Origin of the sequence: Campylobacter concisus, from assembly GCF_902460665.1 — a bacterium.
In the GTDB taxonomy this organism is placed as follows: Bacteria; Campylobacterota; Campylobacteria; order Campylobacterales; family Campylobacteraceae; genus Campylobacter_A; species Campylobacter_A concisus_AL.
On sequence record NZ_CABPUR010000001.1, the window covers coordinates 370365 to 428035 of the forward strand.

Annotated in this window: 62 protein-coding genes and 2 tRNA genes (1 of these 64 only partly in view); 50 read left to right on the forward strand and 14 right to left on the reverse strand. The window is 37.4% G+C overall.

Translation table 11 applies throughout. From position 1 onward, the window contains the following. The first annotated feature begins 51 nt into the window (after positions 1-51). Positions 52-127: transfer RNA gene (locus F3G66_RS01880), tRNA-Phe, on the forward strand. Between the two features lie 348 nt (positions 128-475). Next, a complete protein-coding gene (locus F3G66_RS01885; RefSeq protein ID WP_072593834.1) occupies positions 476-2143 on the forward strand; it encodes an anaerobic C4-dicarboxylate transporter in 1668 nt (555 codons plus the stop codon). Positions 2144-2194: 51 nt separating this feature from the next. Here the strand turns inward: F3G66_RS01885 and flhB are convergent, their stop codons facing one another. After that, the gene (flhB, locus tag F3G66_RS01890) at positions 2195-3268 is read right to left on the reverse strand and encodes a flagellar biosynthesis protein FlhB (protein ID WP_149706963.1); all 1074 of its coding nucleotides are present in this window, start codon (positions 3266-3268) and stop codon (positions 2195-2197) included. A 263-nt stretch (positions 3269-3531) separates the two neighbouring features. Between flhB and F3G66_RS01895 the strand changes: the two genes are divergently transcribed. From F3G66_RS01895 to F3G66_RS02025, 27 genes are all read left to right on the forward strand, one after another. Continuing rightward, positions 3532-4566: a cytochrome-c peroxidase gene (locus F3G66_RS01895; protein WP_149706964.1), complete on the forward strand. Its 1035-nt coding sequence runs from the start codon at positions 3532-3534 to the stop codon at positions 4564-4566. A 151-nt stretch (positions 4567-4717) separates the two neighbouring features. Continuing rightward, positions 4718-5032: a 50S ribosomal protein L21 gene (rplU, locus tag F3G66_RS01900; RefSeq protein ID WP_021090648.1), complete on the forward strand. Its 315-nt coding sequence runs from the start codon at positions 4718-4720 to the stop codon at positions 5030-5032. Positions 5033-5043: 11 nt separating this feature from the next. Further along, positions 5044-5301 (forward strand): 50S ribosomal protein L27, encoded by a 258-nt coding sequence (gene rpmA / locus F3G66_RS01905; RefSeq protein ID WP_002942569.1) that lies wholly within the window; start codon positions 5044-5046, stop codon positions 5299-5301. Positions 5302-5525: 224 nt separating this feature from the next. Further along, on the forward strand, positions 5526-6584 hold the full coding sequence (gene obgE / locus F3G66_RS01910; RefSeq protein WP_149706965.1) for a GTPase ObgE: 1059 nt from the start codon (positions 5526-5528) through the stop codon (positions 6582-6584). A gap of 46 nt (positions 6585-6630) precedes the next feature. Next, positions 6631-6966 (forward strand): EF-hand domain-containing protein, encoded by a 336-nt coding sequence (locus F3G66_RS01915; protein WP_149706966.1) that lies wholly within the window; start codon positions 6631-6633, stop codon positions 6964-6966. Between the two features lie 16 nt (positions 6967-6982). After that, on the forward strand, positions 6983-7888 hold the full coding sequence (fmt, locus tag F3G66_RS01920; protein ID WP_149706967.1) for a methionyl-tRNA formyltransferase: 906 nt from the start codon (positions 6983-6985) through the stop codon (positions 7886-7888). A gap of 16 nt (positions 7889-7904) precedes the next feature. Further along, a complete protein-coding gene (gene thiD / locus F3G66_RS01925) occupies positions 7905-8693 on the forward strand; it encodes a bifunctional hydroxymethylpyrimidine kinase/phosphomethylpyrimidine kinase (RefSeq protein WP_103641760.1) in 789 nt (262 codons plus the stop codon). Between the two features lies 1 nt (position 8694). After that, on the forward strand, positions 8695-9330 hold the full coding sequence (locus tag F3G66_RS01930; protein ID WP_149706968.1) for a biotin--[acetyl-CoA-carboxylase] ligase: 636 nt from the start codon (positions 8695-8697) through the stop codon (positions 9328-9330). Next, a complete protein-coding gene (locus F3G66_RS01935; protein WP_021090449.1) occupies positions 9327-10109 on the forward strand; it encodes a ParA family protein in 783 nt (260 codons plus the stop codon). Before F3G66_RS01930 ends, F3G66_RS01935 begins: the two co-directional genes overlap by 4 nt. Before the next feature lie 15 nt (positions 10110-10124). Further along, positions 10125-10985 carry a ParB/RepB/Spo0J family partition protein gene (locus tag F3G66_RS01940; protein ID WP_149706969.1) on the forward strand — a complete coding sequence of 287 codons (861 nt, stop codon included), beginning with the start codon at positions 10125-10127 and terminating at the stop codon, positions 10983-10985. Positions 10986-11080: 95 nt separating this feature from the next. Continuing rightward, positions 11081-11503 carry a FoF1 ATP synthase subunit B' gene (locus F3G66_RS01945; protein WP_072593826.1) on the forward strand — a complete coding sequence of 141 codons (423 nt, stop codon included), beginning with the start codon at positions 11081-11083 and terminating at the stop codon, positions 11501-11503. A 9-nt stretch (positions 11504-11512) separates the two neighbouring features. Further along, positions 11513-12025, forward strand: coding sequence for a F0F1 ATP synthase subunit B (locus F3G66_RS01950; RefSeq protein WP_149706970.1), 513 nt, complete (start codon positions 11513-11515; stop codon positions 12023-12025). After that, positions 12025-12555: a F0F1 ATP synthase subunit delta gene (locus tag F3G66_RS01955; RefSeq protein ID WP_149706971.1), complete on the forward strand. Its 531-nt coding sequence runs from the start codon at positions 12025-12027 to the stop codon at positions 12553-12555. The genes F3G66_RS01950 and F3G66_RS01955 overlap by 1 nt, the downstream gene beginning before the upstream one ends. A gap of 14 nt (positions 12556-12569) precedes the next feature. Continuing rightward, on the forward strand, positions 12570-14087 hold the full coding sequence (atpA, locus tag F3G66_RS01960; protein ID WP_009294343.1) for a F0F1 ATP synthase subunit alpha: 1518 nt from the start codon (positions 12570-12572) through the stop codon (positions 14085-14087). 9 nt (positions 14088-14096) lie between these two features. Next, positions 14097-14984: an ATP synthase F1 subunit gamma gene (gene atpG, locus F3G66_RS01965; RefSeq protein ID WP_149706972.1), complete on the forward strand. Its 888-nt coding sequence runs from the start codon at positions 14097-14099 to the stop codon at positions 14982-14984. An 11-nt stretch (positions 14985-14995) separates the two neighbouring features. After that, positions 14996-16393: a F0F1 ATP synthase subunit beta gene (atpD, locus tag F3G66_RS01970; protein ID WP_103580399.1), complete on the forward strand. Its 1398-nt coding sequence runs from the start codon at positions 14996-14998 to the stop codon at positions 16391-16393. Between the two features lie 18 nt (positions 16394-16411). After that, positions 16412-16801 (forward strand): ATP synthase F1 subunit epsilon, encoded by a 390-nt coding sequence (gene atpC, locus F3G66_RS01975; RefSeq protein WP_021090667.1) that lies wholly within the window; start codon positions 16412-16414, stop codon positions 16799-16801. Next, on the forward strand, positions 16802-17386 hold the full coding sequence (locus tag F3G66_RS01980) for a MotA/TolQ/ExbB proton channel family protein (RefSeq protein ID WP_051288435.1): 585 nt from the start codon (positions 16802-16804) through the stop codon (positions 17384-17386). It begins immediately after the preceding gene. Next, a complete protein-coding gene (locus F3G66_RS01985) occupies positions 17387-17785 on the forward strand; it encodes a biopolymer transporter ExbD (protein WP_085657715.1) in 399 nt (132 codons plus the stop codon). A 1-nt stretch (position 17786) separates the two neighbouring features. Continuing rightward, positions 17787-18734: a TonB C-terminal domain-containing protein gene (locus F3G66_RS01990; RefSeq protein ID WP_149706973.1), complete on the forward strand. Its 948-nt coding sequence runs from the start codon at positions 17787-17789 to the stop codon at positions 18732-18734. A gap of 24 nt (positions 18735-18758) precedes the next feature. Then, complete coding sequence (tolB, locus tag F3G66_RS01995) at positions 18759-20015, forward strand: Tol-Pal system protein TolB (protein ID WP_149706974.1); 1257 nt, start codon at positions 18759-18761, stop codon at positions 20013-20015. Between the two features lie 64 nt (positions 20016-20079). Beyond that, complete coding sequence (locus tag F3G66_RS02000; RefSeq protein WP_021090913.1) at positions 20080-20586, forward strand: OmpA family protein; 507 nt, start codon at positions 20080-20082, stop codon at positions 20584-20586. A 17-nt stretch (positions 20587-20603) separates the two neighbouring features. After that, positions 20604-21446 (forward strand): tetratricopeptide repeat protein, encoded by an 843-nt coding sequence (locus F3G66_RS02005; protein ID WP_149706975.1) that lies wholly within the window; start codon positions 20604-20606, stop codon positions 21444-21446. Between the two features lie 56 nt (positions 21447-21502). Beyond that, the gene (locus tag F3G66_RS02010; protein ID WP_223154201.1) at positions 21503-22105 is read left to right on the forward strand and encodes an FKBP-type peptidyl-prolyl cis-trans isomerase; all 603 of its coding nucleotides are present in this window, start codon (positions 21503-21505) and stop codon (positions 22103-22105) included. 9 nt (positions 22106-22114) lie between these two features. Continuing rightward, a complete protein-coding gene (fabD, locus tag F3G66_RS02015; protein WP_149706976.1) occupies positions 22115-23044 on the forward strand; it encodes an ACP S-malonyltransferase in 930 nt (309 codons plus the stop codon). Next, positions 23041-23724 (forward strand): 5'-methylthioadenosine/adenosylhomocysteine nucleosidase, encoded by a 684-nt coding sequence (locus F3G66_RS02020; protein ID WP_149706977.1) that lies wholly within the window; start codon positions 23041-23043, stop codon positions 23722-23724. The genes fabD and F3G66_RS02020 overlap by 4 nt, the downstream gene beginning before the upstream one ends. After that, positions 23721-24479, forward strand: a complete 759-nt coding sequence (locus tag F3G66_RS02025; protein ID WP_149706978.1) for a tRNA 2-thiocytidine biosynthesis TtcA family protein — start codon at positions 23721-23723, stop codon at positions 24477-24479. Before F3G66_RS02020 ends, F3G66_RS02025 begins: the two co-directional genes overlap by 4 nt. 271 nt (positions 24480-24750) lie before the next feature. Here F3G66_RS02025 and recO read toward each other — a convergent pair whose 3' ends face one another. From recO to bamA, 7 genes are all read right to left on the reverse strand, one after another. Continuing rightward, a complete protein-coding gene (gene recO, locus F3G66_RS02030) occupies positions 24751-25365 on the reverse strand; it encodes a recombination protein RecO (protein WP_021087592.1) in 615 nt (204 codons plus the stop codon). Then, positions 25366-26289, reverse strand: a complete 924-nt coding sequence (locus F3G66_RS02035) for a tRNA dihydrouridine synthase (RefSeq protein ID WP_149706979.1) — start codon at positions 26287-26289, stop codon at positions 25366-25368. Continuing rightward, a complete protein-coding gene (locus F3G66_RS02040) occupies positions 26286-27284 on the reverse strand; it encodes a uroporphyrinogen III synthase HEM4 (protein WP_149706980.1) in 999 nt (332 codons plus the stop codon). The genes F3G66_RS02035 and F3G66_RS02040 overlap by 4 nt, the downstream gene beginning before the upstream one ends. 9 nt (positions 27285-27293) lie before the next feature. Beyond that, complete coding sequence (gene dksA / locus F3G66_RS02045) at positions 27294-27650, reverse strand: RNA polymerase-binding protein DksA (RefSeq protein ID WP_035167251.1); 357 nt, start codon at positions 27648-27650, stop codon at positions 27294-27296. Positions 27651-27660: 10 nt separating this feature from the next. Continuing rightward, positions 27661-28116, reverse strand: a complete 456-nt coding sequence (locus F3G66_RS02050; RefSeq protein WP_084041273.1) for a 23S rRNA (pseudouridine(1915)-N(3))-methyltransferase RlmH — start codon at positions 28114-28116, stop codon at positions 27661-27663. Between the two features lie 2 nt (positions 28117-28118). Beyond that, positions 28119-29033 carry an acetyl-CoA carboxylase, carboxyltransferase subunit beta gene (gene accD, locus F3G66_RS02055; protein ID WP_149706981.1) on the reverse strand — a complete coding sequence of 305 codons (915 nt, stop codon included), beginning with the start codon at positions 29031-29033 and terminating at the stop codon, positions 28119-28121. 131 nt (positions 29034-29164) lie between these two features. Then, on the reverse strand, positions 29165-31420 hold the full coding sequence (gene bamA / locus F3G66_RS02060) for an outer membrane protein assembly factor BamA (protein WP_149706982.1): 2256 nt from the start codon (positions 31418-31420) through the stop codon (positions 29165-29167). A gap of 89 nt (positions 31421-31509) precedes the next feature. Between bamA and F3G66_RS02065 the strand changes: the two genes are divergently transcribed. The 11 genes from F3G66_RS02065 to ribD all read left to right on the forward strand — a co-directional run bounded on the left by F3G66_RS02065 (position 31510) and on the right by ribD (position 42499). Next, positions 31510-32340, forward strand: a complete 831-nt coding sequence (locus tag F3G66_RS02065) for a prephenate dehydrogenase (RefSeq protein WP_084108777.1) — start codon at positions 31510-31512, stop codon at positions 32338-32340. 61 nt (positions 32341-32401) lie between these two features. Next, a complete protein-coding gene (gene pgp6, locus F3G66_RS02070; RefSeq protein WP_149706983.1) occupies positions 32402-33772 on the forward strand; it encodes a peptidoglycan metallopeptidase Pgp6 in 1371 nt (456 codons plus the stop codon). 61 nt (positions 33773-33833) lie between these two features. Then, on the forward strand, positions 33834-34718 hold the full coding sequence (gene lpxC, locus F3G66_RS02075; protein ID WP_107695471.1) for a UDP-3-O-acyl-N-acetylglucosamine deacetylase: 885 nt from the start codon (positions 33834-33836) through the stop codon (positions 34716-34718). A gap of 41 nt (positions 34719-34759) precedes the next feature. After that, positions 34760-35161 (forward strand): glycoprotease, encoded by a 402-nt coding sequence (locus F3G66_RS02080; protein WP_087576685.1) that lies wholly within the window; start codon positions 34760-34762, stop codon positions 35159-35161. 8 nt (positions 35162-35169) lie between these two features. Beyond that, positions 35170-36054 (forward strand): homoserine kinase, encoded by an 885-nt coding sequence (gene thrB / locus F3G66_RS02085; RefSeq protein WP_149706984.1) that lies wholly within the window; start codon positions 35170-35172, stop codon positions 36052-36054. Between the two features lie 21 nt (positions 36055-36075). Further along, complete coding sequence (locus tag F3G66_RS02090) at positions 36076-36330, forward strand: YlxR family protein (RefSeq protein ID WP_072594698.1); 255 nt, start codon at positions 36076-36078, stop codon at positions 36328-36330. Beyond that, on the forward strand, positions 36317-38965 hold the full coding sequence (gene infB / locus F3G66_RS02095) for a translation initiation factor IF-2 (RefSeq protein ID WP_149706985.1): 2649 nt from the start codon (positions 36317-36319) through the stop codon (positions 38963-38965). Before F3G66_RS02090 ends, infB begins: the two co-directional genes overlap by 14 nt. Next, the gene (gene rbfA, locus F3G66_RS02100; RefSeq protein ID WP_084108756.1) at positions 38962-39327 is read left to right on the forward strand and encodes a 30S ribosome-binding factor RbfA; all 366 of its coding nucleotides are present in this window, start codon (positions 38962-38964) and stop codon (positions 39325-39327) included. Before infB ends, rbfA begins: the two co-directional genes overlap by 4 nt. Further along, positions 39320-39736: a ribosome maturation factor RimP gene (gene rimP / locus F3G66_RS02105; RefSeq protein WP_149706986.1), complete on the forward strand. Its 417-nt coding sequence runs from the start codon at positions 39320-39322 to the stop codon at positions 39734-39736. Before rbfA ends, rimP begins: the two co-directional genes overlap by 8 nt. Next, positions 39737-41386, forward strand: coding sequence for a formate--tetrahydrofolate ligase (locus F3G66_RS02110; protein WP_149706987.1), 1650 nt, complete (start codon positions 39737-39739; stop codon positions 41384-41386). A gap of 51 nt (positions 41387-41437) precedes the next feature. Then, entirely contained in the window at positions 41438-42499 is a 1062-nt protein-coding gene (gene ribD, locus F3G66_RS02115) for a bifunctional diaminohydroxyphosphoribosylaminopyrimidine deaminase/5-amino-6-(5-phosphoribosylamino)uracil reductase RibD (RefSeq protein ID WP_149706988.1), read from the forward strand. Here the strand turns inward: ribD and F3G66_RS02120 are convergent. The 3 genes from F3G66_RS02120 to F3G66_RS02130 form a co-directional block, all read right to left on the reverse strand. Further along, on the reverse strand, positions 42496-43359 hold the full coding sequence (locus F3G66_RS02120; RefSeq protein WP_149706989.1) for a VIT1/CCC1 transporter family protein: 864 nt from the start codon (positions 43357-43359) through the stop codon (positions 42496-42498). The genes ribD and F3G66_RS02120 overlap by 4 nt on opposite strands. Before the next feature lie 54 nt (positions 43360-43413). Next, positions 43414-43498, reverse strand: a tRNA-Leu gene (locus F3G66_RS02125). Between the two features lie 46 nt (positions 43499-43544). After that, positions 43545-43847, reverse strand: coding sequence for a F0F1 ATP synthase subunit C (locus tag F3G66_RS02130; RefSeq protein ID WP_004317263.1), 303 nt, complete (start codon positions 43845-43847; stop codon positions 43545-43547). A 205-nt stretch (positions 43848-44052) separates the two neighbouring features. On the opposite strand from F3G66_RS02130, the gene F3G66_RS02135 reads away from it, so the two are divergent. The 7 genes from F3G66_RS02135 (at position 44053) to pckA (ending at position 53580) form a co-directional block, all read left to right on the forward strand. Then, on the forward strand, positions 44053-45399 hold the full coding sequence (locus tag F3G66_RS02135; RefSeq protein ID WP_149706990.1) for a sodium-dependent transporter: 1347 nt from the start codon (positions 44053-44055) through the stop codon (positions 45397-45399). Further along, positions 45396-46727 carry a sodium-dependent transporter gene (locus F3G66_RS02140; RefSeq protein ID WP_149706991.1) on the forward strand — a complete coding sequence of 444 codons (1332 nt, stop codon included), beginning with the start codon at positions 45396-45398 and terminating at the stop codon, positions 46725-46727. Before F3G66_RS02135 ends, F3G66_RS02140 begins: the two co-directional genes overlap by 4 nt. Beyond that, positions 46727-48067 (forward strand): sodium-dependent transporter, encoded by a 1341-nt coding sequence (locus F3G66_RS02145; protein ID WP_084108734.1) that lies wholly within the window; start codon positions 46727-46729, stop codon positions 48065-48067. The genes F3G66_RS02140 and F3G66_RS02145 overlap by 1 nt, the downstream gene beginning before the upstream one ends. A gap of 9 nt (positions 48068-48076) precedes the next feature. Further along, a complete protein-coding gene (locus F3G66_RS02150) occupies positions 48077-48586 on the forward strand; it encodes a TRAP transporter small permease subunit (RefSeq protein WP_149706992.1) in 510 nt (169 codons plus the stop codon). Continuing rightward, the gene (locus tag F3G66_RS02155) at positions 48586-49974 is read left to right on the forward strand and encodes a TRAP transporter large permease (RefSeq protein ID WP_054196248.1); all 1389 of its coding nucleotides are present in this window, start codon (positions 48586-48588) and stop codon (positions 49972-49974) included. The genes F3G66_RS02150 and F3G66_RS02155 overlap by 1 nt, the downstream gene beginning before the upstream one ends. A gap of 122 nt (positions 49975-50096) precedes the next feature. Then, complete coding sequence (locus tag F3G66_RS02160) at positions 50097-51899, forward strand: biotin/lipoyl-containing protein (protein WP_107709072.1); 1803 nt, start codon at positions 50097-50099, stop codon at positions 51897-51899. Positions 51900-52005: 106 nt separating this feature from the next. After that, positions 52006-53580: a phosphoenolpyruvate carboxykinase (ATP) gene (gene pckA / locus F3G66_RS02165; RefSeq protein ID WP_188115821.1), complete on the forward strand. Its 1575-nt coding sequence runs from the start codon at positions 52006-52008 to the stop codon at positions 53578-53580. 353 nt (positions 53581-53933) lie between these two features. Here the strand turns inward: pckA and F3G66_RS02170 are convergent, their stop codons facing one another. From F3G66_RS02170 to F3G66_RS02180, 3 genes are read right to left on the reverse strand one after another with little or no spacing between them, the layout of a single operon-like run. Further along, the gene (locus F3G66_RS02170) at positions 53934-55289 is read right to left on the reverse strand and encodes a cation:dicarboxylate symporter family transporter (protein WP_149706994.1); all 1356 of its coding nucleotides are present in this window, start codon (positions 55287-55289) and stop codon (positions 53934-53936) included. Between the two features lie 11 nt (positions 55290-55300). Continuing rightward, complete coding sequence (locus tag F3G66_RS02175; RefSeq protein ID WP_107785127.1) at positions 55301-55795, reverse strand: peptidylprolyl isomerase; 495 nt, start codon at positions 55793-55795, stop codon at positions 55301-55303. Positions 55796-55806: 11 nt separating this feature from the next. Continuing rightward, a complete protein-coding gene (locus F3G66_RS02180; RefSeq protein WP_149706995.1) occupies positions 55807-56514 on the reverse strand; it encodes a YebC/PmpR family DNA-binding transcriptional regulator in 708 nt (235 codons plus the stop codon). A 152-nt stretch (positions 56515-56666) separates the two neighbouring features. On the opposite strand from F3G66_RS02180, the gene F3G66_RS02185 reads away from it, so the two are divergent. The 3 genes in view from F3G66_RS02185 to F3G66_RS02195 are tightly spaced (at most 1 nt apart) and all read left to right on the forward strand, a layout consistent with a single transcriptional unit that may run on beyond the window. Continuing rightward, a complete protein-coding gene (locus tag F3G66_RS02185; protein ID WP_149706996.1) occupies positions 56667-57221 on the forward strand; it encodes a GNAT family N-acetyltransferase in 555 nt (184 codons plus the stop codon). Continuing rightward, the gene (locus F3G66_RS02190) at positions 57218-57421 is read left to right on the forward strand and encodes a heavy-metal-associated domain-containing protein (RefSeq protein WP_149706997.1); all 204 of its coding nucleotides are present in this window, start codon (positions 57218-57220) and stop codon (positions 57419-57421) included. The genes F3G66_RS02185 and F3G66_RS02190 overlap by 4 nt, the downstream gene beginning before the upstream one ends. 1 nt (position 57422) lies before the next feature. Beyond that, on the forward strand, positions 57423-57671 hold the start of the coding sequence (locus tag F3G66_RS02195; RefSeq protein ID WP_149706998.1) for a heavy metal translocating P-type ATPase. The gene runs 1929 nt beyond the window's last position; the window shows 249 of its 2178 coding nt (coding positions 1-249); the start codon lies at positions 57423-57425; its stop codon lies beyond the right edge, outside the window.

Consider the following 57671-nt stretch of genomic DNA (forward strand, 5'->3'; position numbering starts at 1 on the left):
TAAACTTGCTTTAAATATTAAACATGTATAATCTGACTTTCTTTAACAGGTGGTTGGATAGCTCAGTCGGTAGAGCAGCAGACTGAAAATCTGCGTGTCGGCAGTTCGATTCTGCCTCTAACCACCATTAACCTTTCCTTAAACATCAATCATTTTTCTCTTGGTTCTATTAAATTTCATATTCACAATGTTTTTATGCTATTTTTCTAGGTTATTTATAAAATTTAAATAAATTTTTATTATTAATAAATTTAAAATATAACAATGCTATTTTCATTTTATATATTCTAAGACAAATAAAATCTTCAAGATCAAATAAAAAATTTGTAAGAGATAATCTTATAAAAATTTATCCTAAATAAGCCTTCTTAATCAAAACATTATATTTGTATCAAATCATCCTTAAAATATAAGTTTAATCTAAATCCATAAGAGATATAATCTTGATTAAATTTATATTAACTTAGGAGGTTTCATGGATTTTCTCATGAATTTAAGTGAAGGCATGCAGTTTGCTATTCAGCTTCTCATCGTCCTTATCTGTTTGTTCTACGGAGCTAAAAAAGGCGGTATCGCACTTGGTATGCTAGGCGGTATCGGTCTTATAGTCCTCGTTTTTGGATTTAATATCGAGCCTGGTAAGCCAGCAATTGATGTTATGCTAACTATCCTTGCTGTTGTTGTGGCAAGTGCTACACTTCAAGCTAGTGGCGGTCTTGATGTTATGCTTCAAATAGCAGAAACCATACTTAGAAAAAATCCAAAATATGTAAGTATCTTGGCTCCTTTTGTAACATGTACGCTTACTATTTTATGCGGTACTGGACACGTTGTTTATACTGTGCTTCCTATCGTTTATGACATTGCTATCAAAAATGGTATCCGCCCAGAGCGACCAATGGCAGCAAGCTCGATAGCCTCACAAATGGGCATCATCGCAAGCCCAGTTTCAGTTGCTGTTGTAACTCTTACAAGCTTTCTTATTAATGCTAAAACTCACTTAGCTGGCTTTGATGGATATTTGGATCTTTTAAAGATTACGATTCCATCAACATTTTGCGGTGTTTTGGCGGTAGGAATTTTTAGCTGGTTTAGAGGCAAAGATCTTGATAAAGACGAAGTCTTTCAAGCAAAGCTTCAAGATCCTGAGTTTAAAAAATATGTTTATGGCGATAGTGCGACACTTTTAGGCAAAAAGCTTCCTGGCTATCAGTGGGCTGCAATGTGGATATTTTTAGGCTCTATTCTTGTAGTAGCACTTCTTGGATATTTTAAAGATCTTCGCCCAAGCTGGACTACTTACAAAGATGCAACAGTCGTTCAAGTAATAGCCAACCTCCCAACTGAGCAAAAGGTTTTAAAAACCTTAAAAATAAAAGACGCTAGTATCCAAACAGAGGCGGCCGAGTTAAAAGTAGCAAACGATAAGTTAAATGCCAATCAAAAAGCTCAATCAGTCAAAATCATCGGCAAAGATGCAAATCAAACTCTTACTCGCACGGCTGATGGTGCAGTAACATATATAAATGAAAAAGGCGCAAAAGAAGAATTTCAAGGTGCTTACATCAATATAAGCAACAAACAAGCATCTTCAAAAAGCCTAAGCATGGTTCATGTTATCCAAATTTTCATGCTTTTAACAGGCGCTATCATTTTAATCTTTACACCAACAGATGCTAGCAAGATCGGTAAAAACGAGATATTTAGATCAGGTATGATCGCTCTTGTTGCAGTTTTTGGTATCTCTTGGATGGCTGAGACTATGTTTGCAGTACACACTCCGATGATGAAAGAGGCACTAGGAAGCATCGTAAAAGAGCACCCTTGGACTTATGCGGTTATGCTTTTGATTATCTCAAAATTTGTAAATTCTCAAGCTGCGGCCTTGGTTGCATTTGTGCCATTAGCATTAAATATCGATGTTAATCCTGCTATCATTCTAGCCTTTGCACCAGCTTGCTACGGATACTACATCCTACCAACATATCCAAGCGATCTTGCGGCTATTCAGTTTGATAGAAGCGGTACGACACATATTGGTAAATTTGTTATCAATCACAGCTTTATCATTCCGGGTCTTATTGGCGTTATATCCTCTTGTATATTTGGCTATATTTTTGCAACTGCTTTTGGATATCTATAATAGATAAATTCTCTTGCTGCTAGTAACTTCTAGTAGCAAGAGTAGGATTTATCAAAGTTTATCTTTAAATTTTTGTTTATTGCTCATATAAACGAAGCTTAGCACCTCGGCTACGGCTCTAAAAAGATGTGCTGGTATCGTATCATCAACTTCACAAATTTTATAAAGCTCTCTTGCGAGTGGTGGGTTTTCATAAATTTGCACACCATTTTCAATGGCTATTTTTTTGATTTGCAATGCTAAATAATCAACTCCTTTTGCTAGTATGATCGGTGCTTCGTCACGGCTTTTATCGTATCTTATCGCTACGGCATAATGGGTTGGATTTGTTATGACCACATCAGCTTGTGGGATGTTTTGCATCATTCGCCTTTTTGCTGCACGCATTTGCATTTGACGGATTCTGCCTTTAACTTGTGGATCACCTTCCATTTGTTTGTATTCGTCTTTTATCTCTTGTTTGCTCATACGAAGATCTTTAAAATATTGAAACCGCACTATTAGTAAGTCAGCAAGTCCTATTATAAAAAGTATAAAGAGCATGACACTAACTAAGATGATGAGTTTTTCTTTTAGCCAACCAAGCTGATCAAACATCGACAAAAATAGCGTATGTGGAAGCTCTTTGATAAATTGCAAGAAAAAATAAAATCCAACACCAAAGACAATACTAACTTTTAGCACAATTTTAACGCTATCGATCGCTTTTTTCATAGAGATGAGATTTTTGATGCCTTTTAGAGGATTTATCTTGCCAAAATTTGGCGTTATGGGCTTTGTCGTAAAGATAAATCCAAACTGCATTACATTTGCGATAATGCCAGCAACTGCTACACATATGCAAACTGGCAGGATCATCAAAAGTGCTCTAGCAAAGGTGTTTACAACGATTAGCTTGACTGTTGGTAGGGTTAGAGGCTGACCGATAAATTTAGAATAATAGATATAAAGTGAGATGATTTGCTCTTTCATAAAATTTAGCATCGCTAGTAGCACACCAATAGCAATAACAAGAGTAACAAAACCCGCAAGATCTTGACTTTTAGGTACATTGCCATCCTTGCGTGCATCTTCTATTTTTTTGGGGGTGGGTTCTTCCGTTTTTTCTTGGTCTTCGCCTGCCATTTTTATCCTGAGTTTGCTTAAATTTTGGCGATTATATCTAAAGCGAGGTTAAATTGAAGTATTTCTTATGTAGCCAAGCTATAGCAAATTTTATACAAAATAGACTAATAATTAATACTATTCAATAAAAATAAAGAAGATATATCTTATCTTAAATAACTAAAACTACTTAAAAGTAATTTATAATAAATAATAAAATTTATTTATATTTAACCATAAAACATTATAATTGTGATCTAATTCTATTTTTAAAGGAGCATTTAATGAAAATTAAGTCAGTTTTGTTGGGTTCGGTTGCGTTAGCTACGGCGCTAAACGCTCAAAATTTGATCCAAGACGCCCTAGATGCGGGTCTAGTCGCTATCCCTAGCGATCCAAAGGCGCTAACCAAGGCGATAAACGAAGCTTCTCCAGATGCTGAGAAATACCCAACCACTATGGCTGCATATGAGCTTGGTAAGAGGCTTTATTTTGATCCAAGATTATCAAAATCCGGCATTATCAGCTGCAACACCTGTCACAACTTGGGCCTAGGCGGAGCGGACGGCGTGCCTGCATCTACCGGTCACAAATGGACACCAAACCCTCATCATGTAAATGCCCCGACGGTTTACAACTCCGTATTTAACTCGGTGCAGTTTTGGGACGGACGCGCCGCTCACCTAGCTGCTCAGGCTGCCGGACCGATGACTGCGATGCCGGAGATGGCCTCTACTCCTGAGCTCGTCGAGCAGAGATTAAAATCTATCCCTGCTTATGTGAGCGAGTTTAAGGCTGCGTTTAATAGCGATGTGAGCTTTGAACTAGTAACGACGGCGATAGGTATCTTTGAAAGAACGCTCGTAACTCCGTCTAGATTTGATAAATTTTTAGAAGGCGACGAAGCTGCACTAAACGGCGCTGAGAAAAAAGGCCTAAAAACCTTCATCGACAAAGGCTGCGCTACATGCCATAACGGTATAAATTTGGGCGGTACTTTACAGCCGTTTGAGGTTGCGGGTAAATACGAATTTGCAAATTTGGGCGACTTTAAAGGTGACGCAAACGGCCTAGTAAAAGCTCCTACGCTGCGCAATATCGAGCTGACGGCTCCATATTTCCACAACGGCGCGGTTTGGTCGCTAAAAGATGCCGTCAAGATGATGGGCAGCGTACAGCTAGGTATCGAGATAAACGATAAAGAAGCTACCGATATAGTGACGTTTTTAAATTCGCTAACAGGCAAAATGCCTAAAGTCGAATATCCGTCATTCCCTGCATCTACCGAAAAGACCCCAAAACCGGAACTTGACTACTAAGCTAAACAAAAAGGCGGATAAATTTCCGCCCCATTCAACTTAAATTTATAAATTTTTGGGTATCATCCGTCTCTTACAACCAACAAAGCTCCCCAAGTCTTTTGAAATCCAAAAGCGCTTTTTGGTCTTACCAAATTTAGAAAGGTAGAGTATGTCAAAATACGCTATATTTAAGCATGGCGGTAAGCAATATCGTGTTAGCGAGGGCGAGTACCTTAAGCTAGATCACTTTAGTGCTGAAGCTAAATCAACCGTTGAGATTACAGAAGTTTTAGCTGTAAATGACGGCGAAGTAAAGGTAGGTGCGCCATTTGTGAAGGGTGCAAAAGTTGTTCTTGAGGTCGTTAATGAAGGCAAAGACAAAAAAGTAGTTATCTACAAAAAACGCAGACGTAAAGACTCAAAACTAAAACGCGGCTTTAGAAGACAATTTACACGTGTAAAAGTCGTAAGTATCGCAGCTTAAGGAGATAAGATATGGCACACAAAAAAGGTCAGGGTTCAACCCAAAATAACCGTGATAGTATCGGACGCCGATTAGGTGTTAAGAAATTTGGTGGTGAGTTCGTTCGTGCTGGAAATATAATCATCCGCCAAAGAGGAACAGCAACTCACGCTGGAAATAACGTAGGTCTTGGCAAAGACCACACAATTTTTGCATTAGTCGACGGCTTTGTAAAATTTGAAAGACTCGATAAAAACAGAAAAAAAGTATCTGTTTATCCAGCTGCATAATACCAGGGGCAATCGCCCCTTTCTTTCTTAAAATTATTCAAAAATCAAAATTTTTATTTAGTGTTTAGAATTTTTCAAATAGCTGTTTGAGAGAAATTTTAAATCAATCACAACTCTATATTTCGAGCTTCATGGTGTTTATATTTGCTTTATTTTAATCAAGATATCACGATTTAATTTCAGTAAAGTTGGATATAATCCAAATAAAAAATTTAAGGTAAAAAATGTTTATAGATAGTGCAAGATTAATTCTAAGTTCGGGGCATGGTGGAGCTGGAGCTGTGAGTTTTCGCCGTGAAAAACACGTCATTTTAGGCGGTCCTGATGGCGGAGACGGCGGAGACGGCGGAGACGTTTATTTTATTTGTGACAACAACACCCACACTTTAGCAAATTATAAGGGTAAAAGAGCCATGAAGGCTGGCAATGGTGAAGCTGGCATAGGCAAGCGAATGACTGGTAAAAAAGGCGAAAACTTAGAACTAATAGTCCCTCCTGGCACAGCTGTTTATGATGCACAGACAAATGAACTACTCTGTGACATAGTTAGCGAGGGGCAAAAGACACTATTTTTAAAAGGCGGTAAAGGTGGACTCGGAAATTTTCACTTTAAAAGCTCTATTAACCAAGCTCCAGAATACGCACAAAAAGGTATGCCAGAAGAGAGCATAGAGGTCAGGCTCGAGCTAAAGCTCATTGCTGATGTTGGTTTAGTGGGCTTTCCAAATGTTGGTAAATCAACACTTATTTCAACAGTATCAAACGCCAAACCACAGATCGCAAACTACGAATTTACAACGCTTACGCCAAAGCTTGGCCTTGTTGAGGTCGATGAGTTTAGTGGCTTTGTCATGGCTGACATTCCTGGTATTATCGAGGGGGCGAGCGATGGACGCGGTTTGGGCGTTAAATTTCTAAAACATATCGAGCGAAATAAAATTTTACTTTTCATGATAGACGGAGCAAACTATAGAGGTATGAGCGAGCAGTTTAGTGTGCTAAAAGAAGAAGTCGCTAAATTTTCAAGTGTACTTGCTAGTAGGGACTATGCTATCGCTATCACCAGAGTCGATGCGGCGGAAAATTTAGATGAAAATATAAAAGAATTTATGAAATTTTTAAAGCTAAAACCAGAGCAAAACGGTAAATTTATCTACAAACAAGATTTACTCAGCTTTGATCATTCAAAGCCATATTTCATTTTGCCGATCTCGTCAGCAACAAACGAGAACATCGACGAGCTTAAATTTGCACTGCTTGAGCTACTAAAAAAAGAGCTTTGAGTTGCGATCTTTTAGTGCTTTGGGCATAGAAATTTGAGAGTATAAAATGAAGAAAATTTTTTGCATTATGCTATTTTGTCTTGGTGTATATAGCTGTGATCCAGCGGATCCGGCGTATATGTTTTTGGATTACAATGACATAGATCGTGACGGCATGCTAAATTTAGATGAGTGGACGTCCTGCAAAGTGCCATCAGCGCTAAAAATAGCACCAGATCTATGCACTAGTGAGGAATTTAAGAGGCTGGATCTTGATCGTAGTGGCAAAGTTAACATTAATGAGCTAGGAAGTTTGATATTTCAAAAGATTGACTGGCAAGAAGATCCATGCGCCTCTTGGCCGTCTGGCAGTAAAAACGTAGATCAAAATAAAAGTCGTTGAAATTTAAAGGAAAGTGATGAATGTAGTTTTTATGGGGACGCCTGATTATGCTGTTAGGATACTTAGGCACCTAAAAGAGGCTGGCTTTAATATAAAAGCGGTCTTTACCCAGCCTGATAAGCCAGTTGGTAGAAAGCAAATTTTAACTCCAAGCGAGGTAAAAATTTACGCGAAAAATGAGCTAGTAGGTGTGCCAGTCCTTACGCCAAATACGCTAAAAGATGAGGCGGTAGTTAACGAGCTAAAGGCATTTGAGCCTAAATTTATCGTGGTGGCAGCTTACGGCAAAATTTTGCCAGAGAGCGTGCTTAACGTGGCGACTTGTATAAATTTACACGCTTCGATCTTGCCAAAATATAGAGGCGCAAGCCCCATTCAAAGCGCGATCCTAGCAGGCGAGAAGCAAACTGGCGTCACAGCTATGCTAATGGACGCTGGCCTTGATACTGGCGATATGTTAGACTTCATCTACACGCCTTGCGAAAACAAGATGTCAAGCGAGCTTTTTAGTGAGCTTGGCGAGCTTGGCGGTGAGCTAATCGTAAAAGTGCTTAAGAATTTTGAAAATTTAAAGCCACAAAAGCAAGACGACGCGCAGGCCTCGCACTGCAAAAAGATAAGTAAGAGCGACGGGCTTTTTAGCTTTGACGAAGAGGCGGGGCAAATTTATAATAAATTTCGTGCGCTCACACCTTGGCCAGGGCTTTATCTGGCAAGTGGGCTAAAAATTTTATCGCTTGAGCTAAGCGAAAAAAGTGGCAAAAGCGGAGAAATTTTAAGCATAGAAAAGGACCACGTCGTGGTTGCTTGCAAGGGTGGGGCGGTCAAAATTTACGAGCTTCAAGAGCCAAGCAAAAAGCCAACAAACGCAAAAGCATATATAAATGGTAAGCGCCTTAGCGTCGGCGATGAATTAAAATAAATTTAAAGGAGAGGTTATGAAAAATGCGTTAAGTATAGCAGGGGTTGATCCAAGTGGCGGAGCTGGAGTTTTAGCTGATATAAAGGTATTTATAGCACACGGCGTATATGCGATGGGAGCGATCACGGCGGTCACTGCTCAAAATACAAAGGGCATATTTGGCATGCAGTTAGTTGAGCCAAAGCTCATCGAGGATCAGATAAAAGCGATATTTGATGATATAAGAGTTGATGTGATAAAAATAGGCGTTGTCCCAAGCGTTGAGATCATCAAAAGCGTCGCAAAAACGCTAAGAGAGATCAAAAATTTACCGCCAGTCGTGCTTGATCCTGTCATGAGCTGTAAAAATGGCGACATCTGGCTAGAGGGCGCTGCAAAAGACGCGATCGTGGAGGAGCTTTTCCCACTTGCAAGCGTGATCACGCCAAATATCTTTGAAGCGCGCGAAATTTTAAAGCGTGAGCTAAAAGGCGAGAGCGAGCTAAAAGAGGCTTGTAAGGAGCTTTTGAAATTTGGCACAAAGAGCGTCTATCTAAAGTGTGGCGAGATAGAAGGCAAGTCGCTTGATATATTTTATGATGGCAGTGAATATGAAATTTTTAGCGATGAGCGTATAAAAACGACTGCGACACACGGCTCAGGCTGCTCGCTATCAAGCGCTATAGCTTCAAATTTAGCAAATGGGCTTAGTCTAAAAGAGAGCGTAAAAAATGCGCATGATTATATCTTTAACGCTATCAAAAATGCGGTCATCATCGGCGGTGGACAAAATCCGGTAAATCACTTCTATAAATTTAAGGTGTGATTTGAAAGTAGAGTTTTTTCAAAGTCTGCCTTCGACACAGGAATTTTTGATAAAGGCCCTAAAAAACGGCGAGATAAAGCCACCGCACATGATCGTGGCGTATAATCAAACCAAAGGCATCGGCAGCCGTGGCAACAGCTGGGAGGGGCTTGGCGGAAATTTATTTATGTCATTTTGTATAAGCGAAGATGAGTTGCCAAGCGACATACCACCGCCTTCGATCTCGATATATTTTTCTATGTTGATGCGTGAAGTCTTGAGCGAACTTGGCTCAAAGTGCTGGTTAAAATGGCCAAATGACTTTTATGTGGACGAGCGCAAGATAGGTGGCACTTTAACAAATAAAGTAGATGAAATTTACATTTGTGGCATGGGGATAAATTTAGCTAGCGCACCTGAAAATGCGGGCATTTTGGATATAAAAACTAGCGTAGATGAGCTAGTTTGGGGCTTTATTAGCATGCTTGATAAAAAGATTTTATGGAAGCCAATTTTTAGCAAATTTAGGATAGACTTTTGCAAGTCAAAAGGTTTTATTACGCATATTGCAAATAGAGCTGTTTCGCTTCAGGATGCTGAAATTTGCGATGATGGAGCGATCTTACTAAATGGGGAAAAGGTATATTCTTTAAGATGAGCGAGATAATAACAATAGCTAATCAAAAAGGCGGCGTTGGCAAGACTACAACAGCTGTAAATTTAGCCGCATCACTGGCGGTTGCTGAAAAAAAAGTATTATTAATAGACATCGATCCACAGGCAAATGCGACAACTGGACTTGGTTTTAGCAGAAGTGACTATGAGTTTAACATTTATCACGTCTTAACAGACAGAAAAAAGCTCTCGCAAATTGTATTAAAAACTGAGATCCCAACACTTTTTTTGGCTCCGTCAAATATAGGGCTTGTCGGTATTGAACAAGAATTTAACGATCAAAATAAGGACTATAAACTGATCCTTAAAAATAAAATTTCAGAAGTTGTAAACGACTATGATTTTATTATAATTGATAGTCCTCCGGCACTTGGTAGCATTACGATAAATGCTCTTAGTGCAAGTGATAGTGTTATCATCCCGATTCAATGTGAATTTTACGCACTTGAAGGCTTGGCTCAAATTTTAAATACGGTTAAGATTATTAAGAAGACGATAAATCCAAAGCTAAATATAAAGGGATTTTTACCAACTATGTTTAGTTCGCAAAATAATCTCTCAAAAGAGACCATTGCAAATTTAAAGCAGCATTTTGAAAATAAGCTCTTTAAGAGCAAGGATAGCAAAGAGGAATTTGTGGTCGTTCCAAGAAATGTGAAACTTGCTGAAAGCCCAAGTTTTGGTAAGCCAGTGATACTTTATGATATAAAATCGCCTGGCTCAATTGCGTATCAAAATTTGGCATATTGTATTTTAAACTAAAAAATAAGGAAAAAAATGGCTAAAAAAGGTGGATTAGGGCGAGGACTTAGCGCGATACTTGAAGATGTAGAGCAAGCCTACAGTAAAGAGATCGCAAATTTAAATGACTCTGAGATAGTCGAAGAGATAAATATAGATGAAATTTTACCAAACCCATACCAGCCAAGAACGCATTTTGATGAAGAGGCTTTAAAAGAGCTAAGTGCTAGCATCAAAAGGCACGGACTGATCCAGCCAATAATCGTCATCAAAAAAGATGATGGTTATATGCTAATAGCCGGTGAGCGCAGGTACCGCGCCACAAAGATGCTCGGAGCAAACAAGATAAAGGCGATCATAGCTGATATCAAGTCTCAAAATTTAAGAGAGCTTGCGCTTATCGAAAATATCCAACGTGAAAATTTAAATCCAATCGAACTTGCAAAGTCGTATAAAGAGCTCATAAATGAGTATAAGATCACACAAGATGGCTTGGCAAATATCATTCATAAAAGTAGAACTCAAATAACAAATACGATGAGGCTTTTACTTCTTAGCGACTACACACAAAAACTTTTACAAGAAGATAAGCTAACGCAAGGTCACGCTAAAGTTATAGTTGGACTTAGTACTGAAGAAGAAAAGATGGTTGTTGATACAATAATTGGTCAAAAGCTAAGCGTTAGAGACACAGAAATTTTAGTAAAAAAGATAAAAAATAAGGAAGAGATAAAAGACAAAAAGCCAAAAATTTCTGAGGAAATGAGCAAAAAACTATCAAATTTACAAGAAATTTTTAAAAATTTAAAGATAAAAGCAAAAGTAAAATCTAGCAATCTAGTTTTAGAATTTAATAATATTTCACAGGTGGAAGAATTTATTTCTAGGCTAAAATAGAATTACAAATTTATTTTTATTTTTAGTAATTTATTGTAAAATCAGACTTTAATTTGAATATTAAATAAAACTTAATGATAAAATAAGGAGAGTGGATGTTAGAAATAGATGTGCCATTGATGCTTTTAACGGCTGTCGTTTTCTTGGTATTGATCGCTATTTTGAATTCCTTGCTTTATAAGCCAATGCTCAAATTTATAGATGACAGAAATGCTTCTATAAAAAATGATGAAGAGAGTACTAGTAAAAATGCAAGTGATCTAAGTGTTCATGAAAAAGAGATTGAAGAGATTATATTAAACGCAAGGACTGAGGCCAATAAAATAAGGCATGAAGCCTTAAATTTGGCAAAAGAAGAGTCTTTAAAAGAAGTAAATGCTGTAAAAACTAGTTTAGAGGCTGATTACAATGAATTTTTAAATGCTCTAAGCTCCCAGAAAGATAACCTAAAGGCAGATCTATCAGCTAAACTACCTGAACTTAGAGCGGCTTTAAATGCCAAGCTCTCTAAAATTTAAAGGAATTTTATGAAGATAAAAATTTTATTTTTTTTAGCACTTCCATTTCTAGCTTATGCTAGTGGGCATGGCGGAACAAATTACGATATAGTAGAGAGAACGCTAAACTTTTTACTTTTCTTTGCTATTTTGGTATATTTTGCAGCTAAGCCACTAAAAGCTCTTTATCAAAGCAGAATTGATAGGATCGCAAATAAGCTTGAAAGTATCCAAGAAAAGCTACGCGATTCTAAAGCCAAAAAAGATGATGCTCTAAAACGTGTTGAGGAAGCTAAACAAAATGCAAATTCCTTAATCGAAACTGCAAAAAAAGAGGCTTTAAATTTAGCTGCTAAGGTTAAAAGCGATGCTCAAAATGATATAGCAAATCTTCAAAAGAGCTACAAAGAGCAAAAAGATTTTGAAGAGCGCAAGATGACAAAAGGCGTTGTAAATGAAATTTTGAGCGACATTTTCTCAAGCGATAGCCTAAAAGTCGATCAAAAAGAGCTTGTAAATATTATACTTAAAAAGGTTAGCTAATGAATGAAGTAGTAGCTAAAAAATACGTAAAAGCGATCTTAAGCGATGTAAAATCCAATGAACTTAATGCATTTGTTGAAAATTTATCAGAGCTAGCTGTTGCTTTTGCTAGCGATAAATTTAAAAGCATTATAAGTTTGCCTACTTTAAAGGCTTCACAAAAGGTTGATTTTGTACTATCTTTGGTTAAAAGTCAAGATGTCAAATTTGCAAATTTTATTAAGCTTCTTGGCGCAAATAAAAGACTGGAGCTTATCCCAGCGATCTTAAACGAGATGAAGATAGAGCAATCTTTGCTTGAAAATACATATCGTGGCGAGGTTATTGGAAATTTTGACCTAAGCGCTGAGCAGCTGAAAGCTTTGGAAGAGAATTTCTCTAAGAAATTTAACTCTAAGATCAAGCTTGATGGCTCAAAGAGCGATTACAACGGCGTAAAAGTTGAGTTAGATGATTTAGGTGTCGAGATAAATTTCTCTATCGATAGACTAAAAAGTCAAATGAGTGAATATATATTAAAAGCAATTTAAAAAGGAGTGAAAGCGTGAGTGCAAAAATTAAAGCTGACGAAATTAGCACGATAATCAAAGAGCGTATTGAAAATTTTGATTTAAGTGTTGATGTAGAAGAGACCGGTAAAGTCATCTCAGTCGCTGATGGCGTTGCTAACGTTTATGGTTTGAAAAACGTTATGGCTGGCGAGATGGTCGAATTTGAAAGCGGCGAAAAAGGTATGGCTCTTAACCTTGAAGAGAGCAGTGTTGGTATAGTTATCCTTGGAAAAACTAGCGGTATCACAGAAGGAAGCTCTGTAAAAAGACTTAAAAAACTTCTACGCGTTCCAGTTGGCGACGCATTAATTGGTCGTGTTGTAAATTCACTCGGTGAGCCAATCGACGCAAAAGGACCAATCGAAGCTACTGAATCTCGCTTCGTCGAAGAAAAAGCAAAAGGTATCATGGCTAGAAAGAGCGTTCATGAGCCACTTCAAACAGGTATCAAAGCGATTGACGCACTTGTGCCAATCGGTAGAGGACAAAGAGAGCTTATCATTGGTGACCGCCAAACTGGTAAAACAACAGTTGCTATCGATACTATCATCAACCAAAAAGGTCAAGATGTCATTTGTATCTATGTAGCTATCGGTCAAAAACAATCAACCGTTGCTCAAGTAGTTAAAAAACTTGAAGAATATGGTGCTATGGACTATACGATAGTTGTAAATGCTGGTGCTAGTGACGCAGCTGCGCTTCAATACCTTGCACCATACGCTGGCGTAACAATGGGTGAATACTTTAGAGATAACTCTCGCCACGCGCTAATCATCTATGATGACTTGTCAAAACACGCGGTTGCTTACCGTGAGATGTCTTTGATCTTAAGAAGACCGCCAGGCCGTGAAGCTTATCCGGGCGACGTTTTCTACCTTCACTCAAGACTTCTTGAGAGAGCAAGTAAGCTAAATGACGCGCTAGGTGCGGGATCTTTAACAGCTCTACCTATTATTGAGACTCAAGCGGGTGACGTTTCAGCTTATATTCCAACAAACGTTATTTCTATTACAGATGGTCAAATTTTCCTTGAGAGCGACTTATTTAACTCAGGTATCCGTCCAGCGATCAACGTTGGTCTTTCTGTATCTCGTGTTGGTGGTGCGGCTCAAATAAAAGCTATTAAACAAGTTTCTGGTACACTAAGACTAGACCTTGCTCAATACCGCGAACTACAAGCGTTTGCTCAATTTGCAAGCGACCTTGACGAGAGTTCGAGAAAACAACTAGAGCGTGGTCAAAAGATGGTTGAAGTACTAAAACAACCTCCATATTCTCCACTTCCAGTTGAGAATCAAGTAGTTATCATATTTGCTGGTGCTAAGGGTTATTTAGATGATGTTGCAACTGCAAATGTAACAAAATTTGAGGCTGAGCTATATCCATATATTGAGGCAAAATACCCTGAAATTTTTGAGCAAATCAGAACTAAAAAGGTTCTTGATAAAGAAGTAGAAGAAATTTTACATAAAGCGTTGAAAGATTTTAAAGCGACTTTTGCCGCTAACTAGGGCTAAGATATGTCAAATTTAAAAGATATAAAACGAAAGATTAAGAGCGTTCAGAACACTCAAAAGACGACGCGCGCGATGAAGCTTGTCTCAACAGCAAAGCTTCGCAAAGCTGAAGAGGCTGCACGCTACTCTAGAGTTTACGCACTTAAGATCAATGAGGTTTTATCAGAGATAGCTTATAAGATCAATCAATACGCTTCAGTTATGACTGAGAGTAAATTTTTTAACACAACAAAGAGTGTAGAAAAGGTTGATATTATATTTGTTACCGCTGATAAAGGGCTTTGTGGTGGCTTTAATGTCCAGACTATAAAGACAGTTAGGCGCATGATTGATGGGCTAAAAGCCAAAAAGATCAAAGTTAGACTAAGAGCTGTTGGTAAAAAAGGCATAGAATTTTTCAATTTCCAAGGCGTTGAACTACTTGAGACTTATGTCGGAGCTAGCTCTTCTCCTACTTATGAAAAAGCTCAAAAGATCATAAAAGATGCCATTGATGATTTTACAAACGGCATAACAGATAAGGTTGTGCTAATACACAATGGCTATAAAAATATGATTTCTCAAGAGATTAGAGTAAATGATATTGTGCCTATTGAGCCGTCTAAGATAGTTGCGGTTGAGACAAATTCTTTGATGGAATTTGAGCCAGAGGACAACTATACTAAGATTATGGATGAATTGCTCAATAAATATTTTGAGTATAGTATGTATTATGCTTTAGTTGACTCTTTGGCGGCTGAGCACAGCGCTAGAATGCAAGCTATGGATAATGCAACAAACAATGCAAAACAACGCGTCAAACAGTTAAATCTTGCTTACAATAAAGCAAGACAAGAGTCTATTACCACTGAGCTTATCGAGATCATCAGTGGTGTTGAATCAATGAAATAAAAGGAGTATGAATGAAGGGTGTTATTAGTCAAGTTATGGGCCCTGTGGTCGATGTTGACTTTAATGACTACTTGCCGAAGATCAATGAAGCTATCGAAGTTTTATTTGAGGTTGAGGGCAAGAAACATAAACTAATATTAGAAGTTGCTGCTCACCTAGGTGATAATAGAGTCAGAACTATTGCTATGGATATGAGCGAGGGTCTGACTCGTGGCTTAGAGGCTAAAGCGCTTGGTGCACCTATTAGTGTGCCAGTTGGTGAAAAAGTTCTAGGTAGAATTTTTAACGTAGTTGGTGATTTGATTGACGAGGGTGAGGGTATAAATTTTGATAAACACTGGTCTATTCACCGCGATCCTCCTCCATTTGAAGAGCAAAGCACAAAGAGTGAAATTTTTGAAACTGGTATCAAGGTAGTCGACCTTCTAGCTCCTTACGCAAAGGGCGGTAAAGTAGGCCTATTTGGTGGTGCTGGTGTTGGTAAAACGGTTATTATTATGGAGCTTATCCACAATGTTGCGTTTAAACACAGCGGTTATTCTGTATTTGCAGGCGTTGGTGAGAGAACTCGTGAAGGAAATGACCTTTATCACGAAATGAAAGAAAGTAACGTTTTGGATAAAGTTGCCTTATGCTATGGCCAAATGAATGAGCCACCAGGAGCAAGAAACCGTATCGCGCTAACTGGTCTTACAATGGCTGAGTACTTCCGAGACGAGATGGGGCTTGATGTTTTGATGTTTATTGATAACATCTTCCGTTTCTCTCAATCAGGTGCAGAGATGTCAGCTCTGCTAGGACGTATCCCATCAGCTGTTGGTTATCAGCCAACTCTTGCAAGTGAGATGGGTAAATTCCAAGAGAGAATCACATCAACTAAAAAAGGTTCGATCACATCTGTTCAAGCTGTTTACGTTCCTGCGGACGACCTTACGGATCCAGCTCCTGCTACTGTTTTTGCGCACCTTGATGCTACGACAGTTCTTAATAGATCTATTGCAGAAAAAGGTATCTATCCAGCTGTTGATCCGCTTGATTCTACTTCAAGAATGCTTGATCCTCAAATTTTAGGAGCAGATCACTATAAGGTAGCTCGCGGCGTTCAAGCTGTGCTCCAAAAATATAAAGATCTTCAAGATATCATCGCTATCCTTGGTATGGACGAGCTTAGCGAAGAAGATAAGTTAACAGTTGATAGAGCAAGAAAGATCGAGAGATTTTTATCTCAGCCATTCTTTGTTGCTGAAGTATTTACAGGTAGCCCTGGTAAATATGTAAGTCTTGACGAAAATATAGCTGGCTTTAAGGGAATTTTAGAGGGTAAATATGATCACTTACCAGAAGCAGCATTTTATATGGTTGGAAATATAGATGAAGCTTTAGCTAAAGCTGAGAAACTTAAGGCTTAAATTTAAAAAGGAAGCGTAATGGATAAATTACATTTAGAGATTGTAACTCCTCAAGGTCAGATATTTAATGATGACGTGAGTAGTGTAGTGCTTCCAGGTAGCGAGGGTGAGTTTGGTGTTTTACCAAACCATGCCTCATTAATATCTCTTTTAAAAGCAGGTATTATAGATATAGAACATAAAAATAAAAAACATGATGTTGTTGCAATCAACTGGGGCTATGCAAAGATTGACGAAGGTAAGGTAGTAATACTAGCTGACGGTGCGGTTTATGTCTCTGGTGATAGTGAAAGTGAGCTTGCAAATTCATTGGAAGCTGCTAGAAATTTGATAGAGAGTATGAGTAGTGACACAAATGCTTTTGCAGCAACTATATCTAAAATGGAAAATGTAGTGAGAACTAGATAAGTGGGCGGTATAGATTTATTTTTAAATTACATTCAAAGAAGTAGTTTTATTACAATTATTGTTTTAACTTGGCTGTCAATATATTTTATAGTTAGTTTCACAATTCTTTTTTCAAGAATGGCTGGTATTGGAGCTTGGCAAAAACGTGAGCAAAATGCACTTGAAGCATTGCTTATGGGTGCTAAAAATATTCCAAATGATTCGTCTTTGAGAAAATGTGCAAATGGAAGAATCTCAAGAGAAAAACTAAATGTATGTATAAGCATAGCCGAGAAAAATGCTACAAGTGGGTTAACGTGGCTAAGTGTAATAGCATCTACTTCGCCTTTTATTGGTCTTTTTGGAACCGTTGTTTCTATTTTAGAGACATTTTCACAGCTTGGAAATGGTGGAGGTTCATCACTTGGTATTATCGCTCCAGCTATTTCAGAGGCACTTGTTGCAACTGGTTGCGGAATTTTTGTTGCCATCCCAGCATATACATTTAATTTACTCATAAAAAGAAAAGCTTATGAATTAATGAGTGTTATCGAGCGTCAGGCTGATGTAATGATAGCACTTAAAAAAGATGATGAGATACTATAAATGGCTGCTAAATTTACCGATGAGACACCAGAGCTAAATATAACTCCTCTTGTTGATATTATGCTTGTTTTACTAGCCATTTTAATGGTTACTATGCCAACCATAACATATCAAGAGGATATTACTCTTCCGGATGGTTCAAAGGCAAAAACTTCAACATCTAAGCAAAAAGACCTTATAGTATCTATAAATTCGCAAGGACAAGTTAGAGTTGATCAGAGTACTATGAGCCTTGCTGAGTTTCCCGATAATATCGCATTAATGAGTACAAAATACGATAAAACCTCGCCTATCTATATAAAAGCTGATAAAAATTTAAAATACGATGATGTTATGTTTGTATTAAAGACTTTGAAAGGTGCTGGTTTTAATAAAGTAGCTTTAGAGACAAACGGTTAAGATGTCAAATAAAGTTAAATTTCCAACGCTTAGTTCGTTTCTTGTAGCGTCTTGTATTTACGTTATTATTATACTTATTTTGTTTATAAAGCTTACTTTTTTTGCAGAACCTCCTAAAAAATATACTGATGATAAAGATGCTATTATGGATGTGGTTATGGTTGATAGAGAAGTTGATCAAACCATTAAAGCTCCAAAACAAGCAGATGAAGTAGTTAAAGAGACAAAGCCTGAACCAAAAAAGGAGTCAGAAGAAGATAAACAAGAGACTACAAATAAGCCTGTTGTACCAGATGAACCATTACCTACCCCAAGCTTACCAACTCCTCCAAAAGAGGAACCAAAACCTGAGCCTAAAAAACCAGAACCAAAACCAGAAATTTTAAAACCAAGTGAAGAGCCTAAAGAAGATGTTAAGCCAGAACCAAAACCTGAGCCTAAGCCTACACCAAAGCCAGTTGAAAAGCCAAAACCAAAAGAACCAAATATAAAAGACCTCTTTAGTGACATAGATCCTACGAAACTTAAAAAAGATGATGGTATAAAAAAGGCCGAAAATAAAGTGCAAAGTCGTAAAAAAAGCGAAGCTTCTAGTTCAAAAGCCGCAAAAGAAGCTAGTGATATAATAAAGAGTTTAAAGATAGATCAAAATCCAACTGCTCCAAAATCACAATCTACCGGTACTTACGATCCACTAATGGGTGCGATAACAAAACAAATTCAAAGAAGATGGCAAAGCTATAAGGCCGATTCTGCAAATTTAGCTAAAGTTAAAGTTATGATAGATCAGAGCGGAAATTTTAGCTATGAAATTTTAGAGCTATCATATAATGAAGAATTTAATGCAAAAGTAAGAGAGTGCTTAGAAAAACTTACAACGGAGAAATTTCCATTCAATCCAGACAAAAGCACTACTTTTAATTTAAATTTAGAAGATAAAATAAACTAAAATTTATAAAATTATGGAGTAGAGATGAAGAAAATTTTTCTTTTTTTATGTGTTGCTCTAGGGCTTTATGCTGCTGATGCAACCATATCTGTTGTAAATCAAGGTATTGCCTTGCCAAAGATAGCTTTGCAAGATGCAACAACTGCTGTTAGTGATATGGCTTTTAAAGATAAATTCTTTAAAATCATGTTAGGAGATCTAAAGGTTAGTTCCGATTTTGAAGTAATCGAAGATCATGTGCCTTCTACCTATGAAGGGGATGCGACTACTAATACAATGAGTGATAAAGGCGTCGAGCTTATCTTTAGATATGCTCTTGAAGGCTCTATGGGCTCACCTCTTACTTTAAGAGTAAAACTGATAAACGCTAAAACGGCAACCACAAGATATGAGAAAGTTTACACTATGCCAGACGGCGCAAAGTATCCGTTTTTAGCGCATAAAAGTATAGTTGAGCTTACTAATGAACTAAATTTACCACCAGTTGGCTGGATGGAAAAATTTATTATTCTTTCAAAATATACTTCAGCTCGCCAAAGCTCTATTATAGTTGCTGATTATACACTTACATATCAAAAGACTATAGTAAGCGGCGGTCTAAACATTTTCCCTAAATGGGCTGGAGCCGATCAAAGTAAATTTTACTATACATCTTATGTAAACAATAAGCCAACTTTATTTAGATATGATCTAAATTCTGGTACAAAAACAAAGATAATTGATAGCATTGGCATGCTTATAGCCTCAGATGTTAGTAAAGATGGAAGTAAAATTTTATTAACTATGGCACCAAAAGATCAACCAGATATATTTATCTATAATACAAATAGCAAAAATTTGACGCAGATTACTAATTATTCAGGCATAGATGTAAATGGAAATTTTGTAGATAATGATAGTAAGATAGTTTTTGTATCAGATAGGCTTGGTTATCCTAATGTTTTTGCAACTCCTGCGATTTCTGGCGGAAGCGTTGAACAAATGGTATTTCATGGTAAGAATAATAACTCTGTAAGCACATTTGAAAATTATGTTGTTTATTCAAGTAGAGAAGCAAGTGGTAGTTTTAATATATATCTAATTTCAACTCAAACGGATTTTATACGCCAGCTTACAGCAAATGGCAAAAATAACTATCCAAGATTTTCAAGTGACGGTCAAAGTGTCGTATTTATCAAAGAACTTGGCGGTCAAAGTTCACTAGGAGTTGTTAGGTTAAATGAAAACAGAAGTTTTCAGTTTCCTTTAAAAGTAGGAAAAATTCAATCTATAGATTGGTAATATTCTGATAAAATTTAAAATTTTTGTGATATAATTCGACCAAATTTCTAAAAAAGGATAAGGAATGAAAAAAGTAGTTCTAGCAAGTGTTGCAGTTGCAACTTTATTGTTGAGCGGTTGTAGCTCAAAAAACCCTGAAGTTGATATGAATTCAAATTCAAATCAATCTGCAGACAATTCAGGTAGCATGAGCGATGCTGATAGATTAGCAGCTCTTATTGCTAACATTGAGAGTCAAGTTAAAAGTGTATATTTTGACTTTGATAAATTTAATATCAAAGCTGATCAACAAGGCGTTGTTAGCTCAAATGCATCAGTATTTAACCAAGCTGACGCTCAAGCTCTTTCTATAAAAGTAGAAGGTAACTGCGATGAGTGGGGTACGGATGAGTATAACTATGCTCTTGGTTTAAAACGTGCTAAAAGCGCTAAAGATGCTCTTGTAAGAAATGGCGTTAGTGCTGATAGAATCGCTGTAGTTAGCTTCGGCGAAAGCAATCCAGTTTGCACAGATAAAACAAAAGCTTGCGATGCTCAAAATAGACGTGCAGATTTCAAAGTACTTCCATAATTTATAATTAAATAATAATGAACAAAAAATCAATTATAGTGGCTCTGATTGGAGCCACTATCTCTATTGCCTCGGGCCAAGAGATTTCAGCTTTTGATGCAGGTAATATGGATAGCGCTAATCCATACGGTCTAACTGACAATGAAAAAGTTACCCTAAATAATAAGCGAAGTGTTCAAAATATTGAAGAGAATATGAATAATGTTTTAGAACAACTTCAAGGTTTGCAAAGCTTGATTGAGAGCATGAGTGCTAGAATGAATAAGCTTGAGCAAAGAATAAATGATATAGAGACGAAGGTAAATGGAGGCATAAGTGATTCTGGTGTAAGTTTGACATCACTGAAGGCTTATGTTGATGAAACTAGAGATATACAAGACAAAAACTACAAGAATATTACTGCTGCCTTAAATAAATTAGGTGCAATAATGGATAAAAATGCTGCTCAACCAAAGCAAAATGCAAATCCAAAACAACAAAACAAGCCAACTTCAAATTTTAGTGGAAAAAGCGATAAAGATATTTTGGCTGATGGCATTAAACTTCTAAATTCTGGCAATAGCACAGAAGCAGCTGGATATTTTGAATATTTAAATAAAAAAGGCTATAAAACTGGTGCAACAAATTATTATTTAGGTGAAGTTGCTTACAGTCAAAAATCATACAGCACAGCTATACAATACTACAAAAAAAGCATACAGAACGAAGATAAGGCCGACTATACACCAAAACTTCTATATCACACAGCTATAAGCTTTGATAAGATAGGTGATACGCAAAGTGCAAATAGATTTTATAAGGCTTTAAAAGTCGGTTATCCAGATAGCAAAGAAGCCAAAGCCTCTCCCAATAGAAACTAAATTTTAATCTTTTTTAGATATAATCCCACATTAATCAAAAAACCAAATCTAAGGAGATTGTTGTGAGTAAAGATCAAGTTATAACTATGTTTTATGAACTAAAAGATGCCAACACTGGTGAAATTCTAGAGTCAAACATGCAAGAAGGTGGACAAATTTCATTTATAACAGGGCATGGTCATATTATAGAAAAGCTTGAGGAAGAAGTAAGCAAGTTAAAATCAGGTGAAAGAGCAACTATAAGCGTAAAGGCAGCAGAAGGTTGTGGTGAATATAATAATGAAGCCATTCAGTCGTTACCAAAAGAGCAGTTTGCTGGTATAGATTTACATGAAGGAATGGAACTTTTTGGTCAAAATGAGGATGGCTCAAGCGTTCGTGTTATTGTTAAAGAGATCAAAGATGACGAAGTAACAGTTGATTTTAATCACCCATATGCTGGTAAAGATTTACTATTTAATGTTGAAGTTTTAGAAGTTAGAGATGCGACAGAAGATGAAAAAGCAACAGGTATGGTAGCTGGGGCTCATACTTGCGGTTGCGGTGGTCACGATCATGAGCATGAACATGAGTGCTGCGGGGGTCATGGACATGGGCATGGACACGGACACGAGGATGGTGGTTGCGGTTGCGGTGGACACGGACATCACCATCATTAAGAAGCTAAAATGAAAAAAATTGCTTTTGTTTTTGCGGGCCAAGGCTCGCAAAGTATTGGTATGGGAAAAGACTTTTACGAAAATTTTTCTACTGCTAAACTACTTTTAAATGATGCTTGTAATGACACTGGCATTGATTACAAAGAGCTTTTATTTACACAAAACGATAAGTTGGATAAAACAGAATTTACTCAGCCAGCTATTGTTTTAAACTCGCTAATGACTTATTTGGCTTTTTCAAATTTTATTAAAGAAAAACCAGAATTTAGTCTTGGGCACTCACTTGGAGAATTTACTGCTCTTGCAATTAGTGGAGCATTTAATTTTATTGATGCGATTAGGCTTGTGAATTTACGTGGTAAATTTATGCAAGAAGCCTGCGTTGGCAAAGATGCTGGCATGATGGTAGTTCTTGGACTTAGTGATGAAGTGGTTGAAGAAATTTGTAAAAAAGCAAGAGAAGAAGGTTTACAAATTTATGCTGCAAACTACAACTGCGATGGACAAATCGTTGTCGCTGGCGTAAGAGCCGATCTTGCTAGTTATGAAGCAAAATTTAAAGAAGCTGGCGCAAAAAGAGTAATGCTTTTAAATATGTCAGTAGCAAGCCATTGTCCGATACTTGAGCCAGCTAGTGTTAGACTAGCAAGCGAGCTTGAGAGTACTTTGGCTACCAATTTTTCTCCAGTTGTCTCAAATGTAAATGCTAAAATTTATACTGATAAAAGCGAAGCACTAGTCCTACTAAAAGAGCAGCTAATAAAACCAGTTTGCTATAAACAGAGCATTAAAAACTATGAAAATGATGTTGATTGTTTTATCGAGCTTGGTGCTGCGACGTTAAAGGGCATCAATAAAAAAATTACTGAAAAGCCAACTTATAGTATTACTGATATGGCAAGTCTTGAAGAAGTTGTGAAAATTTTGGAGGAGAGATGATAGCGATACTTGGAGCTATGCAAGAGGAGATAACACCGATCCTTGAAATGGTTGGTGAATATAAAAATGTTCAATATGCAAATAATAAATTTTACTTAGCAAACTATAAGGGAAAAGAGCTAGTCATTGCCTATTCAAAGATAGGTAAAGTAAATGCAGCCATAACGGCAACTTTAATGGTAGAAAAATTTAAGGCCTCAAAATTGCTCTTTACTGGCGTAGCTGGCTCACTTGATGAGAGTTTAAAAATAGGTGATATGCTTTATGCTACTAGCTTGGTGCAACATGATCTTGATATCACGGCTTTTGGCCATCCTTATGGCTATGTGCCAGGCACAAGTATCTTTGTCAAAAGTGATGTAGGGCTAAATGAACTGGCAAAAAAGATAGCTGATAAAAAAGATATGGGCTTAAGCGCTGGTGTTATTGCGACTGGAGATCAGTTTATCTGCGATAATGAAAAGAAAGCTTGGATTAAAAAGATATTTAATGCGAGCGCTACCGAGATGGAAGGTGCTAGCGTTGCACTAGTTTGCGAAACACTTGGTGTGCCATTTTTTATACTAAGAGCTATCAGCGATGGAGCTGGTGATGCAGCAGAGTTTGACTTTGATAAATTTTTGCAAGATTTAGCAAATGTTAGTGCAAAATTTATACTTGAAATGGTAGAAAATTTATGATAGAGCTTAGTAAAAGGCTTCTTAGGCAAGTTGGTCAGACAAATGCTAGATACAAGATGATAGAGGGCGGAGATAAGATCTTGCTTGGTCTTAGCGGTGGTAAAGATAGCCTCGCACTAGCTCACGTACTAAAGCATATCCAAAACGTTACACCTGAGAAATTTGAGTTTAAAGCAGTAACACTAAGCTACGGCATGGGTGAGGACTACGCTTATCTTACGAAGCATTGCAATGAGCACGGAATAGAGCATGAAGTGATAGATAGCTCAATCTTTGAAATTTCAAAAGAGAAAATCCGTAAGAATTCCAGTTTTTGTAGTTTCTTTTCTCGTATGAGAAGAGGTTATCTTTATACTTACGCCTTAAAGCATGGTTTTAATAAGCTCGCGATTGCTCATCATTTAGACGATGCAGCGGAGAGCTTTTTTATGAATTTCACCTACAATGGTGCACTAAGGACGCTTGCTCCAAAATATACTGCAAAAAATGGAATCACGGTTATTAGGCCATTTATCTTCGTTCGCGAGAGACAGCTTCGCGAAAATGCTATGAAAAATGAATTAAGAGTCATTGGCGATGAGGCATGTCCTGCGATGCGATTTGACGTGAAAATGCCACACGCTAGATATGAAACCAAACAGCTTTTAGCGACTTTAGAAAAAGAAAATCCAAAGCTTTTTACTTCGCTAAAAGCAGCATTTGAAAATATCCATACTGATACTTTTTTTGCTCTCAATAGCAGTAGTGAAGAGTAAAATTTTACTTGCTTTTTGGGACTAATCCCAAGAAGCAATCTATAAATATTTCTATTTTAATTGGCTTTTATCAAAATAAATACAAAATGTATGAATAGATGAAATTCTTGTACTTGTGCATAAATCAAAACTGTCATATACAACAAATACAAAAGCATTTAGTGCAAAAACCACTGGTTAGAATTTTGTAACTTAGAAAATTTAAGCTTAAAAAAAATAGTCATGTGCTTTAAATATTAAAAAATAGCTATTTAAAATAGCAAGCTATAACTTAAAGTCCGTCAAGTAAAATTTTATAAAGTCGGTTTATCTCATCGTCATTTAGCTCGATCGTGCTTTTTGTATCAAATAAATTTTTGATCTTGCTAGCGTCAAATTCGCTCCTATCAAGGCAGTGCTTGTGAGAGGGTAAAAAACCACGAGTTAAGCAAAGCTCACTCTCTATCTCCTCGTCGCAGATGAAACACTCAAGCTCGCTGTGAAGCCTACCTTCATACTCTAAAATTTTAACGTAGCTTTCGATGATAAGGCGTTTTGGATTTTGTAGCTGCATCTGTTTGGCGCAGCGATCAAGCTCATTAAAATAAATTTCATCAAGCTGCTCGACCTCTTTTAGATGATCATAAAGTAGGCGCATGAACTGCTGCCAAATGATGAGCTTGTCACGCTCTAACAGCCATTTAAAGCCAAGATGAAGTATGCTTCTAAGCTTTGGTAGAAATTTTGCCTCTTGCTCTAGCTCAAAGTCGATCTTATAGCCAGTCATGATGTTTGAGTGGCGAGCACCAAAAAATCTATATGACTTTACGAGCAAATTTGGCGTTAGCACAAAGACTAAAAGGTCCTCGTCTCTGACCTTTTGCACACGCAGGATGTAGCCTTGCATCTAGGCAAAAAACTCCCTTATACGCTCTCTCATCACATGTGCGTCTTTGATAAAATTTATATCGTTTCTAAAGGTTGTTGCGCCGTCGATGCCCTTGCTGTATTGATGCAAGTGCTTTCTAAATATGCAAAGTCCGTGCTCTCCGTAATGCTCGATCATCGCATCAAAGTGAGCTAGGATTATCTTTTGTTTTAGCGCCTTATCCACGCTAGTTTTAGTCTTTATCTCGTGAAATATCCAAGGATTACCAATACTCGCTCTGCCGATCATTAGGGCGTCACACTTTGTAAGGTTTAAAATTTCATCTGCATTTTGTGCATTTATATCGCCATTTGCGATAACTGGGATTTTTACGCTCGCTTTTACTCTAGCGATCGCTTCGTAATCAACCTTTGCACTGTATCCGCCAGCTCTGGTGCGTCCATGCACTGCGATGTAGTTTGCGCCAGCTTCTTCGCAGGCTTTTGCGATTTTGATCTCATTTTTATCATTAAAGCCAAGCCTAAATTTAACGCTTAGGCTCTCTTTGTTTGAGACACTTTTTATGGCTGAGATTATGATTTGAAGTTTATCAAGATCATTTAGTAAAGCAGAACCCGCCCCTTGTCTAACGACCTTTGGTACGGGGCAGCCGCAGTTTAGATCGAGCCCATAAATTCCATCAAATTTATTGATGATTTGCACAGCTTTTTTTATATTTTCTGTGTCACTACCAGCTATCTGGACGATGTAAGGCTCTTCATTTGGGGATTTTTTAATCATTTCAAGTGTTTTGTCACTGCTCTCATATACTAGAGCATTTGCGCTGATCATTTCGCTAACAGTGACATCACAGCCAAATTTCTTAACTACGCTTCTTAGTGGCAAGTCAGAAAAGCCAGCAAGAGGCGCTAAGAAAAGTGGTTTTTTGCTAAAGTCTATCATTTAAAAAATAACGAGCTAGGCACCATTTTGCCGTTATCTCGTAAAAATAACAAGACCTTTATCTCTTTAAACTCATCTGGGTCGCTACCTTCGATAGCCTCTCTTACTTTATCAAGCATTTGAAGCTCAAATAGCGCATATACATAAGCCTCATCAGCATCAGCATGGATGCTTTTTAGTTTTTCAAAGATTCCGATAAATGCATCTGGTTTTAGCTTATTTTTAAGCATTACAGCGGCTTTATCGTATTGAGCTTTTGTCACTTTTGCGTTGTTTAAAAGATCAAAAATTTCATCACTACTTAGATCAATCTCGTCGTTTACAAAGCGGGTAATAATAAGCATTATATCTTCACTTACTAGTTCAAAATTTAATCTTTTGATCTCGCTAAAAGAAGCTACTTTTATGAGTTTATCAAATGCAGCTTTTTTAAGGCTCTCATTTTGATCTTGATTTTTAAGTATGTCAAGATAGTAAGTAGGTAGTTGCTCGATTTTATTTAGCTCATTTAGGATATTTAACTTGCTATCTTTTGCTAGTCTAAATTTCTTTAGATCGACGATCTCTTTATTTTTTATACTTTTTATAGTTTGTAAGATATTGTTTATCTCAGCATCATCTACACCGACATCTTTAAGCTCGCCTACTGGTGAGATAGAACGAGTAAGCTGTGAGGCGATCTTGTAAGTGTCGGTTTTGAAGTCTTTATTGCTCTCAAAGCCAAGAAGCGTCTCTTTGGCTAAATCTTTATAAAGCTGGCTATCTTTTTTGATCCATTTTTTATATCTATAAAAAGCATATCCATGATAAGCGATATGAAGTAGGGCAAGAAGTGCTAAAACAGCTACTGGAAGAGCGACCCAAATAGCAATTGGCAAAGTTATAGTTTGGCCTAAAAGCTCAAATGTGTAATCAGAACTATTAAGAGAATAGGTAAGTCCTGCAACAACTACTATGTAGATTATGCAATAGACGAGAAATTTTCTAGTTTTCATATTTTCTCCTTAGTTTTTTGCTGTTTTTTCGATTATTTCACGGCAAGTTATGCAGTATTTTGCATGTGGTTTTACTTTAAGTCGCGGTATGCTGATCTCCTCTTCGCACATATCACAAATTCCATAAGTTTTATTTGCTATCTTCTCTAGTGCTTCATCTATTTCTGATAGCTCCGCTCTTTGTTGCGTCGAGATGGAATGCTCTATTAGCTGGTCTGTATTTACCGAGGCTATATCAAACTCATCGCTTACACCACTATCTCTTAAGCCATTTACTTCAACAGATGAATCATAGATATTTTTTTTGATCTGTAATTTTCTTTCTTCAAGTAATTTTTTAAAAAAATTTAGCTCAGTTTGTGTCATTTATATTCCTTTATTTGTGATATGGGTGGTTTGCATTTATGCAAAGTGCTCTAAAAATTTGCTCAAAAAGTACAAGCTTGGCAACCTTATGTGCCATCGTCATCTTGCTTAAGCTTACAATTTTTTGCGCTTTATTCTTTAAATTTTGGCTAAGGCCATAAGCTCCACCTATGAAAAAGTTAATTTGTGAATTTGAGTTTAAAATTTGTGCGAATTCTTGGCTGTCAAGTTGCAAGCCATTTTCATCAAGCATTACGCAAAAGCCTTTTAAATTTGGCTCATAAATTTCATCATAAGCTCTTAATGCTTCGCTTTTTCCAGTACTTTGAGCTTTTGCTATTTTTTCATTAAAAAAGACTTTATCGTTTATCTTGGCAAATTTTGCACTCATTTTTATATATTCTTGTATCTCGTTTTCAAAGTTGTCACGTGATGATTTTTGAATGCTAAAAACTGAAATTTCCAAATTTAGCCTTTGGTTTTTAGCTTTAGTTCAAAGTTGCTTCCACTCTCATCTTGATTATCTTTTTGATGTATTGTCTTATTGTTTATGAGAAATTTAACCATATCGCTTATATATTTTTTATGTTCGCTTCTTGGCACAATAGCATCGATTAAGCCATGCTCTAATAAAAACTCAGCTCTTTGAAATCCCTCTGGTAAATCAGCACCAATGGTTTGTTTGATGACTCTTTGACCAGCAAAGCCTATCAATGCGCCAGGTTCGGCGATTATTAGATCTCCAAGCCAAGCAAAAGAGGCACTAACGCCACCCATTGTCGGATCAGTAAGTATTGAGATATAAGGCAGCTTTGCTTCATCAAGTAGTTTTAAAGCAGCTGATGTCTTTGACATTTGCATCAAAGAGAATGTACTCTCTTGCATTCTAGCTCCGCCTGAAGCACTCACTATGACTAAAGCTTGGCGTTTTTCTATTGCTCGTTTTATCGCTCTTACGATCTTTTCACCCTCAACTGAAGCTAGCGAACCACCCATGAAGCCAAAGTCAAAAACAACTAACTGGATCTCTTGTCCGTCGCATTTACCTTCGCCACATATCACTGAGCTTGTGCGTCCTGTTTTTTCTTTATTCTCTGTAATTCTTTTTTTGTATGATTTTTTATCGACAAAATTTAATGGATCAACTGGCTTTAAATTTGCATCAAATTCAATAAAGCTACCTTCGTCGCAGATCAAATTTATGCGATCAGTAGCTTTTAATCTCATGTGATAGCCGCATTTCGGACATACATTAAAACAAGCTTCAACTTCTTTGTAGTACATCAGTGAGTGACAATTATCGCATTTTACCCAGTGTGTAGGTGCTTCTTCTGGACGAGGTTGAGCTTTTCTTATCTTTGAAAAAATGTCTGAGAAATTCATATTTTTACCCACTTATATTAAAAATTGTGGGATTATATCTAATGTTTGCCTTGCTTTTTCTTATATGACTTAAAGTTTGTTTATTTGTAGAGGTTTTAAGGGGCAAGTTGGCCCCTTTTAAAAGTATCTTGTTAGAAGCGTCTTCCGATAGTAAATTCAAATGTATTTGTATCATCGCCCTCTTTAGGTTTAAGAGCTTTTGCAAAGATTAGTTGAAGTGGTCCGATAGGTGTTATCCATTCTATGCCGGTTCCAACTGATGATCTTTTTATCTCATTTAGACTATTTTCACCGATCATACCATAGTCGTAAAATACAACACCACGCATTTTGACACGATCTATTATAGGGAAGCTTATTTCAGCTGAGTTGTTAAATGAAGTTTCGCCGCCGTATTCATAGTAGTCGCCATTATATTTTACTTTTGGAGATACAGTCCTACTCTCATAACCACGTAAGCTTCTTATGCCACCAAGGTAAAGTCTTTCATTGATCGGAGTATATCCTCTTTCCCAAATTTTGCCAAAGCTTGCTTTGTATCTTAAGATAAGATCGTAGTCGATGTACTCTCTAAGACCTAGGTAGTAGTTAAAATTTGTGCGGTTTTTAACAAAGTCTATATCGCCACCAAGCCCAGCTATCTCAAATGATGTGCTAGCTATGATGCCACGTCTTGGCAAGTAATAATCATCAGTGCTGTTATATGTTAAAGCCGGAGTTATAGCGCTTTTTATAGCTTTACCTTCTCTATAAATTTCTTTTTTTGTTTTTGTGTTGATATCTCTTAGTTCATCATCTTTTAAAGTAATTTTGCTTTGCTCAATGTTGTAAGTAAGTGATGCACTTAAATTTCTAGTTAGTTTTCTACCTAGTGTTGTGCTAAAGCCATAGCTTCTCTCTTTATATGTTCTCCAGTCATAGTCATTTGCGTAAAGTGTTCCGCCAAGGCTATACTCTGAGTCAAAAATTCTTGGGTTTGTAAGACTTATCTGACCTGAAAGCTCTCTGTCACTTTTATCTACGCTTACTTGTCCTTGAAGGCCAGAGCCAAAGATATTTGTGTCAGAAAGTGCTGCATTTAGTAGTAGTCCGTCGCTGCTGCCGTATCCGATACCGCCGCTTATTGAGCCAGTTGAAGCCTCTTTTACTTTTACTTTTAGATCGACAGTATTTTTATCAACTGGATTTTCTTCTATCTCAACATCATCAAAGTAGCTTGTTCTTTTTAGCGCATCTTTTGAGTCTTGAAGGTCGGTTCTACTATATAAATTTCCTTCAGTTAGATAAAGTTCACGTCTTACAACGCGGTCAACGGTCCTATCGTTTCCTGAAATTTGAACATTTCTTATATATACTTTTTCACCAGGATCGACTTCGTAGTCAATATCAACTGTTTTATTTTCATCAAATTTATCAGTCTTTGGATAGACTTTTACAAACGCATAACCTTTGTCAGCAACCATATCATCAAGCTTTTTCATATCTTGGCGAAGTCTTGCTGAGTTCATCGTATCGCCAGCCTCAAGCCTAAAGTCATCTATAATCTTTTTAGTGTCAAGCTCTAGCTCTTCAGGTGCCGTAATGCTTACATTTGAAACCTTATAAGGCTCACCTTCATGAACATAATAAGTAAGATCAGCTGTGTAATTATCAAACGATGAATTTAAATAAGGTGACGAAATAGTCGCGTCTAAATAGCCTTTTTGGAAATATTTGTCTTGTATTCTTGCTGGATCATTTTCAAGCTCAAAAAGTTTAACTTTACCGTCATTTCTGCCCCAAAGCCAGCCCATAAATTCTCTACTTTTATTTGCAACTACTGGCTCAATGTCGTCATAATCAAACTCTTTTGCACCGACTAAATTTACATTTTTGATTATCATATTTTCGCCACGGTTTATGTTGAGTGTTATGAAAAGTGAGCTATCGTTATCTGCAACTGGTTGTTTTTCTACATCTACAACGGTATCAAAATAACCCTTTGACTCATAATACTGACGAATTCTCTCTTTAGTTTTTTCTATTGTAAGCTCATCATACATATTGCCTGGTTTGATGTTGATTAGCGACTCGATCGCAGTTTTATCATTTGTTACAACACCTTTTAGATCGACTCTAGCAACACTTGGTTTCTCTTTTACAGCTACTAAAAGATTGCCATTGCCTGTATCTTCTATGTAGATATCGTCAAAATAGTTTTGTTTGTATAAATTTGTAATCGCCTTATCGCTAAGCTTTGGAGTCAGATCCTGACCGACTTTTAAGCCCATTATTTGGCTTGCTACTTCAGGCGAAAGGTGAATTAGGCCTTTAAAATTTATTGACTGGATTGTTTGTGCGCTTAGGCCACTGAAAGCTAATGCTAATAAAAATAATTTCTTTCTCATTAAATTTAACCTAGAGTTTTAGTATAAGTGCGTATAATATCATATTTTATTTTTAATAAATTTAAATTTTATAATTTTGAAGGTTTTTTATGAAAATAGGTATCATCGGACTTGGTCTTATGGGTGGCTCACTTGGGCTAGCATTAAAAGATGAAAAATTAATCTCTTGTGTTAGCGGATACGACAAAGATGAAAATCATAGCAAAAAGGCCTTAGAGCTTGGCTTGGTGCATGAAATTTTAAGCATTGACGAGATGAAAAAGAAGTGTGACATCATCTTTTTGGCTGTACCAGTCGAGGCTATCGTGAGCATCGTGCAAAATTTAACTGATATTAGCGAAGATACAACTATCATTGATTTTGGCTCAACCAAACAAAAGATAATAGAAGCTGTGCCAGAAAAAATTCGTAAAAATTTCATTCCAGCTCACCCGATGGCAGGTACTGAGTACTCTGGTCCAGAAGCCGCTTTTAAATCACTTTACACAGGAGCAACTGTTATCGTTTGTGACTTTGCTGAGAGCGCAGAAAAACATGTAAAAAGAAGCGTTGAGCTATTTTCTTGCCTTGGCATGAAGATTATTTTTATGAGTGCAAAAGAACATGATCATCACGTGGGTCTTATTTCGCATTTGCCTCATGCGATTGCATTTTCGCTTGCTAGTGGAATTTTAAAAGAAGAGGATAAAAGGCACATCGTAGCACTTGGCGGACCTACATTTAAGGGCATGATACGTGTCGCAAAGAGTTCGCCTTTTATGTGGAGCGATATCTTTAAGCAAAATAAAAATAATGTTGTTGAAGCTATAAATATGTTTGAAAAAGAGCTAAATTTGTGCAAAGATCTCATCAAAGATGAACGCTGGGATGAGCTTTTTGCCTGGATGAGCGACGCTAGAGCTGTAAGAGAAATTTTGTAATTAACTAAAAATTTATTGATTAAATGTAAAATTTCGCAAATTAAATTTAAGGTAAAAATGTATGTATAGACGTGGAATTGGCGGTTTTGGTATTGTTGTGCTTTTGCTAATTTTAATCTTAGCCGGTGGTTTTGGCTATGCTTTGATGTCAAAAGATTTTGAGCGAAATGAGCCAATAATTGGTGTTGCTGATAAGGTTTATTGGAATCTTAGAACCCCAATGAATATCAAATTTAAAGACGATAGTGGTATAAAATTTGTACGAATTAGTATGAATGATGGGAAAAATGATCTAAATTTATTAAATCAAATCATACAAAATCCAAGTACCGAGCTTGATGTAAATTTAACCTTTCCAAAGACTGGCTTTTTTGCTCAAAAAGATACCTATGAGATGAATATTGAAGCTGTAGATACTAGTAAATGGAGCTTTTTTACTGGCAACAAAGCTAGTAAAAAGGTTGAAGTAGTGCTTGATACTTCAAAGCCTGATCTTTACGTACTTTCACAGTCTTATTCTATCTCAAAAGGTGGTAGTGCGGTTGTGGTCTTTAGAGCAACTGATAATCAGCTAAAAGAGGTTTATGTGCAGACAAATTTTGGTAAAAAATTTAAGGCTGTACCATTTTATAAGGAGGGCTTTTATGCAGCACTCGTTGCTTGGCCAGTTCAGGTTGAAAATTTTAGTGCTGAGGTCATCGCAAGAGACTTTGCAGGCAATGAAAGCAAGTCACATGTTAGATATTTTTATGAAAACGTAAAGTATAAAACTTCAACTATTGCATTAAATGATAGATTTTTAGATGGTAAGATAGTTGATCTAACTGATCAATATGCAAAAGATCCAAGTGCGCTTTCAAGGCTTGAGAAAATGAGATTTGTCAATGAAACGCTTAGAAATTCAAACGAAGAAAAAATAACAGCACTTACTACAAATCCTGGTGATGAGATGTTAACTGGCTTTAGTGTGACTCCGTTTTATCCACTAAGAAATGGTAAAAAAGTAGCTGACTTCGCCGATCACAGGTACTATACATATAATAATGAGCAAGTAAGCGAATCTTGGCATATGGGAATAGACTTTGCAAGTGTGGCAGCGGCTCCTATTATAGCTAGCAATGCTGGTCGTGTCGTACTAGCATCTGAAAATGGAATTTATGGATTAAATATTGTGATCGATCATGGATTTGGGCTTTATTCGCTTTATGGACATTGCTCAAGCGCTAGAGTAAAAGAGGGCGATATGGTGGCAGCTGGCGATCAGATAGGTACTACTGGAACTAGTGGTCTTGCACTTGGCGATCACCTTCACTTTGGAATTTTGGTTCAAGGCGAAGAGGTAAGACCACAACAATGGATGGACAAAAAGTGGATAAAAGACAATATCACAAGTGTCTTAGATGCTGCAAAAGCGATGATAGACAAGAACTAAAAATTTGCAAAATTGATTTTTTAGTGCTATCATAAGCGCATTAAAAATATAAGGAAAATTCTTGAAACAAACTACTATCGCAAGACGCGTTGAGACCGTTGGTATAGGGCTTCATAAAGGTGAGCCGATAAGACTTATACTAGAACCTCTTGATGCAAATTCTGGTATTATTTTGCACCGCGAAGATCTTGGTATTAGTTTTAAAGCTGAACCTAAAAATGTTATAAATACGCAGATGGCAACTGTTGTTGGCAACGAAAAGGGCTTTATTAGTACGATTGAGCATCTAATGTCAGCAATAAATGGTTATGGCATTGATAATATTAGAATCTCTGTTGATGCAAATGAAATTCCCGTCATGGATGGCAGTGCGATAAGCTTTTGTATGCTACTTGATGAGGCTGGCATAAGATATCTTGATGCTGGCAAAAAAGTAATTCTTATCCGCCGTGAAGTTGAGGTTGTTGAGGGTTCTAAATTTGTGCGAACTTCACCTTCAAGAAGTCCAAAATTTGACTATACGATAAAATTTGATCATCCAGTTATTGGTGAACAGAGATATGTTTTTGATTTTAGTAAAAGCTCGTTTATAAAAAATATAGCTCGTGCTAGAACTTTTGGGTTTTTGAAAGATTTACAACGTTTGCAAGCTCAAAATTTAGCCCTTGGTGCATCGCTTGATAATGCCGTGGCAATCGATGATACGCATATCCTAAATCCAGAGGGTTTGAGATTTGAAAATGAGTTTGTAAGGCATAAAATTTTAGATGCAATTGGTGATTTGAGCTTGCTTGGAGCGCCTTTATTGGGCGATTATACAGCATTTGCTGGAAGCCACGATCTAAATCACAAATTAACTCTTGCTTTAATGGCCGATGAGAAAAACTATGAGATCGCAACTCTAAATGGCGAACTTCTAAAAGAGTATCAAAAGGTATTTGCATAGAAAATATTGAAATTTTAGTTGTCTCTTTATCGACTCCGCTCTTGGTTGGAGCATATAAAGACGGCGTAAAATTTGATGAAATTACGACTGATGAACATGTCAGTGAAGCTTTGATAAAAATCTTAGAAAATTTATCCTCTAAATTTAATATCACAAAAATTATCTATGCAAATACGCCTGGAAGCTTCATGGGGCTAAAGGTGGCCTATGTTATTTTAAAGACTTTCTCTTTAGCAAAGGGTTGCGAATTTTATGCGGTTAGTGGATTTAGCTTAAATGGTCACCAAGCGATAAGAGCAAATAAAAATTTAAGCTTTGTTTTAAAAGATGGCGAAATTTCACTTGAAAAAGTGGAACCAGTAGGATTTAGATTGCCTTTAAATTTAGATGAATTAAAACTAAATTCAGATACACTTCCAGATTATATCATCCAAGCAGTTTAGGAGAAATTTTGAATATCTTAGTGCCTGCAACAAGTGCGAATTTGGGTCCTGGTTTTGATGCTTTGGGGCTTAGTTTGAAGCTTTTTAATAGCGTGAAAATCGAGCCAGCAAAATTTAGCTCAGTGTCGATAAACGGCGAAGGCAGTGGAAGTGTAAATTTAAAGAGAAATAATATATTCTTAAGTATTTTTAATGAAATTTTTTTTGAGCTAACTGGTAAAAATGAAAATTTTAGAGTCGTTTTTGAAAATAATATCCCATTTTCAAGGGGACTTGGCAGTAGCTCCGCTGTGATCGTTGGAGCCATTGCTTCAGCGTACGAAATGGCTGGCTTTAAGGCAAGTAAAGATACAGTTTTGAATAAAGCTATCATCTACGAAACCCATCCTGATAATATCTCACCAGCAGTTCACGGTGGATTTATTAGCGCGATCGTAAAAAATGGCAATGTTTACGCAAATAAAATAAGTTTAAGCGACGAGATAAAGGCGGTAGTTGTCATCCCAAATAAGCCAATGAGTACATCCTCGTCAAGACAAATTTTACCAAAGAACTATACGATGAAAGAGTGTGTAAATAACTTATCTCATGCCGCTTTTTTAACATCTTGTTTTTATGAAAAAAAGTATGATCTCTTAAAAATAGCAAGCAAAGATTTGATGCATGAAGAGCATAGAATGCACGCTTTAGAAGAACTTTTTGAAGTTAGAAAAGTAGCTTATGAAAATGGTGCTTTAATGAGCACGCTTTCGGGCTCAGGCTCAAGCTTTTTAAATATTGCTTACAAAGATGATGCTAAAAATTTACAAGATATTTTAAAGAGTAAATTTGGTGATTTTAGGGTTGAGGTTTTTTCATTTGATAACGATGGATACGAAATTACGCAAAGCTAAAAACAAGTTTAAAAAGATATAATGAACAAAAATAATCCTGTAAGGACATGTGTCGCTTGTAAAATTAAAATTTCTCAGAGCTTGCTAAAAAGATACCGCTTGGTAGGTAAGAATTTAGAACATGGCAAAGGAAATGGTCGTAGCTTTTATCTGTGCGACAAATGTATGCAAAAAGATATAAAAATTTTAAAAAAAATAATTGATAAACAAACTAAAGGTGCTTTTATTTGTGATGCACCGAAGTTAAAGGAGATACTCTTAAATGAGCAATGTTAGGATTTCAGAGATCGCAAACGAGCTTGGCTATCCAAGTAAAGAGATAGTAGAAAAAGCTCAAGAGTTAGGATTAAAAGTCAAAACTCACTCAAATGCAGTTAGCCTTGAAGAGGCCGAAGCTATATATGAATATGTTCAAACTGGTGTGATACCAGATAAATTTAAAAAGAAAAAGAGTGAACCTAAACCAAAAAAAGAGTCTAAAAAAGAAGTAGAAAAAGAGTCAGTAAAAAAAGAAGAAAAGCAAAAGAGTGAACCTAAAAAAGCTACTACTAAAACTGAGTCAAAGTCGGTAAAAGCTGAGCCTAAGAAAGAGGCACAAATTTTAGAAGAAAAACAAAAAATTGAGCCTAAAAAAGAAGAAATCAAAGTAGAGCAAAAACAAGTCGAAGCTCCAAGACCAAAAGAGAGCTTGGCCGATGTGACTCAAAAAAGACGTGGCCTTGTGATAGTAAAAAAGAAAAAAGACTATGAAGCGCCAATTGCTACAAAAGAAGAGAAAAAGCCTGAACCAAGCATAGCTAATATAAGCGATTTTAAAAGTATGTTTTCAGCAAATGATGAAAATTTAGCTAAGAAAAAGAAAAAAGATAAAAAAGTAGTTGTTGTAAGTAAAAAGGATAGCGCCCAGAAGATGGATCTGCTTGGCGGAAGTGACTTTGGTGACATAGTGCTAGAAGATGAAGATGTAGTCGTTCTTCCTGATTTTAGTTTTAAAACCCCAGCACCAGCACCTGCTCAAAAGACAAAACAGCCAAATGTTATGAGAACTACGGTCAACAATACGATAAATTCATTTGGTGAGGGCGGTATACAAAGAAGAGCTAGAAAAAAACACAAAAAGCCTGAAAATAAACAAAATAATGAAGCTGTGACGTCTATAAATATTCCAAAAGAAATTCGTGTTTATGAATTTGCTGAAAAGCTAAACAAACAGCCAAGCGAGATCATTGGTAAGCTTTTCATGCTTGGCATGATGACAACAAAAAATGACTTTTTAGATGAAGATGCAATAGAAATTTTAGCTGATGAGTTTAATGTAGAGGTTAATATCATCGACGATCAAAAAGAATTTGATTACGTAGCAGCCTATGAAGAAGAGATAAAAGACGATGAAAATCTCCAGCCAAGAGCACCAGTTATAACCATCATGGGTCACGTTGATCATGGTAAAACTTCATTGCTTGATTACATAAGAAAATCACGTGTAGCAGCAGGAGAGGCTGGTGGTATCACTCAGCATGTTGGTGCTTATATGGTAAATAAAAACGGCAAAAATATCACATTTATCGACACTCCAGGTCACGAAGCGTTTACTGCTATGCGTGCAAGAGGCGCTGGCGTGACTGACATAGTTATCATCGTAGTTGCAGCAGATGATGGCGTAAAACCACAAACAAAAGAGGCGGTCAGCCACGCAAAAGCCGCAGGCGTACCGATAATCATCGCTATAAACAAAATGGATAAAGAGTCAGCAAATCCTGACCTAGTAAAGACTGGTCTTGCCGAGCTTGATATCATGCCAACAGAGTGGGGCGGAAAGTATGAATTTGTGCCAATCTCTGCAAAAACAGGCATGGGTATAGATGATCTACTTGAGATCGTACTTTTACAAGCTGACCTTTTAGAGCTAAAAGCAAATCCAAAGGCAAACGCAAAAGCAACTGTTATCGAGAGTTCACTTCAAAAAGGTCGTGGCCCAGTCGCTACTATTATCGTTGAAAATGGCACGCTTCATGTTGGAGATACTGTCGTAGCTGGTGTCGCATATGGAAAGATAAGAAGCTTGCTTGATGACCAAGGTAAGCCTTTGCAAGATATAAAACCAGGCGAATGTGGTGTGATAGTAGGTCTTAGCGAAATAGCAGAGGCTGGCGAGACGCTAATAGGTGTAAAAACAGATAAAGAGGCTCGTGAATACGCACAGAAAAAAGCTGAATATATCCGCCAAAAAGAGCTTAGTAAGAGCACGAAAGTTAGTATTGACGAGCTTAGTGCTAAGATTGCTGAGGGTGAGTTAAAGACGCTTCCAGTCATCATCAAAGCTGACGTTGGTGGTTCACTTGAGGCGCTAAAAGCAAGCCTAGAAAAACTAGCAAATGATGAGATCAGAGTAAATGTCATCCACTCTGGTGTTGGCGGCATCACGCAAAGCGACGTGGCACTTGCTAGTGCGAGCGAAGACTGTATAATCCTTGGTTTCAACATAAGACCAACTGGCGAGATAAAAGAAAAAGCAAAAGAGAGCGGTGTCGAGATAAAGACTTATAATGTTATTTATAATTTAATTGACGACGTGAAAGCGATTTTAGGTGGATTAATGTCACCGATTATCAGAGAAGAGCAGCTTGGCCAAGCTCAGGTTCGCCAAGTGATCCATGTGCCAAAAGTCGGTACTATTGCTGGATGTATCGTCACTGAGGGCACTATAAATAGAGGCGCAAAAATTCGCCTTATTAGAGAAGGTGTGGTCGTTTATGAGGGCTCAGTAAGTTCGCTCAAACGCTTCAAAGATGACGTCAAAGAGGTCGCTAAAGGTTATGAATGCGGCGTTGGTATCGAAAATTTCAATGACATTAGAGAAAACGACTATATCGAAAGCTTTAAAGAAGTCAAGGAGAAAGCTACTCTATGAACGCTAACGAAATAAAGCGTATGAGAACAGAGAGTGTGCTAAAAGAGCTCATACCAGAGGCTCTAGCTACTCTTGAAGATGGTATTTTAAAGGGGCTTTGTGTCACTGATGTAGAGTGCAAAAAGGGTAGATATGACGCCTTTGTTTATCTTGATAAGATGGCTTTTGATGAGCGTGAACAAGAGTATATTTTGGGACATTTGAAGCGAGTTTGTAGGCATTTGCAAAACCACTGTATGGCAGCTGAGGGCTGGTATAGATGCCCAAATTTTCACTTTAAATTTGATGATAGATTAGAGTATCAAAACCATATGGATAAGTTGTTTGATAAAATTTCAAAGGATTTAAACAAAAATGGATAATTTAGACAAACTAGTACGCGAATGCGGCGTTGAGCTTTACGACAGCGAGATCGCAAATGAAAATGGTAGGGCTATTTTTAGAGTTTATATCACAAAAAATGGCGGAGTGAGTCTTGATGACTGTGAAAAAGTAAGCCGTCTACTCTCGCCTATCTTTGATGTGACACCGCCAGTTAGTGGGGATTATAACCTCGAAGTTAGTTCGCCTGGTCTTGAGAGAAAGCTTAGCAAGCCATCTCACTTTAAAGCGAGCGTTGGTGAGCTAGTTAAAGTTCAAACCGAGGCTGAGAAATTTGCAGGAAGGCTTGTAAAAGCAGACGAAGAGGGCATCGCAGTTGAAAACGAAGAGGGAATCTTTGAGATCAACATCAGTGAGATAAAAAAAGCAAAAACATATTTGGAGTGGTAAATGCTAAGCGACATCGAGATAACTCACCAAACGAAACTAGAACACATCAGTAAAGTTGCTGCAAGACTAGGCTTAAGTGAAGACGAGCTTGAACTTTACGGCAAATATAAGGCAAAAATTTCTCCAAGGCTTGAGCCGTCAAACTCAAAGCTCATCTTAGTCACCGCGACCAATCCAACCCCATACGGCGAGGGTAAAACGACTATGTCGATCGGTCTAGCTGATGCGCTAAATTCAATTAATAAAAAGGTTTGCCTAGCACTTCGCGAGCCATCTCTTGGACCAGTTTTTGGCATAAAGGGTGGAGCAGCAGGTGGCGGCTACTCGCAGCTAGCACCGATGGAGGATCTGAATTTACACTTCACTGGCGATTTTCATGCTATAACATCGGCAAATAACCTGATTTCAGCGATGATAGATAATAGTCTCTATCAAGAAAACCCACTAAAAATAGAGAAAATTTTATGGAAACGCTGTATGGATATGAACGACCGCGCGCTTAGATTTATCACTGTGGGTCAGGGCGGTAGAACGGATGGCGTGCCAAGAGAAGATGGCTTTAACATCACTGCAGCAAGCGAGATCATGGCTGTACTTTGTTTAGCTACGAGCTTATCAGATCTAAAAGAGTGCGTGGCAAATATCATGGTTGCCTACGATAGCGATAAAAAGCCTATCTATGTGCGTGATCTAGGCTGTCAAGACGCTGTTTGTATACTTTTAAAAGACGCGATCAAGCCAAATTTATTTCAAACGCTTGAGCACACACCTACGCTCGTGCATGGCGGCCCATTTGCAAACATCGCACACGGCTGCAACTCAGTCATCGCAACAAAAACAGCTCTAAATTTAGCTGACTACGTCATCACTGAGGCTGGCTTTGGCTCTGAACTTGGTGCGGAGAAATTTTTAGATATAAAATGTAGGGTTGCTGATATCAGGCCAAGCGCTGTGGTGCTTGTAAGTACGATCAGATCGCTAAAATATAACGGCGAAGCAAATAAAGACGAGATCACAAAACCAGATATGAACGCCCTTAAAAAAGGCATCGAAAACCTTGGTGGACATATCGAAAATTTAAAAGGTAAATTTGGTCAAAACGTAGTTGTGGCGCTTAATAAATTTGGCTTTGACACAGATGAAGAGATAAATTTTGTAAAAGAATATTGCCAAAAGCTTGGCGTAGAAGTGGCAGTTTGTGAGAATTTCTTAAAAGGTGGCAAAGGTGCGATTGAGCTTGCCGAGCTAGTTTTAAAAGCGTGCGATAAGCCAAGTAAGATAAATTTCACATACGAGATGAGCGATGATACGAAAACTAAAATAGAAAAAGTCGCTAAGGAAATTTATGGAGCTGGTGAAGTAGTCTTTGAAGAGGCTGCTCTTAAAAAGCTTGAGATGATAAAAGAGCTAAATTTGAGCCATTTGCCAGTTTGTATCGCAAAAACTCAGTACTCATTTAGCGACGATGCGAAGCTTTTAGGCAGAGCAAAGGGTTTTACATTTAGCGTAAAAGACCTTGATATTAGAACCGGGGCCGGCTTTATCGTCGCAGTTTGCGGTAAGATCATGCTAATGCCAGGACTTCCAAAAGTGCCAGCTGCGGTCAATATGAGGATAGACGCAGAGGGCAAGATCGACGGCTTGTCGTAAATTTATGAAAACACACTGACAAAGGCTGGTGTGTTTTTTAAAGAGGCATGAATGAACGACGAATTTTACATGGGTCTTGCTTTAAGTGAGGCTTGGAAATTTCAGATCCTGACCTACCCAAATCCAGCCGTTGGATGCCTTATCCTTGATGAAAATGGAGAAATTTTATCTTGCAAGGCTCATGAAAAGGCTGGATATTTACACGCTGAACCGACAGCGATACTCTTTTCGCTTTGTAAAAAAAGTGAAAAATTTAAAGATGATTTTATAAAAGCATATAACGCTAAATTTAGCTCCAATATAAAAGAGAACGAATTTAGCCTTTTAGAGCCAAAATTTACCTATGAATTTATACTAAAAAATCACTCAAATTTACTAAAAAAAGTAAAGGCTTACGTCACTCTTGAGCCTTGCCTACATCACGGCAAAACGCCACCTTGTGCAAATTTACTAAAAGAGCTTGGCTTTAGCGAGGTGATAATTGGTAGCCATGATGAAAATAAAATAGCAAGTGGCGGTGGAAATTTGCTTCAAAGTGCTGGGGTGAAAGTTAAATTTGGCGTTTTAAAAGAGCGCTGCGATAAGCTACTTAAGCCATTTTTGGCCTATCAAAATGGTGGATTTAGCTTTTTAAAAATAGCTCTTAGTAAAAACGGCGTGGCAAGTGGTGGCATCATCACAAATGAGCTTAGCCGCACGCATGTGCATAAACTTAGAAGCGTCATAGATACGTTGGTGATCGGTGGCAACACAGTGCGGACAGACCGACCAAGGCTCGATACCAGACTTATAAAAAATGGCAAAAATCCAGACGTCATAATCTACTCAAGAAGTGATAAATTTGATGAGACGATACCGCTTTTTAGCGTGCCAGATCGCAAAGTTAGCATTCAAAAAGAGCTTAGCCTAAAAGGTCTTTGCATGTTTGAAGGAGCTGGTGAGTTTTTAAAACTTGCAAAAGAGGGCAAGCTAGCAAATGTAAAATGGCTACTTATCTATCAAAGCTCAAATTTTAAGGATGGTAAAAACTTGAGCCTTGATCTAAAATTAAAGCCACTATTTAGTGGGAATTTTGGAGACGATAGCTACACTTGGTATGAAATTTTGGATTAAATATCTAGGCCAAAATAGTGCTTAACTAAAAAACCAATACCAAATGAAATGATCGCAACACCAAAAGTTATCACACACATCTCAACCACTCTTGGCAAAAATTTAAGCTCTTTTGCTACGCTTATGTAAAAGTTGTAAGTGATAATGGCAACAAAGGCAAAGAAAAACATCGACAAGACAGCGTAAACACCACTTGAAAAGATGAAAAATGGAAGTATCAAAAACGCCGTTGTTATGATGTACGAACCACCTGTATAGAGCGAATAGGTAAGCGGTTTGATCTCGTCACTTGGATTTTCTTTTGACTCAAGATAGGCTGATCCTGCCATAGAAAGAGCAGCTGCCACGCCCATGATAAGGCCTGTTGCGCCAACTGATTTTGTATTTGAAAATGCAAGCGCGATGCCGCTAAGTGTGCCTGTTAGCTCAACTAAAGCATCATTCATGCCAAGCACGATGCCACCAGCATTTACGAGCTTTGTGTCTTTTAGCATGGAGATTAGACTATTTTCGTGGTTCATCTCCTCTTCGTAAATATCACGAGCTTCAGGATATTCATCTACGATGTCAAGATAAAATTTCTCAGCATTTTCTTCGCGTGACTCCATAAATTTTAGAGTAAAAGATGTGCCAAAAATTTTAACAAGTATCGTATAGAAGATGACTTTGAATAAATTTGCAGTTCTGCTCTCACCTGTTATCTTTTGGCAAAAAGCATAGTGTCGTTTTTCTTCAGTGATTAATTTACGAAGTATTTTTTTATTTTCTTCATTTTTTTCACTAGCTTCGAGTAACGTATAGATGGCGGTATCATCTGCTTCATTTTGTAGCTGTTTTAAAGCACGCTTTTTATCTAGCATAAATTCCCCTTTTTAAATTTTGTAAGATTTTGGATTTTGAAGTGTAAGATTAGATGGTGCGATCAGCGAGACTCGAACTCGCACACCTAGCGGCACTACCCCCTCAAGATAGCGTGTCTACCAATTCCACCATGATCGCAAAAAGAGTAAAAGCCCCAAAAAGGGGCTAAATTTAAGCTTTACGCTTAGCCAAGCATTGGGTTTGCGTAAAGAACGATAAGCGTAATAACAAGTGCGTAGATAACTTGTGCTTCGATCATCGCAAGAGCGATAAACATTGTAGTCATAAGTTTGCTACCAACGCCTGGGTTTCTAGCTGTTCCGCTAATTGTTGCAGCAGCTGTATTACCCATACCAATAGCACCACCAAGGGCTGCAAGGCCAAGGCCAATACCACCAGCGATAACTGAATATGATCTAATCATTTCGCCGTCAGCGCCAAATGCGAATGCAGCAAGACCAAGAATTAAAAACACGATCTTTTTCATCGTTGCTCCTTTAAAATTTTAAAGCTCTTTCGGATCTGTCCCCTACTTAAACTTTATGAGCCGTAATATTACAAAAACAAAACTTTGTTTCAAATAAAAACACTAAAAATTTAAATTGCCCATAAAAAATTCTTGGCTTAGAAAAATAAAAGTTTTTTTATGTTATCTTTGAAAAAATTAATTTATTCTTAATCTCAGGTAATCAATGATAAATGAAAAATTTTCAAAAATAGGCTTCGTTCTTGCTATGGCAGGATCGGCTGTTGGACTTGGTAATGCATGGAAATTTCCAACAATGGTAGGAAACAATGGTGGCTCAGCGTTTATAATTTTATATTTACTTCTCACGTTTGCTATCGCTTTTGTAGCGTTTTTAGCGGAGCTTAGCATTGGTAAGCTTGGTGAGAGTGACGTTGTAAGCTCCATTTATAAACTTGCTCCAAAACATAAAAAAATATGGTCCCTTTCAGGCTTTTTTATGATAGGAGCGATACTTATTGCTTCGTTTTATATGGTTGTCATTGGCTGGATATTAAAGTATATTTATCTTGGCTTTTCGCCACTTTTGGCTGATACTAAAGAAGCAGCAGCGCAGTTTAATACGCTTTTATCAAATGATTTAAGTAGTGCTATTGTTTGTTTTAGCTTGGTTTTTTTAATGGTATTTTTTGCTGTTTCAAAAGGTGTGAAAAGTGGCATTGAAAAGCTAAATATCTGGATGATGCCGGGCCTTTTTATACTGCTTGTTTGTATACTTTTTTATGCAATTAGCATGGGTGATGGCTTTGTTAAGGCGGCTAAATTTTTATTTGTACCAAATTTTAGCGCGATCACGCCAGATGTTGTTTTGCAAGCTCTTGGACTTGCGTTCTTCTCGCTATCTATGGGTGTTGGCGTCATACCGACATACGCTGCAAATTTACCAGAGCAGACAAATCTTATAAAATCAACGCTTTCTATCATCTTTATAAACATATTAATAGGCATTATGATGGGACTTGTGGTCTTTACGTTTATATTTGCTTATGGAGCTGATAGCACGGCAAGTGGCCCAGGGCTTATTTTTATCTCACTTGTTACACTTTTTGCAAAGCTTGGGATAGTTGGCAATGTCATGGCCATCGCATTTTTTGTTTCACTTTTATTTGCTGGTGTTACAAGTGCTGTTTCGATGATTGAACCATTTGCTTATTATTTGGTTAGAAAATTTGAAATTTCACGCAAAATGGCTCTTGTTTATATTGGAATTTTTGTCTATATTTTAGGCCTTTTTTGTATTTTTTCATATTATGCGCAGACGGCTAATATTTTTAGTATTTTTGGCAAGCCAGTCTTTGATGCACTTGATTTTCTTACTTCAAATATCATGATGCCAATAGGTGCCATAATTTTTAGTTTTTTTGTTGGCTATAAACTTAAAAAAGAGAGCCTATATCTACTCTTTGGCGAATTTATGGGAAAAGTATTCTTTGAAATTTGGTACTTCACTCTAAGATATATCGTGCCAATTGCAATTTGTGCCATCATGATCTATCAAATAGCAGGTAAATGATGGATAGATTTAGTAAAGTTGGTTTTGTTCTTTCTATCATTGGAGCGGCTATTGGCCTTGGTAATGCATGGAAATTTCCATATATGGTCGGTAGTAATGGCGGTTCAGCATTTATTCTTATATATTTATTTTTTGCTTTTGTTGTTGGACTTAGTATATTTTTTGCTGAGATGGCAATGGGCAAAATTTCACGCCTTGATACGGTTGGAGCATTTAAGAGTCTAGCTACAAAGGGGGCAAATTCTTGGAAATTTGCTGGTGTTGTGATGGTGACAGGGCTATTCATCGCATCTTTTTATACGCTCATTATCGGCTGGGTTTTAAAATACGTTATCTTAAGTCTTGGTGAGCTTCCAAAAGATATGGCAAGCTCAGAAGCGCTTTTTGTAAATTTTACTTCAAAGGGAATAGAGGAGCAAATTTTATATTTTAGCATCGCTTTTTTTGCATACTTTTTTATACTTACAAAAGGTATAAAAAGTGGAATAGAACGTATAAATGTATATCTTATTCCAGCACTTTTTATTTTGCTTTTGCTTATGCTTGGCTACTCTTTTGGCATGAATGGATTTGATGAGGCGGCTAAATTTTTACTTGTACCTGATTTTTCAAAGATAAATCAAAGCGCTATCTTAAATGCTCTTGGGTTAGCTTTTTTTACGATGTGTATTGGCATTGGCTGCATTTTAACTTACTCATCAAGCCTAGGCAATGATACAAATTTATTCACTTCATCACTTTATGTAGTCTTTGCAAATATAATTATTAGCGTAATTATAGGGCTTATAGTTTTTACATTCACCTATGAATTTGGCTCAGAGCCATCAAAGGGTGCAGGGTTAGCATTTATCTCGCTTCCAACGCTTTTTGCAAAGCTTGGTTTGCTTGGAAATTTCTTGGCTTTTGCATTTTTTACATCTTTATTTTTTGCTGGTATAACATCGGTTATTTCGCTAGTCGAGCCATTTATTTTTTTCTTAAATAAAAGTTTGGGATTTAGTAGAAATAGATCAATTATCATTGTCGGTGCCGTAGTTTATGTTTTAGGGATTTTATGTGCATTAAGCGGTATTGGCAATTTTAAAGAAGCACTTACATTTTTTGGTAAGAGCTTTTTTGATTTGCTTGATTATCTTAGCTCAAACATTATGCTCCCACTTGGTGGCATTATATTTGCCATTTTTGTTGGGTACTTTATGAAATTTGAGCTTTTAAAAGAGCTATTCTTGCCTTATATGGGTGAGATTGTTTTTAAAATTTGGTATTTTTTAATAAGGTTTGTAGCACCAGTTCTAGTTTTTGTGGTGCTAGTAAGGGAGATTGCATAATGGCAAAAGAACAGTTTTCTAAAATAGGTTATGTTTTAGCAGTTGCAGGATCAGCTGTTGGACTTGGAAATGCATGGAAATTTCCATATATGGTCGGTGAAAATGGCGGATCAGCATTTGTTATTTTATATCTTTTGATAACGTTTTTAGTTGGCATACCTATCTTTATGGCAGAGCTAAGTATTGGCAAACTTAGTGAGAGCGATAGTGTAAATGCCTTTAGAAAGTTAGCGAATAAAAATAAAAATTTATGGCAACTGGTTGGAATTTTAGCTATGGTAACCGCAGCTATAATCTCATCTTATTATATTGTTATCATCGGCTGGGTCTTTAAGTATTTCAGCCTATCTTTTACCGGTCTTCCAAACGATATAGAAAGTTCAAAAGTAATATTTAACGAGCTTCTTACACATGGTCTTGGTGAGCAGACGCTTTATTTTGTTATAGCATTTGTAGCTTGCTTTTTCATCCTTTCAAAAGGAGTGAAAAGTGGCATTGAAAAGCTAAATGTTTGGATGATGCCAAGCCTATTTATCATGGTTTTAATCATGCTTATCTTTTCTATGACGATGAATGGCTTTACAAAATCGGCTGAGTTTTTACTTGTTCCTGATTTTAGTAAAATTTCATTTAACTCGCTCTTGCTTGCTCTTGGGCTTGCTTTTTGGACACTATCTCTTGGTATGGCAGCGATCATTACATATTCAGCTAGCTTAAGCGATGATACAAATTTAGCTACTTCTACGCTAAGTATCGTTTTTATAAACATCGTCCTAGCCATTATGATGGGTCTTGTTATCTTTACATTTATATTTGAATTTGGCGCAGAGCCGTCTCAAGGACCAGGGCTTGTCTTTATCTCGCTTCCAACGCTCTTTGCTAAGCTTGGTGTGATAGGTCAAATTTTAGCTGTGGCATTTTTTGCAGCACTTATATTTGCTGGTATTACTTCAGCTATCTCTATCGTAGAGCCGTTTGTATTTTTCTTGATCAGAGAGTATGGCATTAGCAGGATAAAAGCTCTTAGCATAGTTGGAGCCGGTGTTTTTGTATTGGGATTTTTATGTCTTTTATCAAATATAGAAAATGTTGGCGACAAATTTATGCTCTTTGGTAAAAATTTCTTTGATTTTCTTGATTTTACCGCTTCAAATGTTTTGCTTCCAATTAGTGGTATAGGTGGAGCGATATTTGTTGGATATTTTATGAAAAGAGAAGCACTTTATGTGCTATTTAGTCCATATATGAGCGACTTTGTATTTAGTGCATGGTATTTTTTATTAAGATATGTGGCGCCAGTTTGCGTATTTATCATCATGATAAATAAATTGTTTTTTTAAGGGTTGTTTATGCAAAAAGTTGAGAAATTTTTTGATAAGGTTGGCGATATAGTCGGCTATATTTGCATGCTTATTATGGCTTTGATGATAATAGATGTTTTTTTTAACGTTGTGGCAAGATATTTTTTCTCTTATGGAAACGTTGCATTTCAGGAGCTTGAGTGGCATTTTTTTGCTGTGATATTTTTGCTTGGCATGAGCTATGCATTAAAAGAAGATGCACACGTTAGAGTTGATATCTTTTATGCTAAATTTTCACCAAAAAATAAAGCTCTTGTAAATATGATAGGAACTGTTATTTTTGTAATTCCATTTGCACTTTTAGTTTCAAATTTATCGTTTGAATTTGTGAGTGATGCTTATACTTCAGCTGAAGCTAGTGCAGATCCAGGCGGTCTTACTCACAGATGGATCATAAAAGCACTTATTCCTTTTTCTTTTTATCTACTTGTATTTTTTGCGATTGGCTTTTTTATAAGAAATTTTAATCTTTACAAAAAAGCTAAAAAGGGGGAATAATGGCTGGCTTGATAATGTTTATAGCTGCGCTTTTGATGCTAGGCATTGGCTTTCCAGTAGCCTTTACCTTTGGTGCGGTTTCTATGATATTTGGCATGATTGGTAGTATTGTTGAGAGCATTGGAGACGGAGATGGGCTGCTTGGAAGTATCGAGGTTTTTAAAGATATGTTTAACTTCATGCCTTATAGAATTTTCTCTATCATGGAGAGTAGAATTTTTATAGCAGTTCCACTTTTTGTCTTTATGGGCGTTGTTCTTCAAAAGTCAAAACTAGCTGAGAGATTACTTGAGAGTATGGGTATGCTTTTTGGAGAAATTCGCGGAGGCATTGCTATTAGCACTATCTTGGTTGGAGCGCTTCTTGCGGCTTCAACTGGTGTTGTTGGTGCAAGTGTCGTTGCAATGGGCGTTATAAGCTTGCCTGTTATGTTAAAGTATAAATACGACCAAGCGCTAGGTTGTGGCACCATATGTGCTGCTGGTACGCTTGGACAGATCATTCCACCTTCTATCGTGTTGATTATTTTGGGTGATATATTTTCAGTGCCAGTTGGTGAGCTTTTTCATCAAGCCATCATACCAGGACTCACGCTAGTAGCAGTTTATATCATTTATATTTTGATTGTTGCTTATTTGAAACCAGATACCGCACCGGTAGTAAAAGATGAGAGCGGTGTTAGTAAATTTAAGCAGATCATGAGAGCACTAATCGCTATCTTTCCGCCGCTTTTACTAGTTATTTGTGTACTGGGCTCTATATTTGCAGGTATCGCTACACCAACTGAAAGTTCAGCTTTTGGCTGCGTTGGAGCCATTATTTTAGCTATTTTTTATAGGACATTTTCATTTTCTATGATAAAAGAGGCATTGGCAGAAAGCGTAAAAACCACAGCACTTGTCTTTGCCATACTTGTTGGTGCGACAGCCTTTTCTATGGTATTTAGTTACACTGGTGGCGATGAGATTGTTGAAAAATTTATGACAAATTTACCAGGTGAGAAGTGGGGATTTATCATTTTTAGTATGGTTGTAATCTTTGTGCTTGGCTTTTTTATCGATTTTGTTGAAATTTCATACATTGTACTTCCTATCTTGGTGCCAATAGCTGCAAAGCTTGGTATAAATCCAATTTATCTAGCAATCTTAGTTGCGATGAATTTGCAAACTTCATTCCTAACGCCGCCATTTGGATTTAGCTTATTTTTCCTAAGATCAGTCGCACCAGCTGAGATAAAAACGACTGCTATTTATAAAGGCGTTGTGCCTTATATTTTTATTCAGCTTGCTGTACTTGTATTTTTCTGCGTCTTTCTAATGGAATTAAAGCCAATGCTTGATGCGAGCCACGGCGGATTATTAAACTTCTTACTCTCACTTTTTAAATGATATAAAAGTTTTTGGTTGTAAAATACCAAAAAACAAGCAAAATGGCTAATTTGAGTTTCTAACCAATTTAGCCATTTTCTATGAATTCTTTAAATAAATTTATAAAATTAATGAGGTGGGTGATGGCGAAGAAATTTATCGATGTTATGGATACGACATTTAGAGATGGCTTTCAGTCAGTTTATGGCGCTAGAGTGCTTATGAACGATTTTTTGCCTGCGCTTGAAGCGGCCAAAGAGGCTGGCATAGAGCATTTTGAATTTGGCGGTGGGGCTAGATTTCAAAGCCTTTATTTTTACCTTAATGAAGATGCTTTTGCGATGATGGATAAATTTAGAAGCATCGTAGGACCAAAAGCAAATCTTCAAACCCTAAGCAGGGGCGTAAATACCGTCACACTTGACACCGGTAGCCGTGAGCTAATCGACCTTCATGCAAAACTTTTCAAAAAACATGGAACCACTACTATTAGAAATTTTGACGCACTAAATGACGTTGAAAATTTAAAGTATTCAGGCGAAAGGATCGCTCATCACGGGCTAAAACACGAAGTTGTTGTTACGATGATGGATCTGCCCAGTGGCTGCGTGGGAGCACACGATGTTAAATTTTATGAGAAAATTTTAAGAGAAATTTTAGATGCAAACATCCCTTATCACAGCGTTTGCTTTAAAGATGCAAGTGGCACAAGTAGCCCACAAAAGGTCTATGAAACCATAAAAATGGCTAGAAAATTATTGCCAGAAAAAACTCACATCAGACTTCACACTCATGAAACCGCAGGCGTAAGTGTGGCTTGCTATCTTGCAGCGCTTGAAGCTGGCGTTGATGGCATAGATCTAGCCGCAAGCCCAGTAAGTGGCGGTACAAGCCAGCCAGATATCTTAACTATGCTTCACGCAGTAAAAGGCAAAAACTACGATCTTGGCGGACTTGACGTGGAGAAAATTTTAAAATATGAAAGCGTTTTGAATGATTGCTTAAAAGAGTATTTCTTGCCACCTGAGGCCGTACAAGTAAGCCCACTCATACCATTTTCACCGATGCCTGGTGGCGCGCTCACTGCAAATACCCAGATGATGAGAGATAACAACATCTTAGATAAATTTCCAGAGGTTATCCTTGCGATGCGTGAAGTGGTGCAAAAGGGTGGATACGGTACTTCAGTGACCCCTGTTAGCCAGTTTTACTTCCAACAAGCGTTTAATAATGTAATGTTTGGCAAGTGGAAAAAGATCGCTGAGGGATACGGTAAAATGGTGCTTGGCTACTTTGGCAAGACTCCGGTCACACCTGATAAAGAGATCATCAAGCTTGCAAGCGAGCAACTAGGCTTAAAACCAACTACAAAACACGCTGTTGATATAGCTGATAAAGATGAGAGCAAGTCACTTGCCCACGTAAAAGAAATTCTAAAGCAAAACAATATCAAAACCACCGAAGAAAATATATTTATAGCAGCAGCTTGTAAAGAAAAGGGTATCGCATTCTTAAAAGGCGAAGCCAAAGTAAATGTAAGAAAGATCGATCCAAACGCTAAGGCAAATGAATGCAGACAAACTCAAAGTGGCAGATATAGTGTCGTTGTAAATGGTAGCCGCTACAATGTCGAAGTAAGCGAAGGCTTTAACGATAGCATCCAAGTAAAATCGATCACCGAAGTTGAAGGCAAGAGTGTAAAAAATGCCAAAAGTGCAGCAGCAGGCGCAACTGAAAATGATATCGTTGCTAGCTTGCCGGGCGCTGTGCATAAAATTTTAGTAAGCGCAGGAGACCATGTCAAAAAAGGGCAAGCTGTAGTCGTGCTTGAAGCAATGAAGATGGAGATAGAGGTCAAAGCTCCAAAAGATGGTGTGATAGGCTCTATTGAAGTTAGCAAAGGTCAAAGCGTCGCAAACAATCAAGTGGTGGCTAAATTTAAATAAATTTGCCCATTTTAAAAAGAGAGTGTTAAGCGAAATTTGATTAACATTTTGATGACTTTTAGGTCAGAATTTATAAAAAATGAAAATTTTAAAAGGAAATAACATGATAAACAAATTAGACGAACTAGGTCTAAAAGAGATCAAAAAGATAAATCACAATCTAAGCTACGACGAGCTTTTTGAGCTTGAAAAGGCAAACAACGAAGGCAGGGTTTCAAGCAACGGCACATTTATGGTTGATACGGGAATTTTTACTGGAAGAAGCCCAAAAGATAAGTATTTCGTCAAGCAAGATCCAAGCCAAAAATACATCGCTTGGGGTAAGATAAATCAGCCTATCACAAAAGAGCTTTTTGACAAGCTTCTTAAAAAAGCAAAAGAGCAGCTAAGCGGCAAGGAAATTTTCATCCAAGATGCATTTTGTGGGGCTAGCAAAAAGAGCCAAAAATCAGTCCGTTTTGTCACCGAAGTAGCGTGGCAAGCGCACTTTGTAAAAAATATGTTCATCCGTCCAAGTGAGGCAGAGTTAGCTAAATTTGAGCCTGATTTTGTAGTATATAATGCTTGTAAAACAAAAAATGAAGACTACAAGGCTGATGGACTACATTCAGATGTCTTTGTTATCTTCAATGTCGAGGAAAATGTTGCAGTGATCGGCGGCACATGGTACGGCGGCGAGATGAAAAAGGGCATTTTTTCTATGATGAACTACTGGTTGCCACTTGAGGGTAAACTAAGCATGCACTGCTCTGCAAACGTAGGCGAGAAGGGCGATACAGCGCTATTTTTTGGCCTATCAGGTACTGGCAAAACCACACTTTCAACTGATCCAAAACGCAAGCTAATAGGTGATGACGAGCACGGCTGGGACGATGATGGTGTGTTTAACTTTGAGGGTGGTTGCTACGCAAAATGTATCAACCTTGATCCAAGTAGTGAGCCAGAAATTTACGCAGCGATCAGGCGTGATGCGCTACTTGAAAACGTCGTGGCTGACGAAAATGGCGTGGTTGATTACAAAGATGGCTCAAAGACTGAAAACACACGCGTGAGCTATCCGATCTATCACATCGACAACTACGAGCCAAGCTCAAGTGCTGGCCATCCAAAAAATATCATCTTTTTAAGCGCTGACGCTTTTGGCGTACTCCCTCCAGTTGCAAAACTCACAAAAGAGCAGGCGATGTATTATTTCCTAAGTGGCTATACAGCAAAAGTTGCTGGCACAGAGCGCGGTATAACTGAGCCTGTTGCTACTTTTAGCGCTTGCTTTGGCGAGCCATTTATGCCACTTCACCCAACTGTTTATGCAAAACTACTAGGCGAGAAGATCGATAAACACGGCGTTAATGTCTATCTTGTAAATACAGGCTGGAGTGGCGGTGCTTACGGCGTTGGCAAGCGTATGAGTATAAAAGCAACTCGTGCTTGCATAAATGCGATCCTTGATGGCAGCATCACAAAATGCGAATTTGAAAATTTTGATAAATTTAACTTCGCTATCCCAAAAGAGCTTGATGGTGTCGAGACAAAACTGCTAAATCCTATAAACACATGGGCAAATCCAGCTGAGTATAACGCTTCACGCGATAAACTTGCTAAAATGTTTGTTGAAAATTTCAAACGTTACGAAGATGTAAAAGAGGGCGTTGAGTACGCTAAAGCTGGTCCAAAAGCTTAATTTGTATAGCCTTGCAAAGCTTCTTGCAAGGCTAGTCTTTTTATTTGATATTTTTGATATGACTAAATTTAAAGTATCTCTCTTCTAAATTCTAATCTCAAGTATTACATTTGTAAATTTATTCTAGTAAGTAACAAAATATTAGATACAAATATATGAGTTACTAATAAAATTTTCCTATTACAATTAGTCTCTAGTTTTTCTTTTTGTGCTTGAACCAGCTATCAAATATCATTTATTACGATGCTGTTTTTAAAAATTTTTATAGGTTTGAGAGGAGGAGATAGATTGCATAAATTTATGGTAAAAAGAAAAAATAAGGGCAAAGTTGCCCTTATAATTATAAATGTATATTATGAGTGAAAGTGAAATTCCTCTGGATGATCTAGTGCGTATCTAAATTTCTCCATATCGACCTTTTTATCCCAGATAGATACGATCATGCAGCCAACGGCATTACCGCAAAGGTTACCAACAGCACGCATCTCTGACATAAATTTATCAACGCCAAGTAGCACAGCCACGGTGACGACTGGTATGCCAGTGCTTGGGAGTGCGCTTAGTGTGCCAGCAAGGACGACAAAGCCAGATCCTGTAACGCCAACAGCGCCTTTACTTGTGATCATTAGCACGATTAAAATGCTTATTAGATGCTCAAAACTTAGCGGGATATTAAATGCTTGAGCTAAAAAGATAACGCTTAGGCTTAGATAGATGTTGGTGCAGTCAAGGTTAAATGAATAGCCAGTCGGGATGATAAGGCCAACCGCGCCTCTATTTATGCCAGCTGCTTCTAGCTTTTGCATAAGTGGCGCAAGAGCTGTTTCGCTCGAGCTTGTCGCAAAAACGACCAAGACCTCTTTTGAGATAAAGCGCATAAATTTAAAGACATTGACTTTGGCAAAGTAGCAAATGACGCCAAGCACGACAAAGATGAAAAAGCAGCTTGCAAGCGCCATAACGACAAGAAGTTCCATCATACCAAGAAGCGTTCCGATGCCAAATTTACCGATCAAATAAGCCATCGCCGAAAAAGCAGCCACTGGGCTAAATAGCATAAGCCAAGTAAGTAGCTTTAAGACGTAGTGCTGGATAAATTCAAGCGGTTTTAGACAAGCTTGCTTTTTATCATGCGCTAGCAACGAAAGCACGATGGCAACGACTATCGCCATGAAAAGCACTTGAAGTGTATTTGACTTTATAAATGGATCAAGTATATGCACGTAAGGGAAGATGTCATCTACTGGCACAGCGCCTCTTAAAAGATGAAGCGTATGTGCTAAAAAGCCGCTATTTGCGTCCATGTTGCCAGCTTGAGATGTAAATTTAGCCACGCTTGAGGCATCAAGCTGAGTGTAGTCAAGGTTCATGCCGTGCCCCGGACGAAGCGTCTCGCCAAAGATGATACCAACAGCAAGAGCGAGTGTACTAACTATCTCAAAGTAGATAAACGCCTTAAGTCCGATGGTGCCAAGATCTTTTAAGCTTTCAAGCCCAACGATACCTGAAACGATCGTTAAAAAGATAATAGGGCCAATTAAAATTTTAAGTGCTTTTATAAAATAATCAATGCCTGGTTTGCTTGCTATACCAAGCTCAGGTGCGACCATGCCAACGATAACGCCACCAACAATACCGATCACAACCCAAAAGGCAAGATTGGTAAATAATCTTACAGCAAGATTTCCTTGCTTTTTAGTATTATTCATAAATTTCCCCTTTATAGGCTTTCTCTGATCTTAGCAGAGATGATCTTATCGCCTTGTCTTATAGCGTCAAGCACCTTTAGGCTCTCTTCATCAACGCATTTTCCAAAGACTGTATGCACGCCATCAAGATGAGGTTGCTTGCTATGACAGATGAAAAACTGCGATCCGCCAGTATCGCGTCCTGCATGAGCCATGCTAAGGCTACCGCGCTCATGTTTTACCTTTTGCTTATCGCATTCGCATTTTATCCTCCAGCCAGGACCGCCCGTGCCTGTTCCATTTGGGCAGCCACCTTGGATGACAAAATTTGGTATAACTCTGTGAAAATTTAGACCATTATAAAAGCCTGATTTTATCAAATGGACAAAATTTGCGACAGCTTGTGGAGCTTCTTCGGCAAAAAGTTCAAGTCTGATTTCGCCTTTGTCTGTCTCTAAAACTGCAAATTTATCTTTTTTTAGCTCGTCTAAATTTATATCATAAACTTTTAATTCATCAAAACGCATGTATATCCTTTTTATTCAATATTTGTATAAACTGCTTGAACGTCATCATCGTCTTCTAACTTATCAAGAAGTCTCTCAACCTCAAGCATTTGCTCTTCGCTTAGATTCACGGTTTGATTTGGTAAGTATTGAAGTGAAGCTTTTTTAACCACTAAATTTAGCTTTTCGATACCTTCATGAAGTGTGCCAAAATTTGCATAATCACCATAAGCAAATAGCGTCTCATCGTCAGCCTCGATATCGCTTAGACCATAGTCTATCAGCTCAAGCTCGATCTCTTCGATATCTGCACTTGGTTTTTCAAGCTCAAAAACGCTCTTTCTTGTAAACATAAAACTAAGGCTGCCACTTGGCAAAATTTCTCCGCCATTTTTGCTAAATATCGCTTTAACATTGGCAACCGTTCTCGTTGGATTATCAGTCGCGCACTCGACGATGATCTGCACGCCGTGAGCTGCTTTGCCGTCATAAAAAATAGTCTTAATATCGGCGCTATCTTTGCCATTTGCTCTTTTTATAGCTGCATCGATGTTATCTTTTGGCATATTTTCAGCTTTTGCCGCTGCGATAGCTGCACGAAGTTTAGGGTTCATATCTGGATCACAACCACCATCTTTTGCGGCTACTGTTATAGCTTTTGCAAGTTTTGGAAATACCTTGCTCATCTTATCCCATCTAGCTTCTTTTGCCGCTCTTCGGTACTCAAATGCTCGTCCCATAAATATCCTTAAATAAATTTTTTACGGATTATAACTAAAAAAATTTTATACTTTTTTAAAACATTTTTAGTTTGCTAGCCAAAGCGCCTAACTTTGTAAATTTAAAAAAAATATTTGGTAAAAATTTAAGCTAGAGTTTTATAATGACGCACATGATACAAAATGCTCAAAAACAAGATGCAAAAAGCTGCATAAAGCTACTAAATCTAGCAATGGAGGATATCGCCTACAAGCTAAGTGGCTACGATGATCCTATTAAAAGTGATGAAATTTTAGAAATTTTTTTCAAAAGTGAGACAAATAGACTAAGCTATAAAAATATCTTTGTTTATAAAAACAACGAGGAAATTATCGCAGCGATGTGTGCTTACTTTGGTGGCGACGCGGAGCAGCTTGATAGAGAAATTTCACAGCATTTAAAAGCACTTGGCAAAGACGCCGAGGTAGAAAAAGAGTGTTTTGATGATGAGTTTTATATAGATAGTATCGCTGTCGATGAGAAATTTAGAGGGCAGGGACTGGCAAAAGAGCTCATAAGGCATTCATTTGTCGTAGCAAAAGAGCTGGGGCATAAAAAGGTTTCATTAATAGTAGATACAAATAAGCCAAAAGTTCGTAAATTTTACGAGAGCCTTGGCTTTAAATTTAACACCAAAAAGATCATAAATTTACACGAATACGACCACATGATAAAGGAGATAATATGAAAATATTTGAGGTAAATAACGTTCATTGCCAAAACTGCGCAAATACTATAAAAAACGCACTTGAAGATGACTTTGGCGAGATAAAAGTCGATCTTAGCAAAGAGCCAAGGCAAGTAAGCCTTGATATAAAAGATGGCGATGTAGAGAAATTTAAATCAGAAATGGCTGATCTGGGATTTGACGTTATAAAGGAGCTTTGATATGCCTTTAAAAGTCAAGCTAAATATAGCGGGAATGAGCTGTGTAAATTGCTCAAACGCTATCGAGAAAGTTTCTAAAAAGATAGATGGGGTGCTTGAAGCAAATGTAAATTTTGCAAATGCAAGCGGTGAGTTTGTCCTAAAAGACGCCAGCGTGCGTGAAGTTTTAGAGCAAAAGATAAAGAAGCTTGGCTACTTTGTGGCGACAAATATCGATGAATTTGAAGCCAAAAGAGACGAGCATATAACC

Bases quoted from the DNA above. Each gene is read 5' to 3' on its own strand.
- F3G66_RS01885 (WP_072593834.1), top strand. From the start codon at position 476: ATGGATTTTCTCATGAATTTAAGTGAAGGCATGCAGTTTGCTATTCAG.
- flhB (WP_149706963.1), bottom strand. From the start codon at position 3,268: ATGGCAGGCGAAGACCAAGAAAAAACGGAAGAACCCACCCCCAAAAAA.
- F3G66_RS01895 (WP_149706964.1), top strand. From the start codon at position 3,532: ATGAAAATTAAGTCAGTTTTGTTGGGTTCGGTTGCGTTAGCTACGGCG.
- rplU (WP_021090648.1), top strand. From the start codon at position 4,718: ATGTCAAAATACGCTATATTTAAGCATGGCGGTAAGCAATATCGTGTT.
- rpmA (WP_002942569.1), top strand. From the start codon at position 5,044: ATGGCACACAAAAAAGGTCAGGGTTCAACCCAAAATAACCGTGATAGT.
- obgE (WP_149706965.1), top strand. From the start codon at position 5,526: ATGTTTATAGATAGTGCAAGATTAATTCTAAGTTCGGGGCATGGTGGA.
- F3G66_RS01915 (WP_149706966.1), top strand. From the start codon at position 6,631: ATGAAGAAAATTTTTTGCATTATGCTATTTTGTCTTGGTGTATATAGC.
- fmt (WP_149706967.1), top strand. From the start codon at position 6,983: ATGAATGTAGTTTTTATGGGGACGCCTGATTATGCTGTTAGGATACTT.
- thiD (WP_103641760.1), top strand. From the start codon at position 7,905: ATGAAAAATGCGTTAAGTATAGCAGGGGTTGATCCAAGTGGCGGAGCT.
- F3G66_RS01935 (WP_021090449.1), top strand. From the start codon at position 9,327: ATGAGCGAGATAATAACAATAGCTAATCAAAAAGGCGGCGTTGGCAAG.
- F3G66_RS01940 (WP_149706969.1), top strand. From the start codon at position 10,125: ATGGCTAAAAAAGGTGGATTAGGGCGAGGACTTAGCGCGATACTTGAA.
- F3G66_RS01945 (WP_072593826.1), top strand. From the start codon at position 11,081: ATGTTAGAAATAGATGTGCCATTGATGCTTTTAACGGCTGTCGTTTTC.
- F3G66_RS01950 (WP_149706970.1), top strand. From the start codon at position 11,513: ATGAAGATAAAAATTTTATTTTTTTTAGCACTTCCATTTCTAGCTTAT.
- F3G66_RS01955 (WP_149706971.1), top strand. From the start codon at position 12,025: ATGAATGAAGTAGTAGCTAAAAAATACGTAAAAGCGATCTTAAGCGAT.
- atpG (WP_149706972.1), top strand. From the start codon at position 14,097: ATGTCAAATTTAAAAGATATAAAACGAAAGATTAAGAGCGTTCAGAAC.
- atpD (WP_103580399.1), top strand. From the start codon at position 14,996: ATGAAGGGTGTTATTAGTCAAGTTATGGGCCCTGTGGTCGATGTTGAC.
- atpC (WP_021090667.1), top strand. From the start codon at position 16,412: ATGGATAAATTACATTTAGAGATTGTAACTCCTCAAGGTCAGATATTT.
- F3G66_RS01985 (WP_085657715.1), top strand. From the start codon at position 17,387: ATGGCTGCTAAATTTACCGATGAGACACCAGAGCTAAATATAACTCCT.
- F3G66_RS01990 (WP_149706973.1), top strand. From the start codon at position 17,787: ATGTCAAATAAAGTTAAATTTCCAACGCTTAGTTCGTTTCTTGTAGCG.
- tolB (WP_149706974.1), top strand. From the start codon at position 18,759: ATGAAGAAAATTTTTCTTTTTTTATGTGTTGCTCTAGGGCTTTATGCT.
- F3G66_RS02000 (WP_021090913.1), top strand. From the start codon at position 20,080: ATGAAAAAAGTAGTTCTAGCAAGTGTTGCAGTTGCAACTTTATTGTTG.
- F3G66_RS02005 (WP_149706975.1), top strand. From the start codon at position 20,604: ATGAACAAAAAATCAATTATAGTGGCTCTGATTGGAGCCACTATCTCT.
- fabD (WP_149706976.1), top strand. From the start codon at position 22,115: ATGAAAAAAATTGCTTTTGTTTTTGCGGGCCAAGGCTCGCAAAGTATT.
- F3G66_RS02020 (WP_149706977.1), top strand. From the start codon at position 23,041: ATGATAGCGATACTTGGAGCTATGCAAGAGGAGATAACACCGATCCTT.
- F3G66_RS02025 (WP_149706978.1), top strand. From the start codon at position 23,721: ATGATAGAGCTTAGTAAAAGGCTTCTTAGGCAAGTTGGTCAGACAAAT.
- recO (WP_021087592.1), bottom strand. From the start codon at position 25,365: ATGCAAGGCTACATCCTGCGTGTGCAAAAGGTCAGAGACGAGGACCTT.
- F3G66_RS02035 (WP_149706979.1), bottom strand. From the start codon at position 26,289: ATGATAGACTTTAGCAAAAAACCACTTTTCTTAGCGCCTCTTGCTGGC.
- F3G66_RS02040 (WP_149706980.1), bottom strand. From the start codon at position 27,284: ATGAAAACTAGAAAATTTCTCGTCTATTGCATAATCTACATAGTAGTT.
- dksA (WP_035167251.1), bottom strand. From the start codon at position 27,650: ATGACACAAACTGAGCTAAATTTTTTTAAAAAATTACTTGAAGAAAGA.
- accD (WP_149706981.1), bottom strand. From the start codon at position 29,033: ATGAATTTCTCAGACATTTTTTCAAAGATAAGAAAAGCTCAACCTCGT.
- bamA (WP_149706982.1), bottom strand. From the start codon at position 31,420: ATGAGAAAGAAATTATTTTTATTAGCATTAGCTTTCAGTGGCCTAAGC.
- F3G66_RS02065 (WP_084108777.1), top strand. From the start codon at position 31,510: ATGAAAATAGGTATCATCGGACTTGGTCTTATGGGTGGCTCACTTGGG.
- pgp6 (WP_149706983.1), top strand. From the start codon at position 32,402: ATGTATAGACGTGGAATTGGCGGTTTTGGTATTGTTGTGCTTTTGCTA.
- F3G66_RS02090 (WP_072594698.1), top strand. From the start codon at position 36,076: ATGAACAAAAATAATCCTGTAAGGACATGTGTCGCTTGTAAAATTAAA.
- infB (WP_149706985.1), top strand. From the start codon at position 36,317: ATGAGCAATGTTAGGATTTCAGAGATCGCAAACGAGCTTGGCTATCCA.
- rbfA (WP_084108756.1), top strand. From the start codon at position 38,962: ATGAACGCTAACGAAATAAAGCGTATGAGAACAGAGAGTGTGCTAAAA.
- rimP (WP_149706986.1), top strand. From the start codon at position 39,320: ATGGATAATTTAGACAAACTAGTACGCGAATGCGGCGTTGAGCTTTAC.
- F3G66_RS02110 (WP_149706987.1), top strand. From the start codon at position 39,737: ATGCTAAGCGACATCGAGATAACTCACCAAACGAAACTAGAACACATC.
- ribD (WP_149706988.1), top strand. From the start codon at position 41,438: ATGAACGACGAATTTTACATGGGTCTTGCTTTAAGTGAGGCTTGGAAA.
- F3G66_RS02120 (WP_149706989.1), bottom strand. From the start codon at position 43,359: ATGCTAGATAAAAAGCGTGCTTTAAAACAGCTACAAAATGAAGCAGAT.
- F3G66_RS02130 (WP_004317263.1), bottom strand. From the start codon at position 43,847: ATGAAAAAGATCGTGTTTTTAATTCTTGGTCTTGCTGCATTCGCATTT.
- F3G66_RS02135 (WP_149706990.1), top strand. From the start codon at position 44,053: ATGATAAATGAAAAATTTTCAAAAATAGGCTTCGTTCTTGCTATGGCA.
- F3G66_RS02140 (WP_149706991.1), top strand. From the start codon at position 45,396: ATGATGGATAGATTTAGTAAAGTTGGTTTTGTTCTTTCTATCATTGGA.
- F3G66_RS02145 (WP_084108734.1), top strand. From the start codon at position 46,727: ATGGCAAAAGAACAGTTTTCTAAAATAGGTTATGTTTTAGCAGTTGCA.
- F3G66_RS02150 (WP_149706992.1), top strand. From the start codon at position 48,077: ATGCAAAAAGTTGAGAAATTTTTTGATAAGGTTGGCGATATAGTCGGC.
- F3G66_RS02155 (WP_054196248.1), top strand. From the start codon at position 48,586: ATGGCTGGCTTGATAATGTTTATAGCTGCGCTTTTGATGCTAGGCATT.
- F3G66_RS02160 (WP_107709072.1), top strand. From the start codon at position 50,097: ATGGCGAAGAAATTTATCGATGTTATGGATACGACATTTAGAGATGGC.
- F3G66_RS02170 (WP_149706994.1), bottom strand. From the start codon at position 55,289: ATGAATAATACTAAAAAGCAAGGAAATCTTGCTGTAAGATTATTTACC.
- F3G66_RS02175 (WP_107785127.1), bottom strand. From the start codon at position 55,795: ATGCGTTTTGATGAATTAAAAGTTTATGATATAAATTTAGACGAGCTA.
- F3G66_RS02180 (WP_149706995.1), bottom strand. From the start codon at position 56,514: ATGGGACGAGCATTTGAGTACCGAAGAGCGGCAAAAGAAGCTAGATGG.
- F3G66_RS02185 (WP_149706996.1), top strand. From the start codon at position 56,667: ATGATACAAAATGCTCAAAAACAAGATGCAAAAAGCTGCATAAAGCTA.
- F3G66_RS02190 (WP_149706997.1), top strand. From the start codon at position 57,218: ATGAAAATATTTGAGGTAAATAACGTTCATTGCCAAAACTGCGCAAAT.